Origin of the sequence: Halobacteriovorax sp. (assembly GCF_041587335.1) — a bacterium.
Taxonomy (GTDB): Bacteria; Bdellovibrionota; Bacteriovoracia; order Bacteriovoracales; family Bacteriovoracaceae; genus Halobacteriovorax.
Genome location: NZ_JBFGYP010000010.1, coordinates 1 through 46,393, shown reverse-complemented (window position 1 = coordinate 46,393; position 46,393 = coordinate 1). Strand labels below are relative to the sequence as shown.

Below are 46,393 nucleotides of genomic sequence, written 5' to 3'. Positions count from 1 at the left end.
GAGTTAAAGTCTTCTGACCATATGGCCATGGGCGTAGAACTCTCTTACTAATCAACTAATTTAGTGGTCTTATCTTAATTTTAGATCAAGATCACTGAGCCTCTCCTTTAATTTATATTTCTAGATTAGAATAGTGAAATGAAGTTACTTTTTATTTTAGCTACTTATCTAATATCTATCCCTTCTTTTTGTAACGAAGTTAAGGTCTCTGCACATCCTGACTACCCTCCAATTACTTGGGAGAGTGGAGGAACCCTAAAGGGAGCTGCGGTTGAGTTAACAAAAATGGCCTTAAGTAACTTAGGGTATAAACCAGTATTTACACCTGTAGGTACATGGGGAAGGGCACAAGTTGAGGTGAAGCATGGGAGAATTGATATCTTACTTCCTCCATACAAAACCCCTGAGCGAGAGAAGTGGTTTGTTTACCCAGATAAACCCTTTCTAATAGATAGAACTATAATTTTAACTAAGAAGGGAAGGGTCATTAAATTTGAAAAATTTGAAGACCTAAAGAAGTATGAAGGGATTGCGATTGCAAATGATAGCTTCGGTCACGAGTTTGATCAGGCAGATAAGAAGCATAAGCTCTTGAAAAGGTTTTCTAAAACTAGAAGTTGCCTTGAATTCCTACTAAAGGGACGTGCAGATTACTTAATCGCCGGGCATAATGCCGTCCAAGCAATAATTGCAAAATTAAGCTTAGAGGGGCAATTTACAATCCAAGAGCAATCAATCGCTGAGACGGGAATGTATACAGCGATATCTAAGAAATCTAAATATAATACAAAGAAATTTAGAGATAGCTTCTTCAAAGAGATAGAAAAGCTAGTTATGGAAAAGAGACATGAGCTCGAGTCTAAAAAAGCTTTAATAGAGTATACTAGAGAAACAAAGAGAGACCTATGGCCGTGGGGTGATGGGTGAACACTTTTCACTAGTGATTGCCAATATGTAGCGCTATTTGATAGTTTTTTCTTCTATGAGATATGTCTATAAAGTAATAATAAGTCTATTTATCCTCGCTAATTTTCAGTCAGTGTTTGCCTCTGGCCACCATATTTTCTTAATTCATGGAATTGGTGATAGCCAACAAGGATTTGGAGCTTCAGAGGTTGTTCTTAGTCGACTGTTGAATGATTCTTCACCTAACACAAGTTTTTATTTAGAGAGCTTTGATTACCAAACAGGTAATGATGAACTGACTACTGTAGACTTTGCAAAGAGCTTTTCAATCTTTTTTAAAGAGTACTTTAAAGACAAGCCTTTAGGGAAGAATGATAAATTCTCAATTCTCGCTCACTCTCAGGGTGGACTTGTGACTATGAATTGGCTCTACCATAGTTTTAAGGGTGACGAAGGGTTTACAGATTTTAAATTTATAAAGAAGCACATGAAAACATTTGCCTCTGCTGCAACACCTTATGGTGGTACAGAAATTATAACTCTTGGACTACTCTCTCAAAGGTTAAGACAATTGATGCAACTTGGAGTGAAAGAGTTAGAAGATATGTACTTTCCAAGTGCAATGATTTCTAAAATAAAAAGAATATTACTTGGAGAGGACACTGAATTTGTAAAATTCCTACACTCTCTAAATATACTAAATATAGTAGGGGTTGTTCACAAGTTGCCACCTCTATCAAGTTCAGCTGCAAAACTACAAGATGACACTACCGTTCCCGTCACTTCTGCGAGTATGAACTTTCACTATCTAAAGAATCATAAGAAATACTTTCCTGGCGATAAGATTTCGGCCGATGAGACTAAGTTTTTTAAAAACGCTACAGTAGTTCCTGTTAACGCTGCTCACATAGCAGTTCTTTTTGTTCCTGGAATTGTTAAGGTGCCAAGTGAATGTAGGGTTCTCTCTGATTGTGATCATCCAGCCCTTAAGTTTTACCTAAATCACTTCCTAGATAAGAAGCTACCAAAAGTTGAAGAGAAAATTAGAAGCTTTGTAGTTAAGTTAAAGCTAGAAGTTACAAAGAGTTCGCTAAGTTATTCTTCAAGAGAAAATGAATTTAAATTCAACTTTCAGTCAGACTCTTTCAACGCTTTAAAATATATTAGCAATAAGTTCTTCTTAGATAGCGTGAAGGAAACTCCTACGTCTAGGATCTATGAGTTTTACTACGCAGGTAAATTACCAAAGAGTAAACTAAAGAAGCATATTTTAAATATCGAAATTAATGGCCCAACAATATTTCATATTGAAAGAGATGTTGATTTTACTATCTCTCCAGGGCACCAAACAACAATTGACTTAAATCTAATGTCTCTCAGAGACTATTAAAGGAAATAGCTATGGAAATGGTAAGTGATACAACTGTATGGGATAATTCAAATATCTACAGTTCAATAGATGATCCAAAAATTTTAAAAGATCTAGCAATCGCTGATGAATTGATATCGTCTCAATCTGAGAATGCTTCAAAAATTTCTGAAGGACTAGAAAATCAAGATAACTCTCTTGCTAATAGAGGTGACCTTGTCTCTGTAGCTCAGGAGATGTCTAAAGTAAGTTCTAAAATCTCAATAATTGTTAGAACTATTTCTACATATGTAAGTTCACTTTTAAGTGTTGATTCTTCAAATACAACTGCTAAGACTCTTAGATCAAACCTGTCAAAGACTCAAGCAACGATGTCAAAGGTGTATTCTCCATTATCAGTTTATCTCACGATTTTAGATGATGAGACTTTAGAAACATTTTTTACAGAAGAGCTAGAGCCTAAGAGATTTCAAATTAGCTTAATGAGAGATTTTAAAGAACATACACTTGATTCTAAGAGAGAGTCTTTAATTAATGGTTTATCTACTGATGGTCTTAAGGCCTGGGGAAAACTATATAACGATATCTCAGGAAGCCTTGTATGTGATGTTGATGGAAAGAAAGTAAATTACGCTTCTGCTGCATCAATGACTAGAGGCGGAGATGCTAAGTTAAGAGAGGCCGCTTGGAGAGGAGTTCAAAAAGCATGGGAAACTCATGAAGAGAGTATCGCTGCTATTTTAAATTCTCTAAATGGTTGGAGACTTGAAGAGGCCAGTGTGAGATCTGAAAATAAAGAACTTCACTACCTTGATATCTCATGTTCTCAGTCAAGAATTAAAAGAGAGACACTAGACGCATTAATTTCATCAACATATGAAAATAGAAGCGTAGGTCAAAGAGCTGTTAAGTCTATGGCCAAGGTATTTGGAAAAGAGAAGTTAGGTCCTTGGGACTTATTAGCACCTGCTCCAAGTAAAGAAGGAAAAGTAATTCTCTTTGCTGAGGCAATAGATACAATTGAAAAAGCATTTAATAGATTAAGTCCAGAGATGGGAGCATTTGCTCGCATGATGTATGAAAAGAACTGGATTGATGCAAAACCAACTGAGTTTAGAAAGCCTGGGGCATATTGTACAGGGTTTGCAAATGTAAGAGAGCCTCGTGTTTTCATTACTTATTCAGGCTCTATGGGGGATCTAATAACTCTAGCACATGAAATTGGTCATGCTTACCATAGTTGGGTGATGAGAGATCTTCCAATTGAAGAAACTGCTTACTCAATGACTCTAGCTGAAACAGCTTCTATCTTTGCTGAAACTCTTGTTAGAGAGTACCTATTTGATACGCTTGAAACTAAAGAAGAGAAGTTAGAAATCTCATGGCAAAATGCTGAAAGTGCAGCTGCTATGCTTTGTAATATTCCAGCAAGATTTGAATTTGAAAAAGAATTAGTAGAAAAAAGAAAAACTCAAACATTAACTCCAAGTGAAATGAAAACTCTTATGAGTGGAGCTTGGAAGAATTGGTATGAAGATTCTTTAAGTGAATATGATGAAATGTTCTGGGCAACGAAGTTACACTTCTCAATTGCTGAGCTTGGTTTTTATAATTACCCATACCTTTTTGGATATTTATTTAGCTTAGGTGTTCTAGCTCAAAGAGATACTCTTGGAGAGAACTTTAATGAAGCCTATATTAATCTTTTAAGAGATACGGGAAGAATGAAAGCTGAAGACCTTGTGATGAAGCACTTAGGAAAAGATATTTCTAAGAGTGAATTCTGGTTTGATAGTTTAAAAATTGTTGAAAAACAAATTGAAACTTTTGAGGATTTAATTAAGTAATGAATAAGCTTTTAATTACTTTTCTTTTTTCTCTGTCTTGTGTTGCTTCATCAAATTTATCTGAGGGAGAGTGTATTGCTCGCCCCTCAAGTAAGAAGTATATAGACTTTGATTCATCTTCTAACTATCCAAAGAAGTACCGCTTTACTTGTGATTTTGATTGCAAGGCAAATGATGAAGTGAGTGAAGTGACGGCACTTCATGAGGTTACTGTTTCTTCTATGAATGCTGAAGCTAAAAGTGTCGTTTGTTTTGGTGTTAAAGTTAAGAGAGTAAGCTGGGGGTATGACTTTGATAAAGTTGAGAAGTTTTTCTCATATGAACCAGGTCTATATGAGATCTCTAGTTGGTCAAAAGATAATGAGATTTCTTTAGATCATAGAAACTCTAAGCATTTAATGGATAAGTTGATTAAAGACTTAGGTATAATCGTTTCAAGCTATAGAGTGGCATCACTTTCTGAAGCTCCTAGTGCTTATGAGTTTAAAGTTGCTGTTGATATAATTGATTCACTACTTTTAGATTTACCTTACAATACTCTAAAGCTAGATGAGCTCATTTCTAAATTAGGATCAGCTGACCTTAGGGAGCACTCTGGTGAGAATTTAGTACTTAGAGTTTTATCTTCGAGCGCTAAGTGGAGACTTTAAAATAATAATTAACTTAAAGGAATACAATGAACGAATTAGAGCAGAGATTAGTAGCACTAGAAGAGAAGTACTCTTATCAAGATGAACTTGTTAATGAGTTAAATAAGATTGTCGCTGATCAGCAGACAACAATAAGATTTTTAGTTAAAGAGATTAAAGGACTTTCAGAAATGGCAGGCTCTGGATCTTCAAATGCTAATTCATCTGAGGAAAAGCCCCCTCATTATTAAATAAAAATAGGAGCTCTTTGATTAGGCTCCATTTATTATGTTACTTATGTTTTAAGTTTGTCTTCCACTTAGGGTGATTAAAGTGGAGTCTATGGTCACATGAGTCTGAGGCAATGCTTTCTGAAAATTCTATGTAACCAAGTTTCTGCCATTGTTTCTTTTCTCTTACTTCTTTGCTTGTCACATAGATATCAAAAAAGAGGTTGCTCGCTCTGTTATCTATATTGAGCTCATCCCTGAAATCATTTTCATTAATATTTTGTCCCGATCTCGCCTTAACCATCATCCATTTTGGAGTAATAGCATCTTTTAACGTATTGGTTTCTGAGATTTGATATAGTTGTCTTATTCCTGGGTTTGAATCTGCTTTACCAAATGTAAGTGCAAGCTTTAGTGAGTAGGCTAGATTTCTAATAACAGTTAAATTTTTTGAAACAACTGGCTCATTAGTCATTTCAACTCCTGTGTAGTGAGGAGCTTTCGTTCCTCCTAAGTCATCAACAAGAAAGAAGTTTGCAGTTTTTACTGTTTGTTCTTCATCTAGAGTTGGAAAGATTTTTCCGGCCATTCCAAACCCCCTATTTTTTCCTACAGTTGTTTTAGATAGTGCAACTGAGGACCTTGTAATTATAATGGCCTTTGTGCCTTTCTTATATAGACCTGTATAAGGGTTTTCTTCTGTGATATTCCATGTACCTTTTAAACAGACCCCATTTGGGTGAGCGAGCTTATCAAAATAAGGAAGTAGGTCTGACTTATTACTTAGGGTTCTATTTGCTGCCAGCTTAATTTTACTTTTAAGGCCTTTAAATAAACTTAGATATGAGATTTTCTTTGTAGGTAGACTTAAGTAAGGAGTAGAAGTTACTTCTTCCCAAACTTCACTGGCCTTTGAGCCTTTATAGTCTTTAGAGAAAGAATTTAAAGAAAGTGCTGTTGTTATTAATATAAATAGTACTTTATTCATGGCTGGCCCCTTTTTTTATTAAAAGTCTTATAACAAAGAATTAGGTGATTTGACCTAAGCTTAGGGCCGTAAGTAAATTTTACAGATAAATAACCTCTAAACTTTCCATAGTTTAGATATTCTATCCTTAATATTCTTTTCAACACCAATTTCTGTCGGTTGATAGAACTTTGGTGTCCCACTCGGTGTGTAGTCCTGATCAACGAAGTGATGAGGATAGTTGTGTGGGTACTTATATTCCTTTGTTCCCTTTGGTGGATAATTTTTTAAGTGATCTGGAACAGGTATGGTCTGGTTATTTTCGACGTAGCTTAGGGCTTCATTTATAGCATTATAAGCAGCATTACTTTTCACTGTTGAGGCTAGATAAGTCGTGGCCTGCGCTAGGTTTATTCTTGCTTCAGGCATTCCTATTTGAGCGACTGCATGTAGACAGTTAATTGCTACACTTAACGCTGTGGGATCTGCATTTCCAACATCTTCTGATGCAAAGATAACTAGACGTCTGGCTATAAAGACTGGGTCTTCTCCACCATCTAGCATGACTGCAAGCCAAAGGATTGCTGCACTCGGATCACTTCCTCTCATACTTTTTATGAAGGCCGAGATAACGTCATAGTGACGATCTTTATTTCTGTCGTACTCTCTAGCGTTTTCAAGAACAAGAGGTTTAATTTCTTTGAGTGATAATTCTTGTCCTGAGTTAATTGAGCTCTTCTCTATAACATCTAGTATATTTAATGCATTTCTAGCATCTCCATTAGAGTAATCTCCAATAAAGTGAATAGCGTCGGTAGCAATTTTAATATTAAATTTCTTTGATACATTTTCAATAATTGAGGTGAGGTTCTCCTCACTGAGTTTCTTTAGTTCAATTATCTGTACTCTAGAAAGTAGTGCCTTATTAACAGAGCTTCTAGGGTTTTCAGTCGTTGCACCAATGAATTTAAAGCTTCCTTGTTCTACATAGGGAAGTAGTGCGTCTTGTTGGGCCTTGTTGAATCTATGAATTTCATCAACAAATATTATGGCCTCTTTTCCAAAGTCACTCTTCATCTGCATGGCACTAGAGATGAGTTTCTTTAGCTCGTTAACCCCTCCAAGTACTGCATTGAAGTTGTAGAGTTCATATCCACTATTTACGGCCAATATATTGGCGAGAGTCGTTTTCCCAGTTCCCGGGGGTCCCCAGAGGATTAAGCTTGGGAAATTAACCTCTTTTAGAAATTTATAGCGTGTAAATATATGTTCTTGTCCAAAGTAGTTCTCAAAATCAGAAGGTCTCGCTCTAAAGGGAAGAGGGGAGTTATTACTCTCTGCGTTGCCGCTTGCATTCTTTTCAGAAGTATCTGAAAATAGGTCTGATTGAGAATTTTGGTTATTAATTTCATCCATTTTTATACCCAACTATGGAATACTATTGACTTTATATGGGTTGCATCCTAACTTATGCTACTTATAAAAGCTAGACCCTGATTTGGGTCCAAGGCCTTCAGTAGAAGGTAATATCAAGCCGAAGGGGAGGTGATTTCAAATGGCAAAAGACAAGAATTATTCAATTTTCATTTCAATTGATGACAAGCTTGGAGCAGAACGTTCTTTAAGAAAGTTTAAAAGACTTTGTGAAGCTTTTGGTGTTGTACGTGAGTACAGAAAGAGAAAAGAGTTCAAGAAGCCTTCTATCCGTAGAATCGAGAAGCTTGAGGCTGCAGAGAAACGTAGAAACAAATCTGCAAGCAAGATGAGAAGAACATCTAAAATCTAGTTGAAATATAAGGCCCTCTTTTAGAGGGTCTTTTTTTTATCTTCTGAGTATTAATTTTAAAATTTGATTCCATCTATTGTGCATAATATTTGTGACTTTGACTTTACTTAAAGGAATGTCATAATTTCCTTTGGTCATATTCTTGTGGAAGCTGTTCCAATCAATATTCAATCTCTCTAAATTATTTAATAGATAGTCCTTATCATTTGGTAAGAGAATTCTTTGTTCAAGAACTCTTATGAATGAAGTCCATACATTATCAAACTCCACTCTATATTCATGAAGAACTAGAATATTTAACTTTAGGTCAACAACTTTGAGAGAGTCATGAATAATCCTTTCTATATGGATTGGTGCTTTTGAATATCTTTGAAAGTCTGTTCCTCTCAACATTTTAAATTCATCGAAGTGGTGGTTTACTTTTGAGTTGGATAGAACAAGTTCCTGAAGAAGAACATTGAATGCTATAGAGTCATCAATTCTATCATCTATGAGTTTATAGTTACTAATATTCTTATAGAGCATTGATTCAAATAGCTTTAGCTTTCTTGAGAAGTCCTTGATCTGTGTAGCGCATTTATCGTTAAGAGCAATATCCCTTTGATCGCAGAACTTAGTTAGCTCCACTGATTCAAGGTAGAGCTGTCGAAGGTTTCTTCTAATGTTGATAACGGGTTCAGACTCAGGAGAAACTTTTTTTAATATATGAAAGAATTCATTTATTATACTTCTCATTTGAGGTTTAGCGTACCTTCTAAAGCTTTCGTTGCTCATCTTTATATCGGATTTTTTAATCGTATAAAAAGAATACTGAGCAACTGTCGCATGTGAAGTGAAAAGAATAAATAGTACGGCAATGATTGTCTTCATCAATCAATTGTCGATTTAATAAATAGTTTTGTCAAAGATTCGAGTGAAACTAAGCAGCAGTTTTATAAAGTGATTTAAATGGTGTTACCCAAGAGTCTTCACTGTAGATAAAGTTAACAGAAATATTCTTCTGTCCATGCTTACTTAACTTCTTTGGAATAAGCTCTGTAGGAGTATCTACTAGATCAAAAGAGATTTGTAACTCTTTTGGAATTCTTCCCATAGAGATGGCCGCAAGGCAGATGTAGCTTCCAAAGTCTTGTGTATGTACTTTAATGTTTTTAGAGGATTCTGGAAGAGCGTTTACGAATTCTTCTACGTATTCTAATAATGTTTTTGGATCTAGTGAGAGGTATTGTTGAATGATTTTTCTATGGTCTAGGCTTAATTCTCTTTTTTCTTCTTTTGTTAGCTTTAGCTGGGAGTGGGAGCACATAAGAGTATCAGTGAAGGATAGTTCTTTTTCTGGAATATCAAATTTGAGTAGAGTCTTTCTTTGATTTCCTGAGACAAGTTTAATCTGTCCCTTAAACGGTTGTGAGCATGCCATAGTTCTCTCCAGAAAGGTTTTTTCCTTATATAGACAATAGTTTATATCTATTCGGCAGGTTTTCACTCAATTTTAGCTTAAATTTAGAAAAAAATGGTCAAGTATATAAAATCAGGAGAAATAAATATTTCTCCTGATTTTTTATTTAGGCTCTAATAATGGACAGCTTTAGGTTTAGGTCTTCAATTTTGAACTCAGTACCAGAATTTGAGTCATTTTGTGTAATTGAGTTGGCCAGTGTTTCACCTGAGATATACTCATTGTGCTTACTTACTGCCGAAACAATTTTCTCATCTCCACTGAACTCAATAGTGATTCTATCATCAATATTTAGTCCACTTTCCTTTCTATGACGTTGAATTCTATTAACAACTTCTCTAGCAAGACCTTCTTCTAGAAGCTCGTCAGTGAGAACTACATCCATATCAATAGAGATATATCTATTTGAAAGAGCTTGAGTTCCTTCTTTTGCTTCTCTAAAGATGTCGATGTCTTCAGTAATGAAAGTTTCATCGTTAAGAGTGATCTCACCCTTCTCTTCAAAGAGTGCAAGCTCAGCAGCTGTTAGTCCTTGGATTAGTTTTCCAAATTGTCCCATTCTCTTTCCTAGTTTCTTACCTAGGACTTTGAAGTTTGGTTTTGCAAATAACTTAATAAACTCATCTTCATGAGTTGAGTACTTAATCTCTTTAATATTTAGTTCTGTTTGAATATAAGTTTCAAGCTTAGAGATCTCATCTAGTAATGATTGATCTTTATGAATAATTGTTAAGCTCGCCAGTGGAGTTTTAACTTTAATTTGAACTTGATTTCTCTTCTGTCTACCAAGAAGAATAAGCTGTTGCATTCTATCAACTGCATCTTCAAGTCTTGGCTTTATTTTACTTTCTTCAGCTACAGGGTACTCGCATAGGTGAACAGATTCAGCTTTCTCATTTGAGTTAAACTTCTTAAGTTCTGCGTATGTGTACTCTGCAAGAAATGGCGTGAATGGGGCCATACACTTTGAGATCTCTGTTAGTACGTAGTGAAGAGTAGAGTAGGCAGCGCACTTATCGTCGTTAAGTCCTTCTCCCCAGAAACGTGCTCTGTTTAATCTAATGTACCAATTTGTTAAATCTTCAATAAAGTTAAATAGCGCAGGAACAACATTGTAGAGTTTGTACTCTTCCATTTCTTTTGCGATATCTTTTTTCATCGTTTGAAGTTTAGAGATAACCCATTGATCAACAATGTTGTCACCTTCTTTAAAATTCTCTACAGCACTCCATCCATCAACTTCAGCATATGTTTGGAAGAATTTAAATGAATTAAACCAAGGAAGAAGAGCTCTTCTTACCATGTCTTTAACTCCGGCGTCTGAGAATCTCTGCTCTTCACCTCTAACAAGACCAGAGTTAATAAGATAAAGTCTAAGAGCATCAGCTCCGTACTCTTCCATTAAACTGTCAGGTGGAGTGAAGTTTCTTAAACTCTTAGACATCTTCTTACCGTCTTCGGCCATTACTAAACCATTAACAATTACATTTTTAAATGCTGGCTTATTAAATAGTGAAGTCGAAAGAACTGTAAGTGTATAGAACCAACCTCTTGTTTGATCTAGTCCTTCTGCAATGAACTCTGCAGGATAACCTTGCTCAAATACTTCTTTATTCTCAAAAGGGTAGTGAAGTTGTGCGTAAGGCATTGAACCTGATTCAAACCAGCAGTCAAATACTTCAGTGATTCTCTTATAAGTTCCTTCTTCCCCGTCTACTGTGAATGTAACAGCGTCAGCGTGTTCTCTATGTAAGTCTTCTAGTTCAACACCTGAATACTTTTTAAGTTCTTCAATTGAACCAATACAGATACACTTCTCAGTCGTATCATTTTTCCAGATAGGAAGTGGTGTTCCCCAAACTCTGTTTCTAGATACGGCCCAGTCTCTTGCTCCCTCAAGCCATTTCCCGAAACGACCTGCTTTAATATGTCCCGGTACCCAGTTGATTTGAGAGTTAGACTCTAGAAGCTTCTCTACATTTTCTTCAACTTTGATATACCAAGAAGGAATTGATTTATAAATTAGAGGAGTATTTGATCTTGGGCAAAATGGATAACTATGCACAAGAACAGATTGCTCATATAGTTTTCCACTATCTTTAAGGTCTTTTATGATTTGCTTATCAGCGTCTTTTACATGAACGCCTTGATATGGGGCCACAGTAGCTTTGAACTTACCAGCATCATCAACTGGACAAACAATTGCAGTAATTCCCGCTTCTTTCATGATTCTATTATCATCTTCACCAAACGCTGGAGCAGTATGAACAATTCCTGTCCCGTCATCGACAGTTACATATCCGTCATTTAGAATTTGGAATGCTCCTTCTTCTTTTAGTTCAGAGAAGAAGTCAAAAAGTGGTTCGTAAGTCTTTCCTTTTAAATCACTTCCTTTTAGCTCTTCTACAACTGTTAGGTTTCTCTTTTTAGAGTAGTGCTCAAGTCTAGCTTTACCTAAGTAGAAGAAAATATCTTTATCTTCATCTTTTACTTTTACGTAATCAATTTCAGGACCAACACATAGACCTAGGTTTGATGGTAGTGTCCATGGAGTAGTAGTCCACGCAGCAAAGTAAGTATTCTCTTCACCATCAACTTTAAATAGTGCCGTTACAGCTGGATCTTGAACATCTTGGTAGTTTGAAGAAGCTTCAAAGTTTGAAAGAACTGTTCCAAGCTCTGTTGAGAATGGAACAACTTTAGTTCCTTGATAAACAAGGTTCTTTTCCCAAAGCTGCTTAAATACCCACCAACATGATTCCATGAAAGTAGGGTCCATTGTTTTATAATCATTTTCAAAATCAACCCAACGACCAATTCTTGAAACTGTTTTCTCCCACTCAGAAGTGTATCTTTGTACAATTCCTCGGCATTCATCGTTATATTTCTTTACACCAAATTTCTCAACAGCGTCTTGAGCTGACATACCAAATTTTTTGTCAATCTCGTGCTCTACTGGAAGACCGTGACAGTCCCAACCAAAACGTCTCTCTACAAATCTTCCCTTCATTGTCCAATATCTTGGAACAATGTCTTTTAAAGTCGATGCTAGTAGGTGACCGTGGTGAGGAAGACCAGTCGCAAATGGAGGACCATCGTAGAAAATATATGGCTTCTTATCACGAGTGTTATCTAAAGATTTTTTGAAAATATTGTTTTCTTTCCAAAAAGCTAAAATATTATGTTCATTACCAACGAATGAAAAACTCTCTTGATTTGAATTTTCTGTTTCTGACACGAAATTGCTCCAAATTGATACTAGAAATTAGTGGTTTTAAAGGCCAAAAGATTATCAAATTCTTTATGAAATTAATAGCTTATTCTTGCTGTGCGTTCTTTTGAGTCAATAATTGCCGGCGAGGTGAGTTTCTTAGGTGAGAATTCTATTAAAGCTCTTAAATTCCGATACTTTATACATGAAAAACTTATTTATAACTCTACTTCTCCTATTTAATTCAACACTGGTCTTGGCCCAGAGCGAAAAGTACAAAGAGAATTATTACTATCAGGGAGTGAAAAAGAACCTTGTGGAGTGGGATAAATTAGATCCAGTAGACTATCTAGACTATGACCTTTGGCTTCGAGACCTTAAGTTGAGAGATAAATGGCCACAATGGGAAAAGACTATTCGTGAAAAGAATCAACGTGAAAAAATAGGGAAGGTTCTCCACTGTGTAGGAAAGTGTCGTTTCTATAGAGGTATTGGTTATTATAACGGACAGTTTAGGTCCACGGTTTTAGAGGGTGATGAAATTCACACTGGTGAAGATAGTTACGCTTGGGTTTTTCTATTTGATGGAACTATGGTCAGACTATCTCCCTATACATCTATCACATTCAAAGAGTTTAATTTAGGAAAGGAAACAAACTTTATTCAAGCAAGAATCAATTCAGGAAATGTTCTATGGTTGAGTAGAGAGAGAGAGAAGTTTGTAGAGACTAATGAACGTGAAACAGATGGACTCTTTTTACCAATGAAGTTTTATGACGCTTTACCAACTACAGAGAAGTCTGAGTACGATGAGAATAATCTTCTTTCTTATCTAGAAGAGAGTAAGGCAACAATTAATCAATATAAGCGATTGAATAAATTGATAGAGGAAAATAATAGTTTATTTCCTAATAGGAAAACATTCTCATTTCTAGTTACGCCTAATGGCTCTATTTCTGGAGAGTCTTTAAATATTGAATTCATCTCATTGGTAGGTAATGAGGGATATCTAAAAAGAAGAAGCTTCCAGCAATTGGGGCTTGTTGGTGAGGGTAATGATAGAGAGGCCCTTTTTTATTACAGAGGATTTGATAATAAAAATGTATTCGAAATCAATGATTACTCTTGGTATAAGATTGGCGAAAAAGGAAGAGTTATCTCTACTCACGAGGAGAGCAATCTCTTTAGAGTGGGGGAGTTTATTACTAAGAGAATCCCAACAATCTTTGTAGCTAGAGAGCTACTTTTAAAAGAGTATAGTGGGTTTATGAATAAGTTAGAGGATGAGAATACTCTAGGGCTGAAATATGGCTATAGAAAATGGGGATCCTTTAGTGACCCTAAAAGTGATCTTAGTTTAAGATTTTCATTTCTAAAAGAGTATTCAAGAAGAATGGAGACATCAAACCTTCTTGCGTCTCAAAGATTAAGAGAGAAGTTAAAGTCTTTAGGTGGAGAGAATCAAGACATGACATATTCTTCAAAATTCTTTAATCTTGCTCTTATAGAGTTTAAGCGCGGTGAAGACCTTAAGACATATATGAAGACTGATGGTGAAGTCTTAAATTCAACTAAAAAGAAATTTTGGAAGATAATCAATGAAATTAAATAAAAAAATGAAACTAGTTTTAGCGAGTGGTAGTCCTAGAAGAAAGGAGCTACTTGGTTGGTTGAATATACCATTTGAAATTAAAAGCTCTGATGTTAAAGAGATCACTGATAAGGTAAATTCATTTGAAATTGCTGAAGATCTTGCAGCTTTAAAAGGACGAGATGTTTTTAATATTCTTTCAAAGAGAGAAGATTTTGGTAAAGAGTATTTACCATTTATTATCTCTTCAGACACGATCGTAACCTTAGGAGATAAGGTTTATGGAAAACCAAGTGGAAGGGAAGATGCTAAGAGAATGCTCCTAGAGCTCGAAGGTAAAGAGCATAAGGTTATTACAGCAGTCTTTTTCTCATGCTTAGATGAGGATGGTTCAACTAGAGAGAGAGTCTTTTCTTGTGAGAGTGAAGTTACTTTTGAGAAAATTGACAGAGACCTTCTTGAACTTTACTTAGCTAGTGGCGAGTCTTTAGATAAGGCCGGAGCCTACGGAATTCAAGGACAAAGCTTGTGTTTCATATCTAAAATTAATGGATCATATTCAAATGTCGTTGGTTTTCCAATTACAGATTTTCTAAGAGAGTTTAAAGAATTCCTCGGTCATAGAGATTCTGTTGATGGTGAGTGGAGAGACTTGTTTGAATCTTAACCATGAAGAAAAGATAACTAAAAAACTTAATGATTTAAATATTAAATTCTTCAACCTAAAGACTATAGGTGAAGATCTATATTTTGAATTAGACATTTGGGCAAAGCCTGGTTCTAAAGTTGAGAAGCACAGTGTTGGTGAAAATGGTGAGCTTATTCTCTATATAAAAGAAAGGGCAATTGAAGGAGCTGCCAATAAAGGCTTCATAAAGTCTCTTTCCAAAATATTTTCTATTCCTAAATCTTCAATTGCTATTTCAAAGGGCTCAAAATCTAAGTTTAAGAGATTTTCTTTTCAATTAACTTTTACAGAGCGTAAGAATATCGATTACTATTTAGACCAGTTACAAAACGTAGTAGGAAAATGAAAAAGATAGTCATTCTATTAACTATATTCTTAAGTTCTCAAGCAGTCTTTTCTCAAGCAAAGAAGTCTTCTTTCGATTACACAACTGAGATTCATACTAAAATCTCTAAGATTAAAGTTGTGGCGCCTGAGGATTTTATAGGTGAATTAGAAGACCTCAAGGTAGATCTTGAAAACTTCTTTGATCATAAGAGAAAGGTTTGTAATGGTGAGTTTTCTTCGCTTATATTAGTTGCTAGTGCATCTAAAGATGGTGGGGGTAATAAGCTTAGTGATGAGGAGAGAAGTCTCTGTTTCCGTGAGCTAAAGGCCCTTCAAACAACTTATGTGAATAACTTATTTCTTGCTAGAAAAAGGTTTCTAACTTGGTCTTTTGAAAAAAACATTAAGAGTTTAGATTCAGAAAGAGAAAAGGCCATCAAGAGCTTGCAAGGAAGCTTTGATAAGAAAGGTCTAGGGAAGGAGAGTAGGTAAGAACCTCAACTCTACTTTTCCAGAGATTCCTCAATATTTAACTTTGTTCTCTTCATCCCAACAGCAGTTCTCGGTCTTAAGCTCTTAACTCTGTTAAAAGATCTAGACGGCTTTAAGCTTAAGCTTGGCGCTGCAGATTTCTTAACTGCTTTAGTAAGATCCTTAACATCGATTACGATCTCTGAGTCTTGTGTGTGAATTGTTTCGTTAGAAGTGTTCATCACTTTCTCCTTAGTTTAGTGTGTCTGATTTTTGTTCACCCTCAGATCCACTTATAAGAAGTCAAGCGACTTAATTGAAGATCTTAGGTCGGCACTACGGCCATTCTCAAGTTTTTTAACAACGGCAAATCCTTTAGCCTAAAATTGCTATATCTTGAACCATATCGGTCAAAAACTGTTTAAACTTAACTCGATTTCTCGAGGTCATTTATTAGTATTTTAACACATTCTGCCAAAAAAAGCACCCATTGCAATAGGAAGTTCTGACCGCATGCGTAGTCGGTTGTAAATAGCTGAAATCTAGGGCAATCTAGAAAGGTATTTCTCAAATTTTTGTCAAAAAGGAAGACGTTTTATGGCCAAGAACCAATCTCTACTCCAAGTGTTGTCACTTTTTACACTTATACTCCTAACTAGCTGTGGATCCGTACAAAAAGTTGCTGTCGGAACTACAGGAAGCCTAATGTATGAGGCAACGAAGGGACTAGAGACCCAGGGAAACTGGGATAACTTCAAAGATGGCACTTTAGCCAACTTAACTCTTGTAGATGGCCTACTACATTTAAAGCCTGAAGATACGGAATTATTAGTGACAGCGATTAAAGGGTATACGGGTTATGCCTTTGCTGTGAATGAAACTCTCTATCTTGCTGATTACTATCAAGACATAATGGATAGTAAGAATAAGAATCAAGCAATTTACAACTATGCTAAGGCCTTCTCTTATGGACTTAAGTTCCTAGAGAGCGAAGGTATCTCTTGGGACACATTAATTAAGTCACAAAACAAAGAGGGTGGAGTAGTTGAAGTTCTAGATAATCACCTTTCAAAGAATATGCTTCATTACGAAGGTGTGCTCTTTGCAGCTCAAGCTCTTGGAGGAATGATTAATCTTCAAAAAACAGATATGGCCCTTGTAGCATCTCTTCCTGTTGTGAAAGGGATGTTTGATTGGGTATGTACAAACAAGCCAGATATAAACTTTGGTACATGCCAAATTTTCTATGGAACATATGAAGCAGCACGTCCAAGAATGCTTGGTGGTAATCCTGAGAAAGGTAAGGAAATATTTCTTAAGCTTATCGCTGAACAACCAAATAACTGGTTAGCAAGAGTATCATTTATACAATATTATATTATTCCAATGCTAGAAGAAGATGATTATGCTACCCAGAAATTCTTTATGGAAACTGCGACACGCAAGCACTATAAAGAACTTCTTGGTAAGCCTTCACGTCCTACAGAGAAGGACTTTGAGGAGCCAAGATTAAGGCTTTATCAATCATTAGCAGTGAAGAGATTTGAGATAATTAAGAAATATGAAGAAGATTTATTTTAAAAATAGGTGATAGAGATGAAAAAAATTATTACAGCATTTGCATTTAGTTTATTTTTTTGCGCTAACTCTTTTGGGGTAACTCTTAAAGTTGGTGTTCTTGCTCCGGAAGGAACAAATTGGTCAAATAGCTTAAAGAAGATGGCCAAAGAAATTAAAGAGAAAACAAATAAGAAAGTAAAAATTAAGTTTTATTTTGGAGGATCTCAAGGAGATGAACCAGATGTTCTTAGAAAGATCAGAGTGGGTCAGCTTCATGGTGGTATTTTCACAGGGAAAACTCTTGGAGATATTAATGGAGACGTAAGAGTTGTAGAGCTTCCATTTACTTTTTACCACGACAGAAAGAAAGCGCTAGGTATCGTTGAGAAAATGGAGCCTTTCTTTAATAAGAAATTTGAAGAAAATGAATTTAAAAACTTAGGGTTCTTTGAGATTGGAAACGTTTATTTTGTTTCTCAAAAGAAAACTGACTCGTTAAAAAATATGATGGGAGTTAAGATTTGGTCATGGGAAGGGGACACTCTTGTTTCAACAATGATTGAAACTATGAAGTTTGTATCTGTTCCGCTACCGCTACCAGATGTTCTTTCATCACTGTCTACTGGAATTATTCAGGCCGCTTATGCTCCACCTCTTGGAATTATTTCTCTACAGTGGAATACAAAAATTAAGTATGTCATAGATTTACCAATATCATTCTCAGTAGGTGCATTTCTTTTATCTGATAAAGGATGGGCTAAAGTTAAGCCTGAGTACAGAAAAACTGTAGAAGAAATTGCTCAGAAATATATTAAAGAAGTTAATGCTGGTAACGACAAAGACAATAACGATGCTCTTACAGCAATGAAAGCACAAGGGATAGAGTTTCTTAAGTTCTCTGATGCTGATGTAGCGAAAGGAAAAGAGCTTAGAAGCGAAGTTGTTGGAAAACTTAAGGGGAAGCTCTTTTCTGCTGAAGCTCTTAAGATGCTGGAGAGTAACTTATAATGAAGTTTTTTAGAGTCATAGATCAAATAATTGAAAAGTTATCTACATGGACACTTCTAGTAAGTGTCCTTGGTATGTTAACGTTGAGTGTTTTGGCCATTGTTCTAAGATGGTTTAACTTTACACTTCATTGGATTGAGCCTTTTGTAAGACATTTGGTTTTTCTTAGTACTTTCCTTGGAGGAGTACTTGCTACAGGGCGAGGTACTCATATCGGAATTGATATTCTTGGGAAGTATTTAGAGTCTATCCACAGTGATCTTCTCTATAATTGGATAAGAAGAGTTATATCTTTGGCATCTTTTTTAACTTTAACTTGGTTAATTTATGCTTCTTATAACTTTTTATTAGTAGAGCTTAAATATGGTAAACCTGTTTTTTGGGGAATTGAGAGTGGTTATTTAGTTGCCATTATTCCTTTTGGTTTTGCTTTAATTGCCTACAGATTCTTTTACTTATTTATTAGTTCATTTAATGGGAGGAGAGCATGTTAGAGATTTTCTCATTTCTTGGAATTATAATATTAGCTATTTTAGGGGTACCACTTTTTGTGATCATGTCCCTTGCTGCTCTGACTGCATTTAGTTTTACTGATGTTGAAACGTCTGCTGTTGCTGTTGAGATATATAGATTGTCTTCAGCACCAACTCTTTTAACTATTCCTCTCTTTACTTTTGCTGGTTATATTATGGCCGAGTCAAAGTCTCCCCAAAGGCTTCTTCGCTTTGCTGAAGCGGCTCTTGGATGGTTACCTGGTGGGGTAGCGATTGTGAGTCTGGTTATTTGTGCGTTCTTTACAGCATTTACTGGAGCAAGTGGAGTAACGATTATTGCTCTTGGTGGACTTCTCTTTCCAATATTAAAAAATGAAGGTTACACCGAGAAGTTTAGCTTAGGACTGATTACAACTTCGGGCTCTCTTGGATTGTTATTTCCTCCTTCGTTGCCAATTATTCTCTATGGGTTAGTTGCTAAAGTTGATATTGATCAATTATTTATTGCAGGGATTATTCCTGGGATATTATTAATTGTTATTCTTTCAGCCTGGTCAATTAAGAATGGTACTTTATCGGCCTCCAATAAGAAGTTTGAGCTTGCTGAATTTGTAGCTGCTTTTAAAGGATGTTTTTGGGAGGCCATTCTTCCTGTCGGTGTTCTAGTTGGTATTTATGGTGGATTTACAACAGCAACTGAAGCTGCAGCCATTACTGCTTTCTATATTCTTATTATTGAATGTTTCGTCTATAAAGACCTGGATATTGTTAAAGATATTCCTAAAGTTACAGCTGACAGTATGAGTTTAGTTGGTGGAATTCTTCTTATTCTATGCTGTGCCCTTGGGTTAACAAATTACTTAGTAGATGAAGAAATACCAATGCAGATATTAGATTTTATGAGAGAGTTTTTAACGAATAAGTATTCGTTCTTATTATTCTTAAATATCTTCTTATTAATTGTTGGTTCACTGATGGATATCTTCAGTGCCATTATTGTTGTAGTTCCTTTGATTGTTCCAATTGCTCAAGAGTTTGGAGTCCATCCTGTTCATCTTGCAATTATCTTTTTAACAAATCTTGAAATAGGTTATATTACTCCTCCTGTTGGAATTAATTTATTTATTTCATCTTTTAGATTTAAAAAGCCAGTCACTGAACTGTATAGAGCATCTTTTCCATTTTTAATTCTAATGCTTGTTGCTCTTGCAATTATTACTTATGTTCCAGACTTAAGTTTAATGCTTATTGGTGAAGGGAAATAGATTACTATATGTTAAAAAAGAATATAACTTCAATACTCTTACTTGCTCTTTCTTTAAATGCTTGGGCAAGTAAGACTATCTCAAATGATTACTATGATAGTACTTTCGTTGGTGAGCAACCAACGCCTTTATATCATGGACCAATATCTCCAGAGTATTCTCTAAATAGCTCTAATGGAGAAATTGTTTTTGAAGATGACTTGTATTTTAAAAACTATCTTCCAAAACTTATTGAAAAAGAAATTTTTGATTTAAGTGAGATGTGGGAAGTTGAGTTTCCTACAAAATCTAACTGTCCTGATTATTATTTAAATGAAAATATTGAATATATCAGATATCTCTATAGATTAATTACAATTAGTTATCTATTTGAAAGTCTGAAAGAAAACTACTCACTAATGTATGAGATCGATGGTAACGAAAAACTTTGTTCACTAGATTGGAAAAAAACGTTAGGGATGTGTAATCCTAAGTCTATTGAAATGAAGAAGTTTGTGAAAAGGGCCAAAACTAGGTATTTAAAAGATTGGAACCCTGCGGCCTTAAATAAGCTCAATAGTACCGAGAGAGCAGGCTGGATTCAAAACTTTAAAAGTTTAACTCCAAGAGGTGTTGCTAAGACAAGAACGTATAATAGGCTAGTAAAGAAGGGAGTTGCTCCTAAGAACTTTACCCTTAAAAAATCTCACCAAGAGCTAGCAGCTATTTGCCACGACGATAAAGACCTTTTAGTTAAGCTGTGTTCAGAGCAGGATGATGTTTATGGACTAAGTTCTGTACCAAAAGCAATTGAACTACTATATGAATCTAATGCTTCTAACGTTATTAATACTGGTGGGCATGGGCTTAGTTGTTTAAAGAGATACTCTTCTATCTTATCAAGCAAAGAGAGAGTTTACCCTGAACTTGAACTTATCTTTTCACTGATCTCTAAGCAATTAGAGGCGAGTAAATCTCGTTACGTTCAAGGTGATCTATTTCTTCCAGGTGCTTTAAAAGAGTTTGATGACAAAGGTTTAGGGGACTTTTTATTTGTTGAAAAGAAACCGGAACCAAAGCCAGAGCCTAAGCCTGCTCCAATTATAATTGTAAAGCCAAAGCCTAAGCCAAAACCTGTTGCTAAGCCTGTAGTCGTAGCAAAACCAAAACCTGCACCTAAGCCTGTTATTCCTAAGAGAATTGTTATTAAGCTTTCTGCTTTTGAACAAGCTGTTCAAGATTTAAACACAAAGAGATTAAAAGTATCTCGAGTTGACATGGCCAAGATGAAGAGAGATTTTGTTTTCTCTGACACAATGGTTGAAGCTTTAAAGATACCTCTTAAAGATTATCAAACTAGAGAAGCTCTTTCTGATATGAGAAAGTATGATGGATTAGGTCAACGTACTGAGCCTATGCGACTGATCTTTTTAAAGTACTTAATTGAAAACAATCTACATCAAGGTCTCTATAATATTGTGTCAATTGTTGGTGAAAGGTTTTGGTTACTTAATGATATTGATGGAAAGACTGAACCTGTTTACGTTGAAATTTTAAATAACAATACTACAAGCTATAAATGGCAGATAAATATTTTAGATTTTCATAGTGTGAAGAAATAAAAAAGGGGAGCGAATGCTCCCCCTCGAAGTAATTATTTTAATACTTGATTAGTATTTCTTTGCTTGTTTTTTAAGTCTTTTCTTAACTGAGCTTTTCATATCTAGCATTAATAAGAATCCACCATTTTCTCCATCTTGATCTTCACCAACTAAAGAAAGGTTACCAACTCTATCTCCACCTGCGTAGAATCTAGCTGTGATAATTGAGTTCTCAAGGTTAAGACCTTTTACTGGAATAAAGATTCCAAAGATATCTGGTCCTAAATAAACACCCATGTTGTTAAACTTCTCAATACTAAATGCAACTGCTGGTAAACGACCACTTGCTACACCTGGTAATGCTCTACCGCCTGGAAGTGACTGTGGATCAAGGTTTGATAGACTGCCATCAAATATATCATCAAGTGAAATTGATACTGCCATTAATGTTCCATTTGACTGAAGGTCTGGAGACATTTCAATATACGAATTAGGGTATTTTGGAATTGCATATCTTAATCCACCTTGTAATTGAAGATTATCAAATACCATTGTGATTAAAACATCATCCTGCTGTAGTGATACTACAGGACCTGTAACTCCAGGGATTTCTAGGTTTGCACCATCTTTACCGCTTCCACATGAAGTTGTAAAAACAGACACTGATAATAGTAATGACATAAATACGAGCTTTGATCTCTTTGCCAGTTCCATTGTTCTCATAAATTCTCTCACATTTTTTTTAGAAACGTCGTTTCTAATAGATATCTAAATAAGAACTAACAAATTACGGACAATTCGAGCGGACGTACAACTTAAAGTCTTTATTTAGAATTTTTCTCTCACCTTTTTTTATGAAGACCAAGATTAACATTCTGATAACTTTGGTCAATTACTAATCGGAGGCACTTTAGATTTCTTGAGCTTTTTGCTCGGCTTTAATGTAGAAGTCCTTTAATTTTAGACTCTTAAACTAAAGAAAAGATTAATATCGCTTTTTGTTTAATGCCTATTTTTTTAGACACTCTATTTAGTTGATGTGCCAAAAATGTCAGTGAGAAAGAGTTTCCACGGTGAAACTTAAATATAAATTAGCTATAATAGCTATATGAAGGTCTTTACAACATTTAAAGAAACATTACCTGCAGCAAATGAAAACTCTAAACGTAGAGGTCCAAAAAAGAATGGTCCCTCAAAAGTGAAGAAGTCTTATAGACCGCCAAGAGAAAAACTCTCTGCTGAAGATATAAAGGCGAGAGTTGCTCAAAAAACTGCTAAGCCAGATAAGAAAGTTGAAGTCACTGCAGGAAAGCAAGTCAGTACATTCATGTCTGAAGAAGCAGCAGCTGCAAAGCCTGCGATTAGAACAAAGCCTTCGACTGCAACGGCCGTAAAAGGATTAGGTAATCCTGAAGAGATTGAAAAGTCCTCTGGTGGAGAAGAAGCTAAGAAAGTTCTACTTCACTCAGATGTTCAAAAGAATGATCCCAAAGATACAAATGTTCAAGAAAAGTTAAAAGGGTTACTTAATTCAAATGGCTTTGGCTGGAATGAAAAAGAAAGGGCCGCCCTCTCCGAAATATTAGGTAAGAACTAGTCTTTACTCATATCAATCATCTTCTGTATTTTCACAACTGATGATTTTACAATATCTTCCATTTTTCCTTCTAATACTGTTGCCGCAGAGTGGTTATGTCCACCACCACCAAGGGCCTGGGCCATAATCCCGACATCAATATTAGTACAAGCTGATCGCATACTTAATTTCACCGATGTCCCATTTTCTCTGAACATACAGGCAACTTTGATATTATCTAAAATTAATAAGTGATTGATAAATCCATGAGTATCTTCTGCATCTGATTGATGCTTTTCAATCATTTCTTCGTCGAGAGTTATCCAGGCAACTTCCTCAGTTTCGTTAGTCTGCGCGGAAGTTAGGACCTCTCCAATGAGTCTCATATAATCAATCTTCTTAGTACCATTGATCTGATTGAATGCTTCAGGAGGCCTTACTCCAGCATCCATAAGTTTAGCGATCAATCTATGAGTATTTCCAGATACGGTAGGGTATCTAAAGCTAGATGTATCAATAAGGATTGCTGTGTAAAGAGCTAAAGACATTTCTTTAGTAAACTCAACACCAAGTCCTAAAATAAGATTCCCTACTAATTCACCAGTGGCCGCCATAGATGTATCTATACAGTGAATGGCCTCAAGCTCTTTAGCGCAAGGATGATGATCAATAAATAGAAGATCTTTTGAGCTCATTACGAGCTCCTGAGTATTTTTTCCAATTCTAGGCAGGCTATTTGTGTCTGCTACTATGAAGAGGTCAATTTCTTTGAAGGGTTTTTCTAGGTACTCATCATAAGAGATGATTACATCTAATGGGTCTAAGTACTTATACCGGTCGAATAATTTTTTTTCATTTACACAAATAGCATTCTTGCCAAGCTTTTGAAGGGCCATGCAAAGAGCAATTTGACTTCCTATGCCATCGGCATCTGGAAAAATATGTGTCGTAATGACGATAGTCTGAGCATTTTTAATGTGTTCTTCAAATATCTTATTCATAACTCATCATATCGGTAACTAAGCGATAATTCTTGAAGAAAATACGTAATATCTAGTATTTTGAACCTAGTTAGGCTTTAACTTTATCTATTTCTTTTGCTAGGATTAATTATAAAAATTTCGTGAGGTGATTTTATGGAAGAAAAGGCCATCCGAGTTGAAAATGTTCATAAGAGCTACTCTTCGACTGTAGCGTTAGATGGTATTTCCTTTGAAGTGTCTAAGGGGAGTATTCATGGTTTCCTAGGACCTAACGGTGCTGGAAAATCAACAACAATGAAGATAATTACAAACGAGCTAACTCTTTGTTCTGGAGAGGTGTTTGTAGATTCTAATAGGCCAATAGGTTTTTTACCTGAGATCCCACCATTGTATAAACATATGGTAGTTGAAGAATTCCTACAATTTGTAAAAAATATTTTCGAATCACAAGTGGATTTGTCAGGTATTCTCGAAAAATGCGGAATAGATAATGTTAAAGGCCGATTGATAGGTAATCTATCAAAAGGATACCAACAAAGAGTCGGTATTGCTCAGGCCTTAATCGTTGATCCTGAAATTATCATTCTAGATGAGCCTACTGTAGGGCTTGACCCTCATGCTATTAAAGAAATACGAGAATTAATTCTCTCTTTAAAGAAAGATCATACAATTTTATTTTCAACACACCAGCTGTATGAAGCAAGTAACCTCTGTGATGAAGTGACTATCATTAATCGTGGAAAAATTCTTAAGACTGGAAAAATTGAAGATGTAAAACGAGATCTTGTGACTGGAGAGATCTTTTTAATCGAACTTGATTCCAGACTTTCTGATGAAGACTGCGAGGAATGTGAAAAAGAATTCAATGTAGAAATTATTAGAAAAGAAACAGAACTTAGAATTACATCTAAAGGAAATGAAGACTTGCGAGGAAGAATTAATAGATTTCTATTAGACAGGAATTATATTGTGAGTTCATTAAAGATTGAAGAAATGGATTTAGAACAAATTTTTGAACAAGTGACGAGTGAAAAAAATGTTTAATATATATAAAAGAGAATTAAAAGAAGCTCTGTCTTCACCATTATTTTATATTTTATGTGCCATCTTTATTGGTATTACTGGGTGGATATTTTACTATCGAGTCTTGGCGTCTAAAGAATTTGTAGGTTCAAGCTTAACTTCTAATGTGTTGATTCCTCTATTTGGAATGATTAGTTCATTATTTATGTTTTTAACTCCACTGCTGACAATGAATTCATTTGTTGAGGAGAAGAGGTGTGGGACACTTGATTTACTGATGAGATCTAAAGTAGGACTTTGGAATATCATTATTGGTAAATACCTCTCTCACATTACTCAAATCATTTTTATGCTCATTCTATCTCTTATGTTTCCAATGATCTTAATGTTCTCTGGATATAGTGATTGGGGAATTGTTCTTAGTGCTTACTTAGGTTTAATTTTAAATATTAGTACTTATGTGTTGATTGGAATGTTTGCTTCTTCAATATCTGGAAATCAAATTGTTTCTGGTTTTATTTCTTTTTCAATGATCTTTGGAGTTCTTTTACTAAACCTTGCAGCGAACTCCACAAATAACTTTATAGTTGGGCAATTGCTTAGCTATCTAAATAATAACTCCCACTTCGTTCACTTTGTCCAAGGTGACCTTAGAAGTTTTAGCTTTGTGTACTTTCTTTCTTTTATAGGACTATTTATGATGTTTATAAATAAGTCTCTTAATTCGAGGAGATGGTAATGAAGAGTTTTCTATCAAATTTACTCATTGCAGTTAATATAATTCTTTATTTAGCTAGTATATTCCTATGGCTTTCAGTTTCTGACGAGATTTACCTAAATGTAATCGTTTCGTGTGTTGCCTTGGTTTTAACATTGATTTTACTTATTGTTTTTAGGAAGTCTTTTAAAGCGTACTATACAAGTTCACAGTTTAAGCACTTAGCTGACGCCTTGATTGCTTGTTTCCTAGTTGCTTGTATCACTGGAATGGTTAATTATCTGGCCTTTAAGAATCCAGTTCAATTTGACTTATCTCAAAAGAAGTTACACTCACTTAAAGAGCAGACCTTAAACGTATTGAACAATTCAGATGGAGAAGTGACCATTGATGTTTATGCTAGAAAAGAAAATTTTCAAGTTATAAGCACTTTACTTGAACTCTATCGACTTAATAAGTCTGATTTGAAGTTTAATTTTATCGATGCAGAGTCTAATCCAAATTTAGTACAAAAGAATAATATAACGATTCTTCCTACGCTTATTGTTTCAAAGGGAGAAAAGGTTGCTAGAGCTATAAAGACTAGGGAGCTTGAGTTAACTAATGCTATTTTAAAAGTGAGTAGAGAAAAAGAAACTACTCTTTGTGTGGATAGCTCTCATTCTAAATTTAGTTGGTACTTAGATGGTCGTGATCATCATAGCTCTCTTAGAAATCTCTTAGAAATGGAAATGTATAAGGTTGAAGATATTAAGCTTGTTTCTGGTGAGCCGATTGCTAGTTGTGACGCTTTAATTCTTTGGGCCCCAGAGATTGATCTAAATGAAAATGAAATAAGTGCTCTCAATGCATTTCAAGAAAGTGGGAAAGCTTTATTAGTGGGAATAAATCCTCAGTTTAATGGAGACACAATTCCTAATTTAAGAAAATATTTAGCAGAGCAAGGAATTAAGGTTCATAATATTCTCTCTATTTCTCCTGATTCTACTATTGATGGTTCTAATGGAGCTGCACCAATTGCAAAAACATTTGCTAAAAGTCATCCGATATTTGAAAACTTTACTGAATACGTATTCTTTCCTCTAGCAACAGCTGTTACTTTTTCAGGGGACTTGGGGCTAAAGGCCGTTGAGTTAATAAAGTCTACAGGTGAGAGTTGGGGAGAGTCTGAATTTCTTGATTTAGCGAATAAGAAATTTGATAAAGGACGAGATCTTCCAGGCCCTATTAACTTTGCTGTGAGTAGAGAGTTTGGAAATGGCGGAAGAGTTGTTGTTTTTTCAAATACTAGTTTTGTTTCTAATACTTATACGAAGTTCACAAATAACTTTAAAGTACTTGTTAATACGGTTTCATGGTTAACAAAGAATGATCAATTGATCAGTTTTGATCGAATTACTATGAAAGATGAGCCGTTATTTATCAGTGCTCCTCAGTTAGGAGTGATCTTCTTTTTTAGTGTGTTAATTCTTCCAATTTGTTTGATTGTCTTTTCAATCGTTCTTTACAAAAGGAAAGGGAAGCTGTGATGAAAAAGAATTTAGGCTTATTAGCTCTTTTAATATGTTTAATCTCTGTTACTTACTTTACACAAGAAAAGAAAGGGTTATCTGATGAAAAAGAAAGGGATAACAATTCTAAGATTATAGATTCGTCAATGTATGGAGACTTAATAGAGCTACAAACTCCTTTTAGTCATATTAAGAAAAATAAGAACTTATTCATAAACTTTACAGATGGACATAAAGTTGACCCCAAGAGAGTAGATGAGTTCTTGAGTCGCTTATCACAGATTAGGGCCACAAAGTACTTAAAGGATATTTCTCCTGATCAGATGGGAGAATTTTTTCCTGAGAAGCATTTGAAGATGACTTTTACTTTTGAAAACGAAGTTCTTGAATATCAGTTAGGTAAGAAAGTTAATTTCTCTCAAGATTTCTATATTGCTTTTAAAACAAAGAATAAAGATATGGTAATAGCTCTTGCTAATGATAAAATGCCGTTTGAAGGTATGGTCAATAAACAAGATGAGCATCGATCAGATCATAAGTATAAAAGAGTAAAGTCTCTTTTCAATTTACCTTCTAACTTCTTTTTAGATCTCACTATATTTGATCAAGAGGAACTAGAAAGATCAATTGTATTTTCAAATATTAGAAATGAATCATTTGCAATTGACTTTAAGTCAGGAACAACAAATCCTCCTCCTCAACATCCAATTGAAGTTTCAAAGACAAAGATGGAACATTTAAAAGATAAGCTACTCTCTCTAAGAGCACTTAATTATCTAACGAATGTGGATTCAACTAAGTTTTCTCGTACGGTAGGGTCTATTAAGACTGAAGAGGGTCTGTATACTATTTATGAAAAGTATAAGAATGATCAGTCTTACTATATCTTTAATCCAAAAAATAATCTTTATTATCAATTTAATGCTGGCGAACAAAAGATCTTACTCTTTAATATTCAAAATGTTTGGAACTTAAGAGTTTTAGAAGAGCTGGGGTCAGATGTAAAAGTTACTTTCGATAATAATGAAACTCTAGATTTAGAAGTCCATAGAATGGGAAGTGAGGCGATTAAGATCTTCAAATTACTTCTAAATCCTGCAGCGTATATTGTTAACGAGAAAGATGTTTCTAGTTTCAAGAAGTGGAAACTAAAGCTAAATGTAAACAATAGAGAACTTGAAGTATCTTTTACAGACTCTGAAATTATAGTATTAGATAGAAGTTTGAAAATCACTTATCATTATATAAGATATAGTAAAGAGCCCGTAAGTATTGACCCCGATAAATATAGAGTTAAGTAATGAATCAGATAGTAAAAGAATACATTCTAACATTTCTTCATCCTTTTAAAACTCACGATGTTTTAAGAAACCTTAGAACACGTCAAAGGCCATTAGCTCTTGCTAGTGAAGTTCTGACAGAACAAGAAGATGAAATTGCTGGTCTATCATTCTTAGAAGTGATGAGTATCTCTTGGGTAATGGTAATCATTAGTGGACTCTATTCTGTGGGAATGATTTACTTTGGATATATTACGGGATCATTTATGAGCGAGTCTGATTCGCTCTCTTCTTTGATTTCTGAAAATATGTCACTTGAGTACCAGAAGATTTTAATTTCTTGGTCTATTCTTCAAGTTATTATTTTTCCTATTACACTTTGGTTCTACGCAAAGCTTTGGACTGTAGTCATAAGATTCTTTGGGAATCTCTTTGAGTTTGATGGTGATGTAGAAAGTGTTACGTCTCAAGTTGTGAACCATTCCATAGTTACAAATCTATTCTTAGTTATTCCAATATTTGGAGAGATGATTAGACACTTCTCTTCAATTATCTATCTCTTTGCTGGACTTAGAAATAATATGTCTTTTTCTATCTTGCAGAGCTTAATAGTAGTTTGTTCTCCATTAATTATATTTGTTCTCTTTATTTTGCTTGGGATTATCTATTTCACATCTCTTTTTGCGATGCTTTAAAACACATCCTGTTTTGACTTATCGCCAAAGTCAGGAGGTGTTAGAAAATTTATTCTCACTATCTATTGGAATTCATTACAATAGTTAAATGACACATGGAATGGCCTCATTTACAGAGTGCAATGACTTTGTAAGAATCATTCTACACACAACAAATAATTACCCGCATTTTAAAGGAGAGAGACGTGTCCCCGTATCTAGCAAGCTTCATGACAGGAAGTGTTGAAGTCGTTTGTGGACCTATGTTTTCTGGTAAAACTGAAGAGTTAATCAGAAGAGTAAGAAGGGCCCAAATCGCAAAGCAGAAGATTCAAATTTTTAAGCCAGCATTAGATGATAGATATCACGAGACTAAGGTCGTGAGTCACTCATCTCAATCTGTAGCTGCGACACCAGTTAACTCTGCTATAGACATTCTTAAGAGGATTTATGACTCAACGAGAATTGTGGCCATTGATGAAGTTCAATTCTTCGATGACAACATTATTAAAGTAGTAAACAAGCTCTCTAGAAGAGGCGTGCGTGTTATTTTAGCAGGTCTTGACCAAGACTATAAAGGTGAACCTTTTGGGCCAATGCCACACCTTATGGCGATTGCTGATGATGTAACAAAGGTTAAGGCCGTTTGTACTTCATGCGGTGCTCCTGCATCAAAAACACATAGGAAATCTACAGAGAATGCTGACCAAGTTCTTGTTGGTGAAGCTGATCTATATGAAGCAAGATGTACTGCTCATTGGGATTACCAGCCTGATGATGAAGATCTACTTGCCTTCTCAACAAATATTGAAGGTGCTGACGGCACCATTTCAGAAGCTCAAATATAATTTAATTTGGAAGGAGACTGTTGTCTCCTTCTTTTTTTGATATACTCTCTATGTATTAATTAAGACAAGAGGGTTTTTATGTCATTTCCAGAGTTAATATCAAAAGATTCTATTCAAAGCCGCGTTAGAGAACTAGCTAAAGAGATTTCAACTGAGTTCAAAGGCGAAGAAGTTGTCGTAGTAGGTGTTCTAAAAGGATCTTTTATTTTTTGTGCAGACTTAATTAGAGAGATGGATCTTCCTGTTATTTTAGATTTTATTTCAGTTTCTTCTTATGAGGGAACAGAGTCTACTGGTGAACTTAAAATTAACTTAGATATTAAAACTGATGTGTCTGGAAAGAATGTCATTCTAGTGGAAGATATAATAGACACTGGGTTAACTATTTCTTCTCTTGTTAAAAGATTTGAGGCCCTTAATCCAAAGTCATTAAAAGTAGCCTCTCTTCTTTATAAACCAGCGCGTATTCAACATAAAGTAGATATTGATTACCTCGCATATGAAATTGAAGACCACTTTGTCATTGGTTATGGTTTAGACTTTAATGGTCTTTATAGAGAACTACCTTACGTTGGGATTTATAATGGCGAAGTATAGTGGATCAGTTAGAGTTGATCTCTTAGGTGGAACACTCGATTTAGAGCCAATAAATTTAATCATTCCTAATACAGTAACTTTAAATTTGGCCACAAGTTTAAAGGCAGAAGTTCATATTGAAGAGTTTGAACAAGGAAAAGTTCAAATTCACTCACTCGACTATAACACAACTGAGGTCTATGAGTCTGAAGATTTTACTGCTGAGAAATTATTAGGAACTCACTTTGGACACTTTAGTTTTGTTTGTCAGATTTTAAATTACTTTAACTTAAATAGTGGAGTGAAAATAAATCTAAAGTCTGGTTCTCCTCCTGGAGCGGGCCTTGGTGGCTCTTCTTCAATGGGAATTACTCTCTATAGTGCTATTTGCAAATACCTTGATCTTAAAGTGGATAGACAAACAGGTATTAATGTCGTGAGAGGTATCGAGGGGAGAATGCTAGATTCTGGACCTGCTGGCTATCAAGATTATTATCCCGCAATTTATGGGGGAGTTCTGGCATTAATTCCTACTCCTGGAAAAATAGAAGTTGACCAACTTTATAGTGAAGGACTTAAAGAGTTCTTAGAAGAGAGCATCACTCTTGTTTATTCAAGACAAACTAGGCTCTCTGGAATTAATAACTGGGAAGTTTATAAAGGATTCTTTGATAAGAATGAACTTATACGAAAGGGTCTCTCTGAAATTGCTTCTTTAAGTCAAAAGGCTTATGAAGCTATTAAAGATGAGTCATTTACAGAACTTTCAGAGCTCATCTCAAAAGAGGGAGCAATTAGAAAAGAGCTTTTTCCTGGAATTGTTTCTGAAAAAATGAATATGGTGTATAATAAAGTGGTAGAAAAAGTTCCAACGGCTGGTATTAAAGTTTGTGGAGCCGGTGGAGGAGGATGTTTCCTTATTATCCATCCAAAAGACGCTAGGGGATTAGTTGAACAAGTAATCTCTGAAAATGAAATGGACGTCTTACCTTTTTCAATCGAGAAACCTCTATAGCTAGAGAGCCTTTGTGAGTGAATCAAAAAATATTGCCGGAATGAGTATGAAGGGTGGAAGAAAGGATAACTTTTTCTTCTGCCTTATTGAGTACTACGAAGATAGCGAGAGATGGTTCCTCAGATCAATGCTTCAAGTGAAAGATGAAGAAGGTCTTGAAGGTGATGATGCCATTCGTACCTGGATTAAAGACTATAAAGTAAATCAACTCGTCGTGGACTTTCCTCTAACTTGGCCTGCTTGTCACTCATGTGAATTAGACTGTCCAGGATCTAAGAACTGTCCTGTTGAAGAAGTTGTAAATGTTAGAGATAGAGTCTCTTCTATCTTAGATGAAGATACTAAGATTAGAGAGAATCATCATAAAGAATATGAGAGATCTAGAAATCTAGATGATGAGTTTGATATGAGTAGAGACATGTGGGACAAAGAGTCTCACGAGCATCTTCTATCAAGGTCATTTAAAAGAAGACTTAAGAAAGGTTTTCTTCCTTACTGGAACCGCTCAGTAGATTTTTGGATTTGGAAGTATTACTACGATCAATACCTAGAGCTATTTACTTCTTCATATGATTCATTTGGAAATACTTCTCTTATGATTCTTTCAAGATTTTCATACCTAAGAAGACATTTTCCAAAGGGGATGGATCTCTACGAAGGAAATGTGAATTTATCTCTGATTGAGTTTTTAAGAGGTAAAATACTTCTAAATAGAGATATTCAAAATATGAGTGATATTGAGATGGGTGTTGAGGCCAGACTTGATATTATTAAAAAGATTGAGGCAAAGCTAAATATATTCATTTATGAACATGACTTGGAGCTGATTGTTAAAAATCCAAGAGCTTTCGACTCTTTTATTTTAGCAGTAACAGGACAAAGAAACCTCTTAGATCGAGTGAGAAATCTTCCACTATGGACTAGACCTTCTTTGACGAGGCTTTTGGTTCCAAAGTTTTAGGACTAAACTGACTTAGACCAATAAATACATAAATCATTAATACACCTGAAAGGGTGTAGGCGAAGTTTATCCCTCCACTTATTAAGTTTGAAAAACCAATGAGAAAGAGACCTAATCCTCCAAGAGAGGATTGAATCCTTAAGTATTTATAAGCAAAGGCCTTATCTCTATAGTAGTAGAGATAGTTAATCACATGAATAATAATGACCCCAATAAACATTGCGAGCATTGCTTGTCTTGAAAGCTCATAGAGTTCAGTAAAGAAATTTTTTGGAAACATACTAGAGTCAAGTGCTGGATTTTTCTTAACTTGCTGAGTGACTTGAGAAAAGATTCTTGGAAACGCATCTATCCAAATATAATAAAAAATGAGAATATCCCCAAGTAAACAAAAAAGTATTGCTAATTTTTTAAATGTCTTCTCAGTAAGGTTTTTATATAAATTTTCCATAAATTAATTATAGGACAGGTTTATGACACTACAAGTGATTTTATTAATATTATCCATCGTTATGCTCTACTATGGAGCAGAGTTTGCTCTAGAGTCTGCTGAAAAGATTGGATTATATCTTGGAATGTCACCACTGGTTATTGGACTACTCATTGTAGGCTTTGGTACATCTCTTCCAGAGTTCTTTGTATCTCAGTTGGCCTGCTTTAGAGGCGAGAGTCCTATTGCCCTTGGAAATATTATAGGCTCAAATATCGCCAATTTATTTCTTATCATGGGATCGGCCGGTATATTTGTTCCTTTATACCTCTCTAGAAAAGAGATCACTAAGCAGCTTTACTTTCATATTGTTCTCACTCTTATTTTAACACTTATCCTTTTCCAATCAGAGCTTTACTGGTGGGGAACAGGCCTACTTGTTTCATTCTTTGTCATATATCTTATAAATACATTTAGTGAGATGAGAAAGCAGAGACACTTAAGAAGTGTGAGCCAAGAAGAACTAGAGCATGAGATGGGACCAATGCTCTATATTAAACTGATTGTGGGATTTGTTCTTCTTTACTTTGGTGGAGACTTACTTGTAAGTTCTGGCTCTAAGGTAGGGGTTATGCTTGGAATCTCAACTTATGTTATCTCTGCTGTATTTGTGGCCTTTGGAACATCATTTCCTGAGCTTGTGACAGCGATACTTGCCTGTGTAAAGAAGAAGGATACTGATCTAATTACTGGAAACATAATAGGTTCTAATATCTTTAATGTGGCCTTCGTACTTGGCTCAATTGGTTTTTATGATATTAAAATAACTCAAGACTACAGTCTTGAAGTGTCGGTATTGATTTTTGCATCTATCTTTCTAATTGGGGCCTCTCTTATAAAGAGAAGCTTTAATAAGTTTGCAGGAGTTGTATTTCTATCGACTTACTTAGGCGTTGTATATCAATGGGTAACGGCTTAGGACCTAGTAGATCTAGGTCCAAGGTATTTAGAGTAATTTCTTTATATCATCTTCTAGTGACTCAGGCTTACTTGTTGGAGCAAAGCGAGTAATCTGAGTTCCGTCTTTTGAAACTAAGAACTTTGTAAAATTCCACTTCACTTTCTTTGAACCAAGTAGCCCTGGAGCCTCTTCTTTTAAATATTTAAAGAGTGGGTGAGTCTCACTACCGTTCACGTCTACTTTATCAAATAGTGGAAAAGAGATATTGAACTGGAGGTCACAAAAAGACGCTATCTCTTCATTAGAACCTGGTTCCTGAGCGCCAAATTGATTACAAGGGAAGGCCAAGACTTCTAGGCCTTGATCTTTGTATTTCTTGTAAAGCTCTTCAAGTCCAGCGTACTGTGGAGTGAAGCCACATTTAGATGCTGTATTTACAATGAGAAGGACTTTATCTTTATAGTTAGAAAGCTCTACTTCTTCATTCTTATTAGTTTTTACTTTAAAATCATAAACACTCATAAATTGTCCTTTTATTCGTAAATACCTTTTTGTAGATTTCTTTGAACTGTTTTCTTTTGATCATCAGCTCTCTTATCGTGAAGCTTTTTACCACGTCCTAGTGCAATCTCTAATTTAACTATTGAACCTTTGAAGTAAATCATAGTTGGGACTAGAGTCATTTTTTGTGCTTTCATTTTATGTGCAATTTTAACAATTTCTTTTTCATTAAGTAGAAGTTTTCTTTTTCTGTCTTCTTGGTGATTATTAATATTTCCAAATTCATATTGTGGAATTTTGATATTAAATGCCCAGACTTCACCTTTACTATCAATAGTAATATGTGACTCAGCTATTGAGACTTTTCCCTCTCTTAAGCTTTTTACCTCAGTTCCAACTAGAACCATTCCCACTTCTAGTTTATCTTCAAGAGCATAATCAAAGTGTGCTCTTTTATTTTTAGCTATTATTTTAATACCCATACTTTATCCTAATAATTCATTGTTAGCCCAAGTGAGCCAACAAGTACTGATCCACCAATTTTATATCCTGGTGCTCCAATCTTATTTCCTGCATTGCCATTCTCTAGTCCTGCAGTCTTAGTTACAGTCTTATCTTTTAACATATGATACTGCAGGGATCCTCCAAGCTGTAGAGGTAAATCAAAGATTTTAATTTTATATAACGCTGCTCCTGAGACAATTGTAGAGTCAGAGTCTATTGAGTTTCCAGATCCTGAGAAATCTCCATCAATTGGACTAGGTTTGTAAGCAAGCCCTAAGTCTAGCTCAATACTATCAGTTAGAACTAGGCCCATTCCAATTTTAGGTACGAAGATATCATCAACCTTTAATACTTCGTAATCACTACTTGGTTGAATCCCACCACCTCTTTTGGCCACTTTCATTAGTGGAGTTTTATAATTTCCCCACATCTGATACTCAAGAAGAGTATAGAGTTTAACCATTCCAAATTGAGACCCTGTACCAATTCTAAAGATATGTGGGTCATAGAAAATCATCGAAGTAATATTTAAATCTAGTAGGTAATCAGTTGTCGTTGAAATTGAAACTTTACCAAAGGCATTGGCTTCTAGGTTATTTTTCATCTCTTGTTGATAAGAGAAGTAGGCCTGAAAGCTATCTGAGGGCCTATAGATTGTAGAGAAAACTAGCCCAAGAGAGGGTTTAACTTTTGACTTCATTGAGCCATATGAGCCGTAGTCACTTTGAATGGATACGTTTGTATCTGCTGTGGCCGCGGCCTGAAAGCCTATCTGAGTCCCAAGAGAGAATGCCCATGAGTCGCCAAAGGCCCTCGCGTAATTTAGCACTGCTGTCGTTCTTCTATATCTTGAGCGATACATTATGTACTCAGGAAGAAATGCATTACCTGAGTTTGTCTCAATAAGTGAGCCTACTGGAGCACTAAGGCTTAAGGCTATAGAACCAAGCTTTCTAGCTAGTGGTAAAGAGAGGTGAATAGATCCACTATAATATTTTTGATAATCTGTAGATACTGATCCCACTTCTTCATCTAGTGCAGGATCTTGAAAAGAGTCATTCTTAACGACTATTCCACTTATAGGTTCAAAATCTGTTACTGCAGAATTTATTGATGTCGATAGATTAAAGGTATTTGAAAATGCCATTTGTGCTGGAATATAGTAGTTATTGGCAGGATCATGTGGGTTTAAGTTTGCTTGATTTCCAATCCCAGAAGTTGAAACGTGTGTTCCAAAGAACTCAAAGTAATTTGCTCTAGTCCCTAGGGAGAGAAAAATAATTAGAGTTGAGATGATTAATTTCATATAACACCTTCGATTACTTTAGTTCTTTATATAATTGCTGAATAGTCTCTAAGCTAAATGACTCGGCCCTATCAGTTCTTTGAATTTCACATTTTGCAAAAGCATTATCAAGTTTTTCCGGCTCATAGAAATTCTTTAGAACTCCGCCTAGTTGCTTTCTTTTAAATTGAAAGACTTTTCGAAGAAATTTCTCAAATGCCAGAAATTCTGAAAGTGGAATTACTGGATCTTGAATTCTTTTTAGACTGATAACTGTTGAGTCTACTTTTGGTGGTGGATCAAACGCTACTGGTGGTGCCTGACATAGGACAGATACCTCGAAGTAAGTTTGAGAAAGAGCAAGGAGAGAGCCCATTGCTTTTTTCTTCTTTGTAGAGATAAAGCTAATCACTCTATCTGCAACTTCTTTTTGAAACATAAGAGTCATATACTTAATCTGTGGTGCCTTTATAAAGTTTATTAAAAGAGGAACACCTACGTTATATGGAAGGTTAGAAACTAGCCATATATCTAAATCACTTATATTTTTTTCTTCAAAGAATTTATTTAAATCTACATCTAGAGCGTCGCCTAATGTAATTGTCTCACTTGGAATAATTTTTTCCAAGTAGTCTGGAAAGCGCTTATCTTTTTCAATGACGTAAAAAGGTAGGTCGTGCTTTGCAAGGAACTCAGTTAAAATACCTGGTCCTGGACCAACTTCTACAATCGCGCCAGCAACATCTTTAAAGTCATCAGTAATATCATCAATAACTTTTTGATCTCTTAGGAAATGCTGTCCTAAGTTCTTATCTGCTTTTGGAAGGTTCTTGCTCACTAGAGGTGTCCTTTAGTCTGTAGGTCTTTCTTTGAGATATAGCGACCTTTGGCATCCAGAGTTAAACATTCTGGAAATTTAATAGCACTTGTTTCAATACGATGAGCATAGTTTGCAACCATTGCACCATTGTCAGTACAAAATGATGGTTGAACAAAGAATACGTCTTTATAAGTTTCAATAAGAACTTTTCTTAAATAACTATTACAAGCAACACCACCGCCAACTACAACTTCTAGTTTTCGAGGATAGCGCTCGTTAACGGCCTTCATGGCGTATTTAAGTTTTAGCTTAAGCGCTCCAACAATAGCGTGTTGATAAGAGGCACATACGTCTTTTAAGTCCTGAGAGTAGTGAACTCCACCTTGGTGAAGAACATGAGGATTCTTTTCGACAAATAATCTAAGAGCAGTCTTTACTCCAGAGTAACTAAGTCTACAGTCTGCAGAACTTTTTAGACCAATTGGGAATTGGTACTTTAGAGGATCTCCAGATTTAGCAAGGTCATCTATAAGCTTACCAGCAGGGTAGCCTAGTCCTAAAATCTTTCCGCCCTTATCAAAAGCTTCTCCGGCAGCATCATCAATTGTTGATCCAAGGATCTCAAAGTCCGTTTGAGAAGTTACTAATAAGTATAGTGAGTGACCCCCAGAGACGAGGAGCCCAATATAAGGGTATTTAGTTGTTCTTGATAAGTGAATTGCTTCAAGGTGAGCAAAGAGGTGATTCACTGGTATAATTGGTTTTTCAAAAATAAGTGATAACGTCTTAGCTGTATTCAACCCAGTAAGTAGTGGACCAAGAAGTCCTGGCTGAGTTGTAACACCAATAGCATCAATATCTTCCATATCCATATTTACGGATTGGAGTGTTTGTTTAAGTAGGGGAACTAGCTTGGCCAGGTGATTACGCGCTGCAATCTCAGGCACAACTCCGCCCCACTTACTTAAGAGTTCTTCTTGTGAAAAAGATTTTTGAGTTATAACACTCGGTGGAGTGTCTAAGTCGTTGGAATCAGTCTCAATAATAGCAATAGAAGTATCGTCACAACTTGTTTCAATACCCAAAATAAACTTTGTAGTCATAGAATCAAAATCCTAGCATAATAGTCTGTATTTATTAAATCTTTTAAGGTTTTTAGTCCATGAAAAAGCTCTTACCATTCATCTTTTTAACCTTTTTATACGGATGTTCATCCGTTTTCTATTTTCCAACGAAGTATTTCTACGCAGACCCTAAACAACATAACGTGAGTTATGATGATATTGATTTTAAATCAACGGACGACACAGATCTTCACGGTTGGCTTATGTATGATAAGTCTTATAAAAAAAAGAAGAAGGGGCTCATTCTATTCTTTCATGGAAACGCACAAAATATCACATCTCACTGGTTGAATCTAGGGTGGATTGTAAAAGAGGGCTATGATGTCTTTATTTTTGATTATAGAGGGTATGGACTATCAAAGGGCCAGGCCAATCAACAGGGACTAAATAAGGACTCTATCGCTGCTCTAAAATGGGCACATAAGAAATCTAAGGACTATTCTAAATTCATTGTTTACGGACAATCTCTTGGTGGGATTGTAAGCATGAGGGCAATGAAAGATATTGATTTCAAATCAGAAATTGATCTCTTTGTTCTCGATTCAACTTTTAGTTCGTACCAAGATATAGCCTTTGATAAATTGAGACATGCTGGAATTATGGTAGCTCTAAGTCCTCTGGCCTATATTCTTGTTTCTGATGAGTACGGGGCATATAAGAATTTAGATCAGTTACTGATGCCAGTGCTTATGATACATGGAAAGAAAGATATAGTAGTTCCCTATAAGTTTGGAGAAGAAATTTATAAGAAACTTAAGACTAAAAAGAAGTGGTGGTGGCCAGTAGAAGATGGCTCACACACCGATGTATTTCACCCTAAACATTTGCAATATAGAGCAAGGTTTGTAGAGTTCCTAGAGACTATTTAGCTTTTTGGGCAGCTGACTTTCTTTAGCATCTCTTTAAATTTTGTTTCATCAAGGTCTTTACCTTTGTACCATTCGACACTCTGATCAGGGTCATGACAGTTAAGACATTTTGCCTTCATCCCATCGTACTTGGCCTTTGGTGAAAGGTCGACTTCACTAGTTGAGAATGGATGCTCCAAGTGTTTATCGTGGCAGTTTAGACATTGAACGTTAGCGAAATTATGAGTTACGCCCTTTTTCTTATCAAGCTCTTGCCACTTCTTCGATATGTCTTGAATCTTCTGAGGAGGAAGACTTCTTACTGAACTAAAGTCTAAGAAGCTTGCCTTAATTTCTTTCATGTAATCATCTTTTAATTTATTTAATTTCCCTTCATCTGATTCTTCAAAGTGAACAATATCTTTAGACTTAACAAAACCATTTGGAGAGTTTAGTCCAAGGCTGTGGCACTTGATACAAGCGAGGTTATTTTCTTCTTGAGCTTTTACTAGTGTTAGATAGGCAATAGAGTGGGGTGTCTTCTCCCAGTGATCCGATTGAGCTTGATGACAGTCTAAGCACGAGGTGGCCGTGTTAAATTTTTGAGTTCCACTTGAGTGAACTGTCATCGCATTTTGTTCTTCAACTTGTACTTTTGAAAGTTGTTCTTTATGGGTAGTTAAAAATTCTCTGAAAGGATTTGGGTTTAGAAGTTTTGCTTTTTCATCTCTCGTTTCATGAATGGCATAACTATCTTTAGATTTATCAGAGTTGAGAGATATTTTAATTTCTCCAATATAGTGATTTCTAGATAAGACTTGAACCATCTTAGTCTTACCTTCTTCTACAGGGTCTTTAGTGAAACTTTGAGAGTGAGAGCCAATAATCCAGTCTAGCTCTTTAAACTTTTTAGCGATCTCTGTATCTACGTCCATTCCTGAGTTTGTTAAAGCAATTAGTCGATGAAATGGACTGTCTTTCTTATATCCGGCCTTAACGAGTTCGTTTCTTATGGAGTTAATTTCCATGAAAGGGGAGTTAAAGGCACCTTTGTACTTACCTTCAAAAATATTTGGATCAGCAAGCCCTATGATGAAGATCTTATGAGGCCCTTTTTCTAGCACTGCAAACTTCTTATACTTAAGAGGGAAACTAGCTGAAGGGTTAGAGACGAGGTAGGCGAAGTTATTCTTTTCTTGTAACTCTTTTAATAAATCCCATCCCATTGCTAAGTCTTGCTCTCCTGGCAGCATGTAGGCCAGCTTTAACATTCCTAAACCTTTGGCAAGGTTCTTCGCTGTAAATGAAAGTGACTTTTCAAGAGTTGTAGGAATTGAAGAAGAGGCAAAGAAAGTATCTCCACTGTCTACATAGAGAGTATCGCTATTTTTTCTTATCTCATGAAAGACTCCTGCAACTTGAGGCAGTCCTCCCAGTGGGTGATGACGACATCCACAAGGATGGGTCTCTCCATTTATATTGTGACTAAATAGGATGGAGAAATTGTCTTTGTCTATTCCTGTTACATTGTATTCTCCCTCATCAATTGAATTTATAAAGTAAGTACACGATGAAAAAGCTATGCAAATGAGTATTGAACAAATAAAACTTCTCTTCATAATTTATCCTATAGTTTGGCCAGTATAGATTTAGCCTCTTTTACTCTTTTTGATTTTGGAAATCTCTTGATTAACTCTTGTAGTGTTTGTTTAGCCTGCTCATTTTGCTTAAGTCTTTTTAAAGTCTTTGAGAGGTAAAGCAATCCATTTGCATTGTAGTTAGACTTTGGAAACTCAGTGAATAATTTACCAAACGCCACTGTTGCATCATTATTGTTCTTATTAATATACGCTGACATGCCTAAATTATGTAAAACTCTTGCTCTTTGTCCGCCCTTAATTCTCTTGTTTGACTCTAAGTTAGACAGAAGAGATTGCGCTTTCTTATAGTTACCAGAAGAGTAGGTACTCATTGCTTCTTGGTAAGGAGTTTTCTTCTTTGACTTCTTTGATGATGTTTTAGAGGAGAGTGTTTTTAATAGTTTCTTTAGATAAGAATCTTGTTGTTTGAGCTGCTCCTCAATCTTTTCTAGCTTTTCATCTTTAGACTTATCTTTTTCTTCTAGAAGTGTGATCTTGGCCTTGAGCTCTTCAACTTGTTTTGTAAGTTCTTCTTTTGTACTGTGATTTGTATCTTCAACTTGTCCAGTGAGCATTCCAAGTTTTTCTTCAATATTTTGTAGTCGAATATTTGCACCAGCTGTGAGCTTTTGATTCTCTACCATTTGGATTGAGATGTTATCGACGACTTGTTCTCTTTGAATTTCTTCTTGTGTTTTACATGCAGTTACGCAAAGGATTGATGATAGCATCAGCCATTTCATTTGTTGTTTCATAAAGATTCCCTTCTATAAAAAACGGATTATAAATTTTCTAGTGTTTGTTTTCTTATCGCAATAAACTCTGCTCTCTCAGAAAACTTCTTAGATAGGATAGCGTATTGTTTAGCTTTATTGAAATACTTTCTCTTATATGCTGACTTTGCTTTTAGATAATAAAATTCAGCTTTTCTAAAGATTCCAGGGGAGAGTGTTTGTGCTTTTGATTCTTTGGCGGCGAGGAAGGCAACTTGTGCTAGGCTCATTTCAAGCTTTGGGCGTGTGGTCGCTAAACCACATCCCCAAAGTTGAATAAATATTAGGCTTATTAGTACTTTTTTGATCATTATTTAGCAGTAATAATAAAATTACCTCTTCTATTTGATGCCCATGCACTTTCGTCATGTCCAAAAGCAACTGGTCTTTCTTTACCAAAAGAAATAGTTGAGATTCTTGAAGAGTTAACTCCCATTGCAATTAAGTGTTCTTTAACTGAAACAGCTCTTCTCTCACCAAGTGCAAGGTTATACTGAACTCCACCTCTTTCATCACAGTGTCCTTCAACCTGAATTTCAACTGATGGGTTTTCTTTTAAGAATTCTGCGTTTGCGTTAAGTGTTTCACGTGCACTTGAAGAAAGTACTGATGAATTGAAACCAAAAAATACAGTCTTAATTGGACCTGCTTTTCCTGAATCAGAGTCAGCGTTTAGCTCTAAAGCAGCAGCATCAGTACCAACTGATTCCATTGTTTGGTTATCGTTTACTTCTTTTTTCTTTGTTGAACTACAGCTCGCTAGAGAGAAAGAAAGTGTTAATACTGCAAGTAAAGTCATTGGCTTGAAATTGAATTTCATTTGTGCTCCTTAATATGTTTAAAAAAGTTTTTAATCTTATAACTTATTGAGATATTATAACTACAAAAACACTAATTAGGTACAGTAAATATGAAAAAAACTATTATCCGACTAGGATTGTCGGGGATCGCTCTATTGTTTTTAAGTATCACAGCGTCGGCCAGAATGAGTGGAGATGTCAAAACAACGCTTCTAGACGTAGAGTCAGAGTTTGGTAAATATCATTATGAAATACATCTGCCTAAATCTGAGAAAAATTATTTAAATAGAATAATAGAAATTCTAAAAAACGACACTGCTAAACTTGCCGGTTACTTCAAATATGCCCCCAGCAGTGCTGTTCATCTCTCTTATGTTGAAGATGCGCAAAATGCCAATGGAAGCGCCACCGTCTTTCCGGCCAATATCATTAACTTAAGAAAATATCCTCCACTAGGCTCTAATCATCTCTCATCTAGTTCTAACTTTCTTAGAGAACTTCTTTTGCATGAATTAATTCACATTATCCACATGGACCAGACCAGAGGAATCGTAAAAGGAGTTCGAACTGTATTTGGTAGTTTTGGAAAATTAGGTGGAGTTGTTCCAAGATGGTTTGCTGAGGGGATTGCAACATGGGGAGAAAGCACTTTCACCAATGGAGGAAGACTTAGAAATGAGCTTCTAGAGGCAGAGTGGGAGAGTGTATTTAAGTCTAAAGACTTCTGTAAAACAATTGATTGCTTAGATGAGCCTGGAAAATTCCCTTACGGCCAATATGCCTATTGGACAGGGGCATACTTTATGGAACACCTAGAGAATATAAGGCCTGGAGCTGTTCAGTGCTTAGTCTTTGCCAATAGTAATAATATTCCTTTCTTTTTAAATGATGCTTTTAAAGAATGTTTTGGTAGCAGTGCAATCTCTATGTATAAAGATTTTAGAGAGAAAGTTCTCTCTGATTTAAAGAGTAGAAAAGAAGAGGATTCAAAATTAATTACGCCTCTAAAGAGTATTCTTGGGTTCAAATCATTTCAAGAGGGGATGACTTTAATAAAAGGTAAACTCCTCACAGTTGAAGTTAAAGACCGACAACAAAGAATATTAGAGCAGGATCTAAAGTCTGGTAGTCACAAAGAAGTTCATTATAGTGATAAATTAGCATCAATAGAAAAGCTCAATAACTCAAGTCTTTCTATCAATACATTCTCAAATATTAGAAGCACAACCAAAAGAGAAAGTGCTATCTATGATTTAAACTCAATTTCTAAAAAGAAGAGAAGAGGTGATTATAATTTTCTATTTGAAAATGAAGAAGTGAGCTTAACTTATAATCAGTTAAACTGGGTCATTAATGGTGGAGAATTTACCTTTCCTGAGGAAGTTAGTATTACTTCCCTAAGGCCTGTGGAGACGGGAATATTCTTTAAGTTATTCGATGAGAGAAGAAATAAATCCTTTGCTTATTTTTATGATGTCAAAGAAAAGACTGTAAGAGAAGGGTTTGAAGTCTTAGAGAACTTTGAGATATTAGATAGCTGTTCTGAGGGAGTTATTGCTAGAGAGTCTGGGAAGTTGTCCTATATTACAAGTCGCTCACGTACTTCGCTAAATCTTCCTTTTGGAAAGAGAATCGTTGCCGCAGCTCTTGGTGAGAATAAATCGGCCATAGTCTTAAAGGGATCAAAATCAACATTGTATCAGATGAATGTTGGTTGCTTAAACTTAGATGATTATTATGGAAGTTCTAAAAAGATAAGTTTTAATAAAGTAGATTTAAGTCGCTTTGATTCATTAAATAGCTTTGATGAAAAAGAAGTGAGTTATCCAAGAATGGCGCACTTTATTCCTACGCACTGGATGCTTAATTATACTCAGGCAACAGATGCACTCTCTTACTGGAGTGCTCTTACGACTTTATCTGACCCTGATCAAAGACATAGCCTAGCGCTAAAGGGTGTTTTTTATACAGGTATTTCTGAAGTGACTCCAGAGATTGATTATAGATATGAATTTCCAAATGACTTCTACTTGTCTCTTAGTCACTCTAAAGAATACACTTCAAGCTCACAGCGACAGGAATATGATTCGACAAAACAGAACTATGCATCTCTATCTCATTTATTAGAGTTAGAAGATATAGATCTTATCTCCACTCTCTATGTTGGACATATTGACGTTGACGATTTTATTTCTAATAGAAGTGAAAAGGAGTTTGGAGGAGTGCTTAGACTCTCACTTATTCCAACTAGAGTAGATGACTTTATAGCAAGTTCATCACTAAGACTTAGAGTTTTTAAAAAAGAAGTTGAAGGATCTAGAAATTACAATGGACTTCAATCAATCCTAAAGACTGAAACACATCCATTTAGAGATTTCTATCTTGGACTAGACCTAGCTTATAGCTCGCTAGATAAGAGAAACTTCAATAGTGGTGTTGTCTACGCTGGTGGGAGCTATACGGAGTATCATCAATTCTATGGAATCGCTTATAGTGATATTTTTGGAAATGAAGTTAAGACTATGCGTGCCAAGCTAAGGTATGAACTCTTAGATATCTATAGAGGGGCCGGATTAATACCTATCTTTGTAAAAGAGCTTCACTTATTAGCAGGGACAGATTTAGTTGGCGCAGATAGGGTATTAGTGGGAAATCGATACCTTAGAAACTCTTCTGCCCAGTCCTATTGGGCGGGGATTAGTTCTGAATTTACAATAGCTTATGCTGTTCCTGTCACAATTGATCTAATTAGATCTAGAGTGGTTAATAGGTACGGAAAAGATATTGATTCGACAACATCTGTGATTAAAGGTGGTTTTAGCTTCTAGCTTAAGACAGTCTATAGCTTGTTCTTTTATGCTTTGTAGAAAAAAAATAAAGGCTATAATAGATAGAAAACAAGTACAGGAATGTTGCATATGATAAATATTTTAACCGTAGATGATGAAGATGATGTGGCAGCTCTTTATAAAGTCTTTTTCAAAAAAGAACAGAAGAAAGAGTTGGTAAATCTACATTGCGTCAAATCGGGACAAGAGTGTATTGATTTCTTAAATAGCGAAGAAGGCGAAGGTATTCATATAGTTCTCTGCGATATTAATATGCCTGAGATGGATGGCTTTGAGGTTCTTTCTCGAATTAAGAGAACCGTAGATCATATCAAAGTTTTCATGATCTCTGCCTACGATAATGATGATTATCTTGCTAAGGCCGAGAGCTTAGGCAGTGAGAAGTACTTTACTAAGCCTGTAGATTTTCCAAAGTTAAAAACAACTATTCAAGAGTTCTTTCCAGAGTATAAAGCAAGTTAGTTAAATTCATCCAGTGCTCTTTGCAGCTTACTCAAAGTATTTTTAGGAAGATCTAAGTGAGTCACAAATCTAATGGCCTGACCTCCAAAGTGTACAGCAAGTACATCTTTAGACTTTAAGTAATTCAAAAACTCCTGTGGATCTATGGAGTTTTCTAAATGAAATATTACAATATTTGTTTTTACAGGAATGACTCTCTCAATAAAGCTATGTCCTGTGAGTAGCTCTTCAAACTTTTTTGCTAAATGGTGATCTTCACTAAGTCTATCGATGTGATTATCTAGAGCATAGATTCCAGCTTGAGCTAAAAAGCCCGCTTGTCTCATTCCACCACCTAGAACTTTTCTAAGTCTTTTAGACTTCTTAATAAAGGCCTTACTACCTAAGAGTAGGGATCCCACTGGACATCCTAATCCCTTTGAAAGACATATTGAAATAGAGTCAAAGATCCTACCAAGATCTTTTGCAGAATAGTCACCTTCAATAATTGCATTGAAAATTCTAGCGCCATCTAAGTGTAGTTTTAAATCATTCTCATCTACGACCTTTTTGATTTCTTTAAGTTCATTTAGAGAATAGATATTTCCGCCACCTCTATTAGTAGTATTCTCAAGAGAGACTAACGATGAAACTGGCTTATGAATATCATCTGGATTAATAGAGTCTCTAACTTGCTGAGCGGTCATCTTACCATCTCTACCGTCGACTAACTTCACACTTGCGCGAGAGTTATGAAAGATTCCTCCGCCTTCATATTGATAAATATGGGACTCTTTTTCCACGATAATCTCTTCTAGAGCTCCAACATGGGTTGCAATAGCAATCTGGTTTGTCATGGTCCCT

General features: G+C 35.4%; 48 protein-coding genes. 29 read left to right on the top strand and 19 right to left on the bottom strand.

Going from position 1 to position 46,393, the window contains the following annotated elements; all coding sequences use genetic code 11:
• Positions 1-138 precede the first annotated feature (138 nt).
• The 5 genes from ABX784_RS03120 to ABX784_RS03100 are packed head-to-tail and all read left to right on the top strand — an operon-like array spanning position 139 to position 5,002.
• Entirely contained in the window at positions 139-927 is a 789-nt protein-coding gene (locus ABX784_RS03120) for a substrate-binding periplasmic protein (protein WP_372652442.1), read from the top strand.
• Between the two features lie 55 nt (positions 928-982).
• A complete protein-coding gene (locus ABX784_RS03115; protein WP_372652439.1) occupies positions 983-2,296 on the top strand; it encodes a hypothetical protein in 1,314 nt (437 codons plus the stop codon).
• An 11-nt stretch (positions 2,297-2,307) separates the two neighbouring features.
• A complete protein-coding gene (locus ABX784_RS03110) occupies positions 2,308-4,122 on the top strand; it encodes a M3 family oligoendopeptidase (protein WP_372652436.1) in 1,815 nt (604 codons plus the stop codon).
• Positions 4,122-4,772, top strand: coding sequence for a hypothetical protein (locus ABX784_RS03105; protein WP_372652432.1), 651 nt, complete (start codon positions 4,122-4,124; stop codon positions 4,770-4,772). Before ABX784_RS03110 ends, ABX784_RS03105 begins: the two co-directional genes overlap by 1 nt.
• Positions 4,773-4,798: 26 nt before the next feature.
• On the top strand, positions 4,799-5,002 hold the full coding sequence (locus ABX784_RS03100; protein ID WP_372652430.1) for a SlyX family protein: 204 nt from the start codon (positions 4,799-4,801) through the stop codon (positions 5,000-5,002).
• Between the two features lie 40 nt (positions 5,003-5,042).
• Here the strand turns inward: ABX784_RS03100 and ABX784_RS03095 are convergent, their stop codons facing one another.
• Together ABX784_RS03095 and ABX784_RS03090 are read right to left on the bottom strand one after the other, a co-directional pair.
• Positions 5,043-5,969, bottom strand: a complete 927-nt coding sequence (locus tag ABX784_RS03095; RefSeq protein ID WP_372652427.1) for a hypothetical protein — start codon at positions 5,967-5,969, stop codon at positions 5,043-5,045.
• A gap of 96 nt (positions 5,970-6,065) precedes the next feature.
• Entirely contained in the window at positions 6,066-7,364 is a 1,299-nt protein-coding gene (locus tag ABX784_RS03090; RefSeq protein ID WP_372652424.1) for a replication-associated recombination protein A, read from the bottom strand.
• Between the two features lie 139 nt (positions 7,365-7,503).
• Here ABX784_RS03090 and rpsU point away from each other — a divergent pair, with 139 nt between their 5' ends.
• Positions 7,504-7,734, top strand: a complete 231-nt coding sequence (gene rpsU / locus ABX784_RS03085; protein WP_372652422.1) for a 30S ribosomal protein S21 — start codon at positions 7,504-7,506, stop codon at positions 7,732-7,734.
• A 36-nt stretch (positions 7,735-7,770) separates the two neighbouring features.
• On the opposite strand, the gene ABX784_RS03080 is transcribed toward rpsU, so the two are convergent.
• The 3 genes from ABX784_RS03080 to ileS all read right to left on the bottom strand — a co-directional run bounded on the left by ABX784_RS03080 (position 7,771) and on the right by ileS (position 12,431).
• On the bottom strand, positions 7,771-8,604 hold the full coding sequence (locus tag ABX784_RS03080; RefSeq protein ID WP_372652420.1) for a hypothetical protein: 834 nt from the start codon (positions 8,602-8,604) through the stop codon (positions 7,771-7,773).
• A gap of 49 nt (positions 8,605-8,653) precedes the next feature.
• The gene (locus ABX784_RS03075; protein ID WP_372652417.1) at positions 8,654-9,154 is read right to left on the bottom strand and encodes a hypothetical protein; all 501 of its coding nucleotides are present in this window, start codon (positions 9,152-9,154) and stop codon (positions 8,654-8,656) included.
• Positions 9,155-9,299: 145 nt separating this feature from the next.
• Complete coding sequence (gene ileS / locus ABX784_RS03070; RefSeq protein ID WP_372652415.1) at positions 9,300-12,431, bottom strand: isoleucine--tRNA ligase; 3,132 nt, start codon at positions 12,429-12,431, stop codon at positions 9,300-9,302.
• Positions 12,432-12,609: 178 nt separating this feature from the next.
• Between ileS and ABX784_RS03065 the strand changes: the two genes are divergently transcribed.
• Genes ABX784_RS03065 through ABX784_RS03050 form a run of 4 tightly spaced genes read left to right on the top strand, consistent with a single transcriptional unit; the run spans position 12,610 to position 15,502 of the window.
• Positions 12,610-14,016 carry a hypothetical protein gene (locus ABX784_RS03065; RefSeq protein ID WP_372652413.1) on the top strand — a complete coding sequence of 469 codons (1,407 nt, stop codon included), beginning with the start codon at positions 12,610-12,612 and terminating at the stop codon, positions 14,014-14,016.
• A complete protein-coding gene (locus tag ABX784_RS03060; protein ID WP_372652411.1) occupies positions 14,003-14,662 on the top strand; it encodes a nucleoside triphosphate pyrophosphatase in 660 nt (219 codons plus the stop codon). Before ABX784_RS03065 ends, ABX784_RS03060 begins: the two co-directional genes overlap by 14 nt.
• Entirely contained in the window at positions 14,652-15,029 is a 378-nt protein-coding gene (locus ABX784_RS03055) for a DUF167 domain-containing protein (RefSeq protein WP_372652409.1), read from the top strand. Before ABX784_RS03060 ends, ABX784_RS03055 begins: the two co-directional genes overlap by 11 nt.
• Positions 15,026-15,502: a hypothetical protein gene (locus tag ABX784_RS03050; RefSeq protein WP_372652407.1), complete on the top strand. Its 477-nt coding sequence runs from the start codon at positions 15,026-15,028 to the stop codon at positions 15,500-15,502. The genes ABX784_RS03055 and ABX784_RS03050 overlap by 4 nt, the downstream gene beginning before the upstream one ends.
• Positions 15,503-15,513: 11 nt before the next feature.
• On the opposite strand, the gene ABX784_RS03045 is transcribed toward ABX784_RS03050, so the two are convergent.
• On the bottom strand, positions 15,514-15,723 hold the full coding sequence (locus ABX784_RS03045; protein ID WP_372652404.1) for a hypothetical protein: 210 nt from the start codon (positions 15,721-15,723) through the stop codon (positions 15,514-15,516).
• Positions 15,724-16,078: 355 nt separating this feature from the next.
• Here ABX784_RS03045 and ABX784_RS03040 point away from each other — a divergent pair, with 355 nt between their 5' ends.
• From ABX784_RS03040 to ABX784_RS03020, 5 genes are read left to right on the top strand one after another with little or no spacing between them, the layout of a single operon-like run.
• A complete protein-coding gene (locus ABX784_RS03040; protein ID WP_372652402.1) occupies positions 16,079-17,062 on the top strand; it encodes a TRAP transporter TatT component family protein in 984 nt (327 codons plus the stop codon).
• 15 nt (positions 17,063-17,077) lie between these two features.
• Positions 17,078-18,049 carry a TRAP transporter substrate-binding protein DctP gene (gene dctP, locus ABX784_RS03035; RefSeq protein ID WP_372652400.1) on the top strand — a complete coding sequence of 324 codons (972 nt, stop codon included), beginning with the start codon at positions 17,078-17,080 and terminating at the stop codon, positions 18,047-18,049.
• The gene (locus ABX784_RS03030) at positions 18,049-18,543 is read left to right on the top strand and encodes a TRAP transporter small permease (RefSeq protein ID WP_372652398.1); all 495 of its coding nucleotides are present in this window, start codon (positions 18,049-18,051) and stop codon (positions 18,541-18,543) included. The genes dctP and ABX784_RS03030 overlap by 1 nt, the downstream gene beginning before the upstream one ends.
• Positions 18,537-19,808, top strand: coding sequence for a TRAP transporter large permease (locus ABX784_RS03025; protein ID WP_372652396.1), 1,272 nt, complete (start codon positions 18,537-18,539; stop codon positions 19,806-19,808). The genes ABX784_RS03030 and ABX784_RS03025 overlap by 7 nt, the downstream gene beginning before the upstream one ends.
• Positions 19,809-19,816: 8 nt before the next feature.
• Positions 19,817-21,409: a hypothetical protein gene (locus ABX784_RS03020; protein ID WP_372652394.1), complete on the top strand. Its 1,593-nt coding sequence runs from the start codon at positions 19,817-19,819 to the stop codon at positions 21,407-21,409.
• A 48-nt stretch (positions 21,410-21,457) separates the two neighbouring features.
• On the opposite strand, the gene ABX784_RS03015 is transcribed toward ABX784_RS03020, so the two are convergent.
• The gene (locus tag ABX784_RS03015; protein ID WP_372652392.1) at positions 21,458-22,111 is read right to left on the bottom strand and encodes a hypothetical protein; all 654 of its coding nucleotides are present in this window, start codon (positions 22,109-22,111) and stop codon (positions 21,458-21,460) included.
• A 385-nt stretch (positions 22,112-22,496) separates the two neighbouring features.
• Between ABX784_RS03015 and ABX784_RS03010 the strand changes: the two genes are divergently transcribed.
• Positions 22,497-22,985, top strand: a complete 489-nt coding sequence (locus ABX784_RS03010; RefSeq protein WP_372652388.1) for a hypothetical protein — start codon at positions 22,497-22,499, stop codon at positions 22,983-22,985.
• Here the strand turns inward: ABX784_RS03010 and ABX784_RS03005 are convergent.
• Positions 22,982-23,965, bottom strand: a complete 984-nt coding sequence (locus tag ABX784_RS03005) for a bifunctional oligoribonuclease/PAP phosphatase NrnA (protein ID WP_372652385.1) — start codon at positions 23,963-23,965, stop codon at positions 22,982-22,984. The two genes, ABX784_RS03010 and ABX784_RS03005, sit on opposite strands and share 4 nt — an antisense overlap.
• 135 nt (positions 23,966-24,100) lie before the next feature.
• On the opposite strand from ABX784_RS03005, the gene ABX784_RS03000 reads away from it, so the two are divergent.
• The 9 genes from ABX784_RS03000 to ABX784_RS02960 all read left to right on the top strand — a co-directional run bounded on the left by ABX784_RS03000 (position 24,101) and on the right by ABX784_RS02960 (position 32,553).
• A complete protein-coding gene (locus ABX784_RS03000) occupies positions 24,101-24,991 on the top strand; it encodes an ABC transporter ATP-binding protein (protein ID WP_372652382.1) in 891 nt (296 codons plus the stop codon).
• Positions 24,984-25,709, top strand: a complete 726-nt coding sequence (locus ABX784_RS02995; RefSeq protein ID WP_372652380.1) for an ABC transporter permease — start codon at positions 24,984-24,986, stop codon at positions 25,707-25,709. The genes ABX784_RS03000 and ABX784_RS02995 overlap by 8 nt, the downstream gene beginning before the upstream one ends.
• Positions 25,709-27,217 carry a Gldg family protein gene (locus ABX784_RS02990; RefSeq protein WP_372652378.1) on the top strand — a complete coding sequence of 503 codons (1,509 nt, stop codon included), beginning with the start codon at positions 25,709-25,711 and terminating at the stop codon, positions 27,215-27,217. The genes ABX784_RS02995 and ABX784_RS02990 overlap by 1 nt, the downstream gene beginning before the upstream one ends.
• Positions 27,217-28,500: a hypothetical protein gene (locus tag ABX784_RS02985; protein ID WP_372652376.1), complete on the top strand. Its 1,284-nt coding sequence runs from the start codon at positions 27,217-27,219 to the stop codon at positions 28,498-28,500. The genes ABX784_RS02990 and ABX784_RS02985 overlap by 1 nt, the downstream gene beginning before the upstream one ends.
• On the top strand, positions 28,500-29,174 hold the full coding sequence (locus tag ABX784_RS02980) for a hypothetical protein (protein WP_372652374.1): 675 nt from the start codon (positions 28,500-28,502) through the stop codon (positions 29,172-29,174). Before ABX784_RS02985 ends, ABX784_RS02980 begins: the two co-directional genes overlap by 1 nt.
• A 185-nt stretch (positions 29,175-29,359) precedes the next feature.
• Entirely contained in the window at positions 29,360-30,001 is a 642-nt protein-coding gene (locus ABX784_RS02975; protein ID WP_372652371.1) for a thymidine kinase, read from the top strand.
• A gap of 78 nt (positions 30,002-30,079) precedes the next feature.
• On the top strand, positions 30,080-30,598 hold the full coding sequence (gene hpt / locus ABX784_RS02970; RefSeq protein ID WP_372652369.1) for a hypoxanthine phosphoribosyltransferase: 519 nt from the start codon (positions 30,080-30,082) through the stop codon (positions 30,596-30,598).
• Entirely contained in the window at positions 30,585-31,592 is a 1,008-nt protein-coding gene (locus ABX784_RS02965; RefSeq protein WP_372652367.1) for a hypothetical protein, read from the top strand. The genes hpt and ABX784_RS02965 overlap by 14 nt, the downstream gene beginning before the upstream one ends.
• Before the next feature lie 13 nt (positions 31,593-31,605).
• Complete coding sequence (locus ABX784_RS02960; protein ID WP_372652365.1) at positions 31,606-32,553, top strand: hypothetical protein; 948 nt, start codon at positions 31,606-31,608, stop codon at positions 32,551-32,553.
• Here ABX784_RS02960 and ABX784_RS02955 read toward each other — a convergent pair.
• Positions 32,513-33,004, bottom strand: a complete 492-nt coding sequence (locus ABX784_RS02955) for a hypothetical protein (protein ID WP_372652364.1) — start codon at positions 33,002-33,004, stop codon at positions 32,513-32,515. The genes ABX784_RS02960 and ABX784_RS02955 overlap by 41 nt on opposite strands.
• A gap of 22 nt (positions 33,005-33,026) precedes the next feature.
• Between ABX784_RS02955 and ABX784_RS02950 the strand changes: the two genes are divergently transcribed.
• Positions 33,027-33,962: a calcium/sodium antiporter gene (locus tag ABX784_RS02950; RefSeq protein ID WP_372652360.1), complete on the top strand. Its 936-nt coding sequence runs from the start codon at positions 33,027-33,029 to the stop codon at positions 33,960-33,962.
• Between the two features lie 27 nt (positions 33,963-33,989).
• On the opposite strand, the gene ABX784_RS02945 is transcribed toward ABX784_RS02950, so the two are convergent.
• From ABX784_RS02945 to tsaD, 5 genes are read right to left on the bottom strand one after another with little or no spacing between them, the layout of a single operon-like run.
• Positions 33,990-34,466 (bottom strand): glutathione peroxidase, encoded by a 477-nt coding sequence (locus ABX784_RS02945; protein ID WP_372652358.1) that lies wholly within the window; start codon positions 34,464-34,466, stop codon positions 33,990-33,992.
• Between the two features lie 11 nt (positions 34,467-34,477).
• A complete protein-coding gene (gene smpB / locus ABX784_RS02940) occupies positions 34,478-34,927 on the bottom strand; it encodes an SsrA-binding protein SmpB (RefSeq protein ID WP_372652356.1) in 450 nt (149 codons plus the stop codon).
• Between the two features lie 8 nt (positions 34,928-34,935).
• Positions 34,936-36,255: an OmpP1/FadL family transporter gene (locus ABX784_RS02935; protein WP_372652353.1), complete on the bottom strand. Its 1,320-nt coding sequence runs from the start codon at positions 36,253-36,255 to the stop codon at positions 34,936-34,938.
• A 13-nt stretch (positions 36,256-36,268) separates the two neighbouring features.
• Entirely contained in the window at positions 36,269-37,072 is an 804-nt protein-coding gene (rsmA, locus tag ABX784_RS02930; protein ID WP_372652351.1) for a 16S rRNA (adenine(1518)-N(6)/adenine(1519)-N(6))-dimethyltransferase RsmA, read from the bottom strand.
• Positions 37,072-38,157: a tRNA (adenosine(37)-N6)-threonylcarbamoyltransferase complex transferase subunit TsaD gene (gene tsaD / locus ABX784_RS02925; protein ID WP_372652349.1), complete on the bottom strand. Its 1,086-nt coding sequence runs from the start codon at positions 38,155-38,157 to the stop codon at positions 37,072-37,074. The genes rsmA and tsaD overlap by 1 nt, the downstream gene beginning before the upstream one ends.
• A 59-nt stretch (positions 38,158-38,216) precedes the next feature.
• Between tsaD and ABX784_RS02920 the strand changes: the two genes are divergently transcribed.
• Positions 38,217-39,047 (top strand): alpha/beta hydrolase, encoded by an 831-nt coding sequence (locus tag ABX784_RS02920; protein ID WP_372652347.1) that lies wholly within the window; start codon positions 38,217-38,219, stop codon positions 39,045-39,047.
• Here ABX784_RS02920 and ABX784_RS02915 read toward each other — a convergent pair.
• The 4 genes from ABX784_RS02915 to pal are packed head-to-tail and all read right to left on the bottom strand — an operon-like array spanning position 39,044 to position 42,259.
• Positions 39,044-40,645 (bottom strand): multiheme c-type cytochrome, encoded by a 1,602-nt coding sequence (locus ABX784_RS02915; RefSeq protein WP_372652344.1) that lies wholly within the window; start codon positions 40,643-40,645, stop codon positions 39,044-39,046. The genes ABX784_RS02920 and ABX784_RS02915 overlap by 4 nt on opposite strands.
• 8 nt (positions 40,646-40,653) lie before the next feature.
• Complete coding sequence (locus ABX784_RS02910) at positions 40,654-41,421, bottom strand: tol-pal system YbgF family protein (RefSeq protein ID WP_372652342.1); 768 nt, start codon at positions 41,419-41,421, stop codon at positions 40,654-40,656.
• A 26-nt stretch (positions 41,422-41,447) separates the two neighbouring features.
• The gene (locus ABX784_RS02905) at positions 41,448-41,750 is read right to left on the bottom strand and encodes a DUF4398 domain-containing protein (RefSeq protein ID WP_290734714.1); all 303 of its coding nucleotides are present in this window, start codon (positions 41,748-41,750) and stop codon (positions 41,448-41,450) included.
• Positions 41,750-42,259 (bottom strand): peptidoglycan-associated lipoprotein Pal, encoded by a 510-nt coding sequence (gene pal / locus ABX784_RS02900; protein WP_372652339.1) that lies wholly within the window; start codon positions 42,257-42,259, stop codon positions 41,750-41,752. Before pal ends, ABX784_RS02905 begins: the two co-directional genes overlap by 1 nt.
• Positions 42,260-42,349: 90 nt before the next feature.
• On the opposite strand from pal, the gene ABX784_RS02895 reads away from it, so the two are divergent.
• The gene (locus ABX784_RS02895; RefSeq protein WP_372652337.1) at positions 42,350-45,067 is read left to right on the top strand and encodes a hypothetical protein; all 2,718 of its coding nucleotides are present in this window, start codon (positions 42,350-42,352) and stop codon (positions 45,065-45,067) included.
• A gap of 90 nt (positions 45,068-45,157) precedes the next feature.
• Complete coding sequence (locus ABX784_RS02890; protein WP_372652334.1) at positions 45,158-45,550, top strand: response regulator; 393 nt, start codon at positions 45,158-45,160, stop codon at positions 45,548-45,550.
• Here the strand turns inward: ABX784_RS02890 and ABX784_RS02885 are convergent.
• Positions 45,547-46,393, bottom strand: an 847-nt coding sequence (locus ABX784_RS02885; protein ID WP_372652332.1) for a low specificity L-threonine aldolase, incomplete at its 5' end; no start/stop codon positions are given. The two genes, ABX784_RS02890 and ABX784_RS02885, sit on opposite strands and share 4 nt — an antisense overlap.

What these genes read in the sequence shown, in the direction of transcription:
- ABX784_RS02945 (WP_372652358.1), bottom strand. Translation starts at nt 34,466, where the DNA reads ATGAGTGTTTATGATTTTAAAGTAAAAACTAATAAGAATGAAGAAGTA.
- ABX784_RS03000 (WP_372652382.1), top strand. Translation starts at nt 24,101, where the DNA reads ATGGAAGAAAAGGCCATCCGAGTTGAAAATGTTCATAAGAGCTACTCT.
- ABX784_RS02995 (WP_372652380.1), top strand. Translation starts at nt 24,984, where the DNA reads ATGTTTAATATATATAAAAGAGAATTAAAAGAAGCTCTGTCTTCACCA.
- ABX784_RS02935 (WP_372652353.1), bottom strand. Translation starts at nt 36,255, where the DNA reads ATGAAATTAATCATCTCAACTCTAATTATTTTTCTCTCCCTAGGGACT.
- tsaD (WP_372652349.1), bottom strand. Translation starts at nt 38,157, where the DNA reads ATGACTACAAAGTTTATTTTGGGTATTGAAACAAGTTGTGACGATACT.
- ABX784_RS03020 (WP_372652394.1), top strand. Translation starts at nt 19,817, where the DNA reads ATGTTAAAAAAGAATATAACTTCAATACTCTTACTTGCTCTTTCTTTA.
- ABX784_RS03105 (WP_372652432.1), top strand. Translation starts at nt 4,122, where the DNA reads ATGAATAAGCTTTTAATTACTTTTCTTTTTTCTCTGTCTTGTGTTGCT.
- ABX784_RS03040 (WP_372652402.1), top strand. Translation starts at nt 16,079, where the DNA reads ATGGCCAAGAACCAATCTCTACTCCAAGTGTTGTCACTTTTTACACTT.
- ABX784_RS03095 (WP_372652427.1), bottom strand. Translation starts at nt 5,969, where the DNA reads ATGAATAAAGTACTATTTATATTAATAACAACAGCACTTTCTTTAAAT.
- ABX784_RS03045 (WP_372652404.1), bottom strand. Translation starts at nt 15,723, where the DNA reads ATGAACACTTCTAACGAAACAATTCACACACAAGACTCAGAGATCGTA.
- ABX784_RS03080 (WP_372652420.1), bottom strand. Translation starts at nt 8,604, where the DNA reads ATGAAGACAATCATTGCCGTACTATTTATTCTTTTCACTTCACATGCG.
- ABX784_RS03120 (WP_372652442.1), top strand. Translation starts at nt 139, where the DNA reads ATGAAGTTACTTTTTATTTTAGCTACTTATCTAATATCTATCCCTTCT.
- ABX784_RS02985 (WP_372652376.1), top strand. Translation starts at nt 27,217, where the DNA reads ATGAAAAAGAATTTAGGCTTATTAGCTCTTTTAATATGTTTAATCTCT.
- ABX784_RS03065 (WP_372652413.1), top strand. Translation starts at nt 12,610, where the DNA reads ATGAAAAACTTATTTATAACTCTACTTCTCCTATTTAATTCAACACTG.
- ABX784_RS02955 (WP_372652364.1), bottom strand. Translation starts at nt 33,004, where the DNA reads ATGGAAAATTTATATAAAAACCTTACTGAGAAGACATTTAAAAAATTA.
- smpB (WP_372652356.1), bottom strand. Translation starts at nt 34,927, where the DNA reads ATGGGTATTAAAATAATAGCTAAAAATAAAAGAGCACACTTTGATTAT.
- dctP (WP_372652400.1), top strand. Translation starts at nt 17,078, where the DNA reads ATGAAAAAAATTATTACAGCATTTGCATTTAGTTTATTTTTTTGCGCT.
- ABX784_RS03110 (WP_372652436.1), top strand. Translation starts at nt 2,308, where the DNA reads ATGGAAATGGTAAGTGATACAACTGTATGGGATAATTCAAATATCTAC.
- ABX784_RS03050 (WP_372652407.1), top strand. Translation starts at nt 15,026, where the DNA reads ATGAAAAAGATAGTCATTCTATTAACTATATTCTTAAGTTCTCAAGCA.
- rpsU (WP_372652422.1), top strand. Translation starts at nt 7,504, where the DNA reads ATGGCAAAAGACAAGAATTATTCAATTTTCATTTCAATTGATGACAAG.
- ABX784_RS02890 (WP_372652334.1), top strand. Translation starts at nt 45,158, where the DNA reads ATGATAAATATTTTAACCGTAGATGATGAAGATGATGTGGCAGCTCTT.
- ABX784_RS03060 (WP_372652411.1), top strand. Translation starts at nt 14,003, where the DNA reads ATGAAATTAAATAAAAAAATGAAACTAGTTTTAGCGAGTGGTAGTCCT.
- ABX784_RS02895 (WP_372652337.1), top strand. Translation starts at nt 42,350, where the DNA reads ATGAAAAAAACTATTATCCGACTAGGATTGTCGGGGATCGCTCTATTG.
- ABX784_RS03075 (WP_372652417.1), bottom strand. Translation starts at nt 9,154, where the DNA reads ATGGCATGCTCACAACCGTTTAAGGGACAGATTAAACTTGTCTCAGGA.
- hpt (WP_372652369.1), top strand. Translation starts at nt 30,080, where the DNA reads ATGTCATTTCCAGAGTTAATATCAAAAGATTCTATTCAAAGCCGCGTT.
- ABX784_RS02915 (WP_372652344.1), bottom strand. Translation starts at nt 40,645, where the DNA reads ATGAAGAGAAGTTTTATTTGTTCAATACTCATTTGCATAGCTTTTTCA.
- ABX784_RS02980 (WP_372652374.1), top strand. Translation starts at nt 28,500, where the DNA reads ATGAATCAGATAGTAAAAGAATACATTCTAACATTTCTTCATCCTTTT.
- ABX784_RS02965 (WP_372652367.1), top strand. Translation starts at nt 30,585, where the DNA reads ATGGCGAAGTATAGTGGATCAGTTAGAGTTGATCTCTTAGGTGGAACA.
- ABX784_RS02990 (WP_372652378.1), top strand. Translation starts at nt 25,709, where the DNA reads ATGAAGAGTTTTCTATCAAATTTACTCATTGCAGTTAATATAATTCTT.
- ABX784_RS02920 (WP_372652347.1), top strand. Translation starts at nt 38,217, where the DNA reads ATGAAAAAGCTCTTACCATTCATCTTTTTAACCTTTTTATACGGATGT.
- pal (WP_372652339.1), bottom strand. Translation starts at nt 42,259, where the DNA reads ATGAAATTCAATTTCAAGCCAATGACTTTACTTGCAGTATTAACACTT.
- ABX784_RS03015 (WP_372652392.1), bottom strand. Translation starts at nt 22,111, where the DNA reads ATGAGAACAATGGAACTGGCAAAGAGATCAAAGCTCGTATTTATGTCA.
- ABX784_RS03115 (WP_372652439.1), top strand. Translation starts at nt 983, where the DNA reads ATGAGATATGTCTATAAAGTAATAATAAGTCTATTTATCCTCGCTAAT.
- ABX784_RS03100 (WP_372652430.1), top strand. Translation starts at nt 4,799, where the DNA reads ATGAACGAATTAGAGCAGAGATTAGTAGCACTAGAAGAGAAGTACTCT.
- ABX784_RS03010 (WP_372652388.1), top strand. Translation starts at nt 22,497, where the DNA reads ATGAAGGTCTTTACAACATTTAAAGAAACATTACCTGCAGCAAATGAA.
- ABX784_RS03030 (WP_372652398.1), top strand. Translation starts at nt 18,049, where the DNA reads ATGAAGTTTTTTAGAGTCATAGATCAAATAATTGAAAAGTTATCTACA.
- ABX784_RS03005 (WP_372652385.1), bottom strand. Translation starts at nt 23,965, where the DNA reads ATGAATAAGATATTTGAAGAACACATTAAAAATGCTCAGACTATCGTC.
- ABX784_RS03025 (WP_372652396.1), top strand. Translation starts at nt 18,537, where the DNA reads ATGTTAGAGATTTTCTCATTTCTTGGAATTATAATATTAGCTATTTTA.
- ABX784_RS02950 (WP_372652360.1), top strand. Translation starts at nt 33,027, where the DNA reads ATGACACTACAAGTGATTTTATTAATATTATCCATCGTTATGCTCTAC.
- ABX784_RS02910 (WP_372652342.1), bottom strand. Translation starts at nt 41,421, where the DNA reads ATGAAACAACAAATGAAATGGCTGATGCTATCATCAATCCTTTGCGTA.
- ABX784_RS02905 (WP_290734714.1), bottom strand. Translation starts at nt 41,750, where the DNA reads ATGATCAAAAAAGTACTAATAAGCCTAATATTTATTCAACTTTGGGGA.
- ABX784_RS03090 (WP_372652424.1), bottom strand. Translation starts at nt 7,364, where the DNA reads ATGGATGAAATTAATAACCAAAATTCTCAATCAGACCTATTTTCAGAT.